We start from the raw sequence: 55,251 nt of genomic DNA, 5'->3' as shown, positions 1-55,251 counted from the left end.
CAAGAAACTGATGGTTGACTGAAAGTTGCGGCGGTGAACCCGCATGTGCGGCAGATACTTGTCAGTGATGAACTGTGAAAGCGTCGGCACTTCACGGACAGTTTTCTTGTCATAGTAAGGGTCTTCCCCCAGGACAACTTTTGCACGCAGCTTTTCTGCGGCCTGCCGAGCCTTGTCGAACGTGATGGACTTCGCATCGCCGATCTTGTGCTGGCGCTGTTTGCCGTGCGGGTCGCGATACCGCAGACTGTAGGTTTTACCGCCGGTCGCACGAACTTCCAGGATGAAGCCCGTGATGACGTTGTCGTAGTAGTCGGTCTTGCTACGCCCTTCCGAGCACACGACATCCCGCACGAACTGAGCATCGAGGTTCACATTTGGCATAGTGCGTCTCCTTGGAAGGTTAAGAAAGTTGACGAGAACTGCACACAACAATGCGCGCAGGATGGTTGGTATGGGTTCAGAAGCAGGTTCCTTTCCGGGGTAGATAAAAAGGCCACGCACCCGAGATGGAGCTGGGTGGTTGGAACGATGGTGGTGTGCAGGGGGAAAACCGATCCCTGTGAGATGCCCGAGCCGATGCAGAAGATGGAAAGGGCCGCGCCACCGGTCTTTCCGGCGTAGCGAGGAGCACGTGCGAGGTAAGCGCGGCTTGGCGGCCCAACCTCGAATGGCGCAGGCGGGGGCGTACGGAGGGCACGTACGGATGAAGGGAAGCTGGTCGCGGGTTGGGTTGCGACGGAACTTCTCGTGTTAGAGGAGCGCCCCGACGGCGGGTCCACTTTTCCCACTTCTCGCGCTTTTTCCGTGGAAGCGGCCATCTTAAAAGTCCGCATCGCGCTGATCGGACGCCAGCCCACCGTTCATGGATGCATCAACATCTCTCAATTCATCCTCTCGCTCCAAGTTCACATCGAACTCCGCGAGCGGTTGTGGCTTGAACCGCAGCCCTCGGTAGATCTTATGACCATCAAGGACCGCCGCTCTGATGCTAAGTTTCAAGCTGTGCGTCAGCATGTCCTTGACTCGAGCATTCGCGTACTCGATGCGGCCGTTTTCCTTGCACCAAGCACGATAATTTTCGTAGAAAGACGTCTGACGGACGAGCAGCTTGTCTCCTCCGAGTTCACAGTTTTCCTGGATGAACTCCTGCAAAGAGTTGGCAGATACGCGCCATTCGTGCATCAAGCGGTCATGCACCTTCGACTCCGAGAATTTCCCTTGGCTCAGTAGCCGCTCAGCGCCCTTCAGCGCTTTGTACGCAATGCCTGAGATCTCCGCGTTAGCGATGCGCAAAGCCAGAGAGGGGTCCAGTGGCTGGCCGCTCTTCAACCGGCTGTTTGGGAACTCCATAAGCTTCCAGCGCGCATAGAAAGCCTCAGAGTGCTCATTGACCTTGATCGCGTGGTTGGTCATGAACAAATGCATGGCCCGATTGCGAAAGGAAAAAGGCGGCTGCGTCGGCAGACGACCGGTCAACAGGTCTCCACCCAGCACTGACTTGAACTCAGCTGACGGAATGGCGGCGTTCTCCGGCAGTTCACCCACTACGTTCAGGCGCATGTCTGCTAGGCTGGCGATGAAGTACCGGTTGCCCCCTCCCCAGTCGAGGGGTGAGATGGCGGAGGTGAGATCGGGATGCACCAAGCGACCGAGGATCTCCTGCATCGCCCCCTTTCCCGCCCGGCCATAGCGATCCATCCAGACAAAGGCCTTCTGGAAACGATGGCCGATGCCGAGCATTGAAGCCCCGGCAAACTCGTCCAAGAGGCTGATTTGTTCCTGCTCCTCGCCTTCGTTGGTCGAATAGAACGTTTCTGCCCGAAACGCGTCGTAGAGGGGGGTGGGCACATCTTCGGGCTCGAAGGGCAACGACCGCTGTTGCCGGTGTTTCAGCCCCAGCACCTCCTGGCAGATTTTTCTGTCACGTACGCTGTGGAAGCTACGCAAACACGCAACGCCCTCCGGGGCGTCTTCAAAGAATGAAGACTGATCCCGCAGCGTCAGTACGACCTTCGCGATACTGTGGTAATCCTCTTCACGGAAGCAATTCACCTTGCCGTCGTGCACTCTTGCGATCTTCGCCTTCAGCTCGTTGAAGGGCAGTTCTACCCACAGCTGGGTCGAAGCTTGCGGCAGGTACAAGACTCCATTGACCGTGACGGGCGCATACCCGTCAACAGACAACTTATCCCATATGTCCTTGGCGTAGCCGAAGTGGGTGGGGGCGACCTCCTTGAGGCTCGTTCCAAGTCGACCAATTGCCTGGTCCAGCTTGACTATCGAGATGTCCTTGTTCGCGCGTTTAAGTTGCGCTCGAACACGCATCCACTCCGGATAGTTCCGATCGCGCAGTCCCAGTAACGCATGAAGAGCCACCTCCTCAAAGGGGGCCCCGCAATCGGCCTCGGACTTTTTCAGGAGATCTTCGACAATCTGCTGGCTGGTCAGCGACGAGTCTGCGCCCTCCTGTTCGCCGTCGAGGCCATCGCCGTCAGACATAAGTTCAACGTCGAACTCCTCGTCATTTGTTGCGCTGTTCGACTCCATCGACTCAGCACCCTCTTGGCCCAGGTTGTTTGTGACAAGCTCATCCGCAAGCAAGTCGATATCTTTTGTGTTGGGATTTCCCATGTTTTCTCCTAATTTGTGACACGCCAAAGTGGCAAGAGACCAAGAGCGAGAAAACAGTCAGGAGCGCGCCACGGCAGCGCACGAAGGCATGCTTCGAGCATTGGCGGCATGAGGAGAATTTCTTCCACCCACGGTAAGACGCCCACACAATAAACATGTGCGGTAAGACAGCTTTCACAGACTCTTGGTCTGTAAACAACAACCATCCGAAGCGAACTTCAAATGGCCCCTCAAGCAGGCTTGAGAGCTTGTCTTAGCAACCCGTAATTGCTACGGATCGCGCTTCCCATCAGGGTTTGTAGGGTGCATGGTCTGTTCAACCACGGCCCAGAGATTTCGATACAGAACGTACCTAACTTTTGCCGTTACCCCCATACAGTGGGTCTTTCGCAATCGCTTCAAGGAGTTTATCGCAAATTGCAACTAACAACAATGGTTCGAAAAAAATAAGAGACGATCACCCCGGAGCAGCACCATGCGGCACCACCCCGGGGCGTCCTTGTGTCCTACTCCGTTGACCGCCCACAACAAAGCCCGCCTTGCTTTAGGCATTCGTCTTGGTCGGGTGTGTTCAGGAGAGGTGTTCCGGCAGGCCAGCACGCGAGGGCCGGGGCCGGGAGGCGGGTAAGAGCTGCCCAGGTTGGCCGCAGACGGGCCTGCAAGCCTCGGAGTGGTGGGGTAGCTATCAGTCCCAGGCCGGGCCGCCCAGGCGCTCCGCCTCCCACCCCAGCAGACCTGCGGCATGGCTGGTGATGGTCAAGGGCAAGAGTTCGACGGGAAGGTCCTTGTCCAGCAGAGCAGTAGCTGCGGTCAGGATGCAGTCTTGGAAGATCATGGGTTATTTCTTTCGGTAGGTGTCGAGGTAGTACACAAGCCCCGCAGCGATCAGAACGATCACGAGGAAGTGCAGCGGAAAGGCATAGACCAGCAGGCCCAGCCCCACCAGGCACAGCCAGCGGGCGCCGGAGGCCATGAGGTGAAGCACGAGGACGGTGGTCAGGGAAGCAGCGAGCAGAGCGGCCATGAAGACTCCTAAAGCAAGGCAGAGGTAATAGGTCCAGGCGAAGGTATCGCCGGTCGGTGGACTTACCGCTTGCAATGAAGGGTCTACGGGTGGCAGCTGGTGTCGCTTAGGAAGCCGCAGGTGCCCCCGTCTTCTTGCTACGCGCCTTTTCATCCTTCACAGGACGAGGCGTCTCTACGGGCGCTCGGAGCGTGGTCCTCCAGTCGTTGCCTTCCACGAACTGATAGGCATGTCGCTTGTCTTGCACCGCCTGCACGATGCCCAGGTGCTTGAGCACAGCCATCACAAACCCTGCCGTGTTCACCGAGGTGCCCGCGAACAGAGTGGCCAGGGCCGATGCCGCCAACGTGGGCGCTTTGGTCAGCAAAGGTTCTACCACGTCGAGGGCCACCCATGAAGGGTTGTGATGCCCTTTGCCGGTGTTGTGCGTGACGCGCAGGTGCAAGGCGCTCGCTGTGTCCATTCCCAACTCGTAGGTCAGCGTGGATCGTTCAGACAAAGAGGGGCACTGGTCCGTGCGAAGCGTCGTGATCGCTTCTTGATTGGTATCTGTCATTGGTGGTCCTTTTCAATGGGTGGATCGAGGAACATTCCTCATTACAGATACGCGGTTTTTCTCAGTTTTGAATGGGCAAAAAAATGCCACCCGAAGGTGGCGTTGGCTGGTTGCGACAGGCAGTGCGATGCTAGGCATGAGCATCATTGCGGGTGCTCTTTCTCGACGTAGCGATCGCACAGGAGGGTGAGTTCGTTCGAGTCGCCTCTGGGCATGAACACCACAACTCCAAACCCGTCATCACTGAGGATGAAGGTCAGGATGTACCAGTGCTCGGTCCATTCGACAACATCCCACGAGGGGGTGAAATCCAAGCTCTCCCAGTGCAAGCCATTCCAGCGGTTGTGCAAGATGGCGAACCCGAGCTGCTCTTCTATCGCTTTCGGGGTGTCTTGAGCTTCCGTCACCACAACATGCAGCAATGAGGCCCAGTCTTCGCACTCGCTTCGAATTTCCTCACCAAGTCTGCCAAGCACCAAGGTGTCGAGCCCGAGACTGCTTTTCGTAGACGCCAGACGTACCAGGCTTTCATGATCGCGGTAGGTTTGCATAGGCAATTCATCCTTATAAAAATAGAGACAAAGAAAAAGCGCCCGAGGATTTCTCCAGGGGCGCCCAGTGGGTGCTTTGGTCATGTGAGCTTGAACTATCGGAACTTTCTAGTGATCTCCTTGCTTTAGCGGCACCCGGATTTCAGGGCGCGCCGGGGCGGTGGTGTGTTCAGTGGACCTCAGGCTTATCAGCGAGATTTCTGATCGCGTTGGCATGGTCATTGATGGTCATCCCAAGGTAACCCAACGCAAACACCGACCAGAAGATCGCCATGAGAGGGTCCTTGGCTAGGCCGATGAGTGCCAAGAGTCCCATGGCGCAGAAAATCGCCACTTGCTTCTTGGTAGTGCGCTCGACTGCATCCTTGAACAGCTGAATGCCCTCTTCCATGTCCACCGACTTCTGGGCGGGCGTTTGCAGCTTCATCAGGTCTGGGGTTGCAGGCATTGCTTCTGCCGCTGCTTGGGCCGCTTGACGTGCTGCCTCGATTTCAGCCTGACGCTGTTGCTGGGTGGCGATGCGCAGGCGCTCCTCCTCCATGGCGAGTTCTTTGCGGCGGGCGGCGAGGCGTTCGTTGAGGTCCATCGGTCGCCCCTCCTTATTCATCGCTGGCAAGGTTGCTGACCAAAGCGTCCAGCGCTACCCCGCCCAGGACCGCACCTGCAGCGCCCGCAACGGCTTTGCGCCCTACCCGCTTGGCCTGGGCTTCTGCGGCTATGACGTCATCGATGCAGCGGGCGGCGCGGGCGGCTCTCTCTGATTCCGGCACGCGGCGCTCGAAAGTGACCATGAGGGTTTCTCGGTCAGTCACCAGCAAGTGACGCTGCATGACCTTGCTCATGAACACCATGCGCCAGCCTTCGGATGCCATGGCGTTGATGTAGGCCTCCAGTACGCCGGTTTCGATACGGCCTTCGCCGAGCAGAAACGAGCTGATGGCACCGTCGGCTACGTCGATGACCTTGTATTCGTATTCCATAAGTTCTCCTCCTTGGTTGATGTTGATGGGTTGGGGTGGGATGGGTTACAGGGTTTGCGTTACTTGCTCCAGCGGGCGCGCTCGAAGACGCTGGGCAGCGAGATGCTTCCCTTGTCTTTGTCGTAAACGCACAGGTGGCTGGTGTACTTGGTCGACTCCTCGCTTTCTTTCTCGGACAACTCCACGACGATGCGACCGTCCTTGGTCCAGTGGTCGATGGGTTTGACGACGTAGGTGCTGTACTTGGCGCGCTCTTGTTTGTGGAAGCTGGCGCATTCGGATTTGATGCGGGCTAGTTCTTCGCGGCTGGGGCCGGAGCAACCGGATAACAGGGTCAATGAGGCCAAGACGAGAACGGGAAAAGCAGATTGCATGGGTCGCATAGGTGGACTAAGGCTCCTTGGTTGAGGGTTGGGGTGAACAGCTAAAGACTTCTTTCAAAGGGCACATCGCCGCTGAGCGTGGCAACCCACAGGGTTTTGTAACGAATTTCGTGACGACGAATTATCACCACGTCACGAGACTCGTGACATGCCATCCGAGCCATTGGATTCCCCGAACGTTGTGGGCCGCCGCATGCGCTCACGACGCGAGGAGCTGGGGTGGTCTCAGGAAAAGGTGGGGGTGCTGATAGGCATTGACGAGTCGTCAAGCCGTGCTCGGATCAGCAGATATGAACTGGGGACGCATGAGCCTCCAGTGAAGACGGCGCGACAAATAGCAGACGCGCTGGGTGTTCCGCTCGCTTATCTCTACTGCGAAGAGGACGAGGTGGCGCAACTACTTTTCGTGTTGTGGACCCTCACGCCTTCTCTTCGCCACCGTAGCGTTTCCTTATGGCTTAACCAACTGGCGTGAATGCAAGGCCGCCATCTACTTTGATGTGTGTTTGGGCGAGCAGTAAAGCATCTCAGACCGCAATCAACCGACTACTGGCAGTCGAGCAAGTGCGACTTCGTTAACCTTCAGAAGCCACAGAAACTGTTACGGACAAAGTTGCCGTGCGATCGCATGTAACTCCGAGAGATAGTAGCTAAGCCGCGTTTGATGCTGACCGGGTGGAGTGCTGTCCAAAAATGAGCCAACACTATTTACCTGATTTGCGCCACGCCGAAATCCTTGGGTCAAATTAGCATTTATCAAGGCAGCCTGCATTGCCTTTTGTGAAGCGCCAGACCGATGCGCGAGATAATTGCGAGTAGCCTTGGTCGCATCAAGCAGAGCTCCATGAGGCGCACTTAAGTTGTCAAAGTAGTTTCTGAATGGCGCATCTAGCCATAGATTGGCCTTTGCCTTTAATTCGCCAGTTGTGGTGAAAGATACATTCCAATCCCTCGGATCAAGAATCTGACGAATCTTATCGAGCGTGAGATGCGAGGTAATGTCAACCGTTGCGAACTGCGCTGCACGCTTCGCAATGTCATCAGTCGCTTCAATCTTCATCTTACCAACTATGTGGTTTACGAATGGGCCATTCCTTTTATTAATGTAGGCGACGAACAAGTCGCTTATAAACCCTTCCAAAAGAATCGAAGCGGCCAAATAGCTGTACTCAACAACATGTAATCTACTCTTAGCAGCCACTCCTTTACTAGTCACATCAATTAAAGCATCTTTAATATCAACAAGACCTGCAAGAAAATCATTCCTAATATTTTCAGGATTAGCCGTACGCATTTATAATCCTCAAACACAGCCGAATACATAACAGCGCGAACATACGATCAAAACGCCCACCTCAAACATAAATACTCAAAATCATCCCCTTAACCCGATCTCCAACTTCATCATCAAATATGCAGAGCCCGTTTGCGCCAACCTCCAAAAACCCAGCAACATCCATAAAAGGCCGATCCACTCTGATTTTATCAATTCTACCTTCTGATCCCGGGAATTTATGCAAATAGTCAGCGAAAGCATCCTTAACAGAAGATATTTCAACCTTCATCGCAGATGAGTCCGATATAGGAATTTTCGATGCCTTGAGTTTGACTATTTTTGCTCGCGGCGACTCATGCTTAATCCGGAAATAAAAATCAAGCACCGACCATTCAACCTCATATACTGTGATATGCCCTAGAGCAGCAGCAAGTGCGCCAATCATCGATCGAACTGTTCGCGGAGGATTTTCAATTTCCAAAAGATATGATCCAGGAGAACTCAACCGACGATGAATTTCGAAACGTGTCATGGCATATCGCACTGTCTGAATCTCATTCACCTCTCCAAATGGATCAGCAACCCGTTCGATTTCAATAGTTTTCTCTATAAATCGATAATTTAATGCCTTTGTAGATCGAGACAGAGGTTCAAAACCTCGCCCAATCTCCAAATCAAATTTAGCCAACGACAGTGCAGCATTTATCTGACTCAACGAAGAGTCAACATCCAAAAATAGCCATTTAGATTTCGCCATGCTGAGGCCTATTGACTTCATGGAGCGACTTACGTGCAGCCAATTCGATCATGGCTCCATATTTTTGCTCCTCCTCTCGAGTGAAGGCAGAGCGAGATTTAGAAAACTCTCCGATAGTCAGACACTTATAAAAACCCCGAGATAAATACACAAAATCTTGACACTCTTCAGGCGATGCAAATTGTGCCTCAAACTCATATATATCGGAATCGACATTTTTTCCTTTGGCCGTCCAAATTATCCTCGATACATAAAATCCGCGCTTTTCGAGCAACGCTAGCTCTTGTGACTCCAGCACCCCCTGACCTTTGAGAGACGCTTTATCAATTCTGATCTCCGAATTGCCCGACTCAAGCTCTCGTTCATCATTACTCTCTGGAGGCTTGGTCACATAGACATCCGATACATCTTTGAGCGGCATGTCAGGCAAATTATTGATCAAATGAGTGAAAAAAGATGTTTTCTTTTTGGCATCCAGCCCCGGAGACAATTGAATCTCGTCGAATTCAAATTTCTCCACACCCTTATCCCTTACTGACTTCGCTATTGCATCAACCCATTCGCGAGCCTCATCACTATACGGCGAGTCAATAACTATACCGCCGTCTTCAGAGCGAAAAGAAATCATAGCAACTCGATTCGTCACTTGGCGAAATTCACTTTTATTGAATTGAACCTTTGTATAACGAACCTCGACATCCAGACGACTACCCTGACCTCGAAAAACCTTCACCAGTGCACCAGCACTTTCAAGATCACTCTTTAACTCGAAAATCCCAGACTCGAATTCTTTTAGAGAGGCATTAGTAGCCACACGGATTGTCGAAGTTTTCTCCCGACTCAATCCACTCCCAAAAAGTCTTGCCAACGCCTGATAATCATGATAATCATGAAACAATCGAGCAAAATGCCTGGCCAAGGCCTTTCGACTCGTGTCCGGCGAAACCAAAATACCACGAGTCAAAAAAAGCTGCCTCAGCTCAGAATTAGTAACATTCTTTTGATTTAGCGCATCAAAAAGAGATTTGTCACTCGCGCTATAAATTGTACCAATCCTCATTACCTATCCCAGCCTATTTCAGTTCGAGAAAAAGAGTAACGGGTCAGTGAAACTATTTCAAATTCTATTTGGCCAAACCGTTCACGCCTGTAGCGATCCAACCCCCAGTCACGACAATAGAGATCGATGCCTCGAGAGAAATTACTTCGAGCATCTGATGCGGGTGACTTGTGAACAAGTCTCACCCTCAAACTATGAGTGCCATCGACTATCTGAAATCCAGACAAAATATCAAAAAAATATGCAAACTCTTCAGCGCTCCCGCCGCTGCGATTGTAGTAAATTACATACCCTTCCCCAAACCTTTCCTCCAATTTACCGGTGCTTTCATTATATTTTTTCACCGTATCATGCCTAATAATAAGATATGGACCAGACAGCATTTCTATTGTCGCAGCACGACTAAACCGCTCACCGCTGGTCTTGTGAAGCTTCATGTCAGGATAGAAAAACTCATACTGCTTCTCTGGAAAAGTCCCTGCGGCGTGCAAACTGTTCGCATCTGCGATCACTGAGGTCAAATAGCTTATTAGCGATGGTTCAGCCACATGAAGGCACTGTCCATCTTGAATCGGCAATGTATCCAATCGGACGGCTTTAGGCTCACCTTTACCTCGCCCTTTTACGGGCGCATACAATACGTCATAAAAATTCTTATCATAATCAGCATCGTGATTATAAACAAACAGTAAGCCTCTTACTTCGTAAGAATGCTCCTCCAAAACATATCGAGACTGCCATTCTTCTGAAACGTGTGCACAATCAATTGTCTGCGCCAAAGATTTCAGAGCAGAAACGATATTTGACGAATCAATACTCCCAGCAGCATAGCTTTTCAGATCCGTATTTAAATATATATTCTTGTTTAAATATGAATCGTGATACGTGAATACCACATCAACCGGATGATTATGATTAGAATTTTTTTTGGGAGCGTGAACTGGTTTGATGCAATCAAAATTTTGATCACGAACCGGAATTCTCTTCCATTTAAACCAATCAAATAAGTCATCTGAGACCCGCTCTGCCATCTTCGCAATGGCACTTCTTTCCCCACCAGCCATGTATGGTCCCTTGTTAGTTAGCCTGAAACACAAAGCACTCTAGTCTCTGGACTCTGCCCAACATTTCCATGAAACGCAACAAGATGTTGCCCAAGAAGCTACGTAGTCACCTCGTTGCAGGGTCAGCCCACCGATCTAGCGGAGCGTTAAAGGCGCGGTTCAAAAGCAAAAGCCCCTGGCTCAATAGAACCAAGGGCTTTTAAAGCTATCGTTGTAGAGCGGGTCAGAGCCGCGCTAGAACCTCAATGCGTGAAGCATGAGCCCCGCCGATTGACCGGGGAATAAGCCATCTCAGTGGAACTGCTCTTCCTCGGTCGAACCCGTCAGGGCCTTCACACTGGACGAACCGCCCTGGATCACCGTGGTCACGTCATCGAAGTAACCTGCGCCCACTTCCTGCTGGTGCGACACGAAGGTGTAGCCCTTGTCGCGTGCAGCAAACTCAGGCTCTTGCACCATGTTCACGTAGTGCTTCATGCCTTCGCCGTTGGCGTATGCATGGGCGAACTGGAAGGTGTTGAACCAGTTGATGTGGATGCCGGCCAGCGTGATGAACTGGTACTTGTAGCCCAGGGCCGACAGGTCTTCCTGGAAGGACGCGATCTGGCTGTCGTTGAGGTTCTTCTTCCAGTTGAACGATGGCGAGCAGTTGTACGACAGCAGCTTGCCGGGGCAGGCGGCGTGCACGGCCTGGGCGAATTCGCGGGCAAAGCCGATGTCCGGCACGCCGGTTTCGCACCACACCAGGTCGGCGTAGGGGGCGTAGGCCACGCCGCGGCTGATGGCTTGCTCCAGGCCGTTCTTCACGCGGTAGAAGCCTTCTTGGGTGCGCTCGCCGGTCAGGAAGGGCTTGTCGTTGGCGTCGTGGTCGGACGTGATCAGGTTGGCGGCTTCTGCATCGGTGCGGGCCAGCACGATGGTGGACACGCCCATCACGTCAGCGGCAAAGCGGGCGGAGATCAGCTTTTCGCAGGCTTCCTGCGTGGGCACCAGCACCTTGCCGCCCATGTGGCCGCACTTCTTGACAGCGGCGAGCTGGTCTTCGAAGTGAACGCCTGCAGCGCCCGACTGGATCATGTTCTTCATGAGTTCGAAGGCGTTCAGCACGCCGCCGAAGCCGGCTTCCGCGTCGGCCACGATGGGCAGGAAGTAGTCGATGAATTCCTTGTCGCCGGGGTTGATGCCGCGGCCCCACTGGATTTCGTCAGCGCGCTTGAAGGTGTTGTTGATGCGGCGGACCATGGTCGGCACCGAGTCGTAGGCGTACAGCGACTGGTCGGGGTACATAGTCTCGGACGTGTTGCCGTCGGCGGCCACTTGCCAGCCCGACAGGTACACGGCTTCGAGGCCTGCCTTGGCTTGCTGCATGGCCTGGCCGGCGGAGATGGCGCCGAACGCGTTCACGTAGCCCTTCTTGGCGCCGCCGTTGATCTTGTCCCACAGCTTTTCAGCGCCGCGCTTGGCCAGCGTGTGCTCGATGGGCAGCGAGCCGCGCAGGCGCACCACGTCGGCGGCGGAGTAGCCGCGCTTGACGCCCTTCCAGCGGGGATTCTGGGCCCAGTCTTTTTCCAGGGCGGCAATTTGCTGTTCGCGGCTCAGTTGTTCGTTGAGGGATTGGGGCATGGGATCACTCCAGGAGGTTGGTTGAAAACGCCGGGCTGCTGGTGCCGCCCTTGGAGACAACTTTAAGTCTTCTATAAGACTTGAGCAAGCTCTTATGTCTTATACAAGAGATAAATTTTTTCCTTGCAAAACAACAGCTTAAACACGCAATTTCTCAATACAGAAATTGATTTCTCATATCGAGAAAAATTGCGGCAATGCAACATCTATCGCATTTTGCCATGTGGAATCAAAATTCCGTATCGCAAAATTGCATGACCCGGATCGACTGATCGTAGGGATGCCGTGTGTCTGCCGTCGCATCACCCTGCGCTGAACCCCTGCCGTGCCCTGTGCACTCCCAGGCGGTCACAAGAACTTCACCCAATCCCCTTGCGGGATGCGCGCGGCCGACAGCACGTAGCGGGGGTTGATCTCGTACACCAGGCAGGGCAGCGGCTGGCCGTTGACTTCGACCTCGATCTCGCGCTTGATGTACTCGTCGGTGGGGTTCTCGCCCAGCGACTCGATCTCGTCCAGCACGTCTTCCAGCGCGGGTTCGATGGCGTAGACCTCACCGTACACCCATTCCGCCCCGCCGAGCGTGACACCCGGATACGCGCCCAGGTGGTACAGAACGCCGGCGATGCGTCCGCGCCCCACGAACAGGGGCGGCGGCTCCAGGCGGGTGATGTCGTTGCTGCAACCCTGGCGCAGGGTGCCGTATACAAAAACCCAGCGGGACGGCGGCAGGGGGCTGGTTTCGTCGGGCATGATGCGCACTCTTTTTTTGTTGAACAGCCCGCAGTTTAGTGACCACTCCCAGCCGCCCCTTTGCCTACCTGTGCCTGGCCCTGAGCATGGCGCTGGTGGGCAGCTATGTGGCGCTGTCCAAACCGCTGGCCGCGGTGCTGCCGGTGTTTCTGCTGGCCTGGATGCGGTTCGGCATCGGCGGCGTTGCCATGGTGCACTGGCTGCGCAAGCCGGCCAACGAGCCTCCGCTCACCCCGCAAACCAAGCGCCTGTTGTTCCTGGAATCGTTTCTGGGCAACTTCATGTTCACCATCTGCATGCTGTACGGGGTGACCCTGACCGATGCGATCTCTGCCGGCGTGACGCTGGCGGCCATTCCGGCCGCGGTGGCCGTGATGGGCTGGGCCTTCCTGAAAGAGCGCGTGGCGCCGCGCACCTGGGCGGCGGTGGTGTGTGCGGTGTTCGGTATTGCGCTGTTCGCGCTATCAAAACCAGAGCTGGCAGCGCACGCTGGGCAAGCGGTAGACGGCAATAACAGCCACAACCTGGTGTGGCTGGGCCAGTTGCTGCTGGTGGGCGCGGTACTGTGCGAGGCCGCATACACCGTCATCGGCAAGAAGCTCACGGGCAGCCTGGGGCCCAAGCGCATCACCTCGCTCATCAACCTGTGGGGCTTTGTGCTGACCACACCGGCAGGCCTGTACGTGGCGCTGGGCTTTGACTTCGGGGCCGTCGGCTGGGGCACCTGGGCGCTGCTGGTGTTCTATGCGCTGGCCGCGTGCATGTGGACGGTGTGGCTGTGGATGACCGGTCTCAAGGCCGTGCCCGCCGCACAAGGCGGGGTGTTTTCGGTGCTGCTGCCGGTCAGCGCCGCCCTGGTGGGCGTGCTGGCGCTGGGCGAATCGCTCACAGGCCTGCAACTGGTGGCGTTTGTGATTGCGCTCGCCAGCGTGCTGCTGGCCACCCTGCCCTCGCGGGCGGCCTTGCGGCTGGGCCGCCGCGGCTGACGCGGCCAGGAGGTCGGCGGGTCGGTCGGCCAGCCGGTAAGGGGGTCAGGCGTGCAGGGCCGTGGCGCTGACGACGATGCCGTCGGCGTCGGCATACAGCCAGTCGCCCGGGCGCACCCACACGCCCTGCACCTGCACCGGCACGTCACGCTGGCCTTCCCCGCGCCGCTCGGTGGGCAGCGGGATGAGCACCAGCGCGCGGATGCCCACGGCCGCTGCGTTCAGCTCGGCGACATCGCGCACGCAGCCGTCCACCACCAGCCCGGCCCAGCCGTTGCGCGCCGCAGCCGCCGCCAGGTTGCCGCCCACCAGCGCGCGGCGCAGCGAGCCGCCGCCGTCGACCACCAGCACCCGCCCTTCGCCCGGCGATTCGACAGCGGCCTTGACCTGGGTGTTGTCCTCGTGGCATTTGACGGTGCTCACCGGCCCGCTGAAATGCGCCACGCCGCCGAAGGCCTGGAACGCAGGCGGGAGCACCCGAAAGGCGCCGCTGGTGTCGGCTTTGTGGACGTCGCAGAAATCGCAGGTGCTGAAGGCGGCGGCAGAAGCTGTCGTCATGGGCAGAGACCTTTCATGTCGTTGAAGGGGTTGAGACGGGGTTGGGCGCTGGCTGGAAGCCTGCCGCCGGCAGCGCGGCGGCCTGGCCTGCGCACGGATGGCCATTGTTGCGCAGCCAACGCTGGGCGGGGCTCGCGGGTGGCCAAAGAATGCGCTTCCAAGCGCACCCGACGCCACCCGAAATGTCAGCCGCGGGCCGCCCAAAATGCGCGCTGCACACCCTGCAGGACCAGGAAAGGCGGGCCAAAGCACCGACTTTCCAGCCGCCAGAGGGCACCACAGCTACAAATCGAGGCAAAAAAAGCGGTTTCTCCCTTGGAAACGCGTTTTTTTCCCAGTAGCATCGGCCTGCCAGTGGGACAGCCTTGCTTTCGCTGGTGAAGATTGACGTCCAACTAGGAAAACCCAACATGGCAACTGCAAAAAAAGCTCCGGCAAAAACAGCCCCTGCGGCCAAGAAGGCTCCCGCCACCAAGACCGCCGCCCCCGCCAAGAAGCGCACGCCCAACGCAGCCTTCATGAAGGCCCTCACGCCCAGCCCCGCGCTGGCTGCCGTGGTCGGCTCGGCACCGCTGCCACGCACGGAGATCATCAGCAAGCTGTGGGTCTACATCAAGGCCAACAACCTGCAGGACGCCACCAACAAGCGCAACATCAACGCCGACGCCAAGCTCAAGGAGCTGTTCGGCAAGCCCCAGGTGTCGATGTTCGAACTGGCTGGCCTGATCGGCAAGCACGTCAAGTAAGAAGCGCTCCGCGCCCTGAGAAAAAGCCGGCCCTGCCGGCTTTTTTTCGTTGGGACCCCGCCAAAGTGTGGCGTGCAGACGTCAATGCAAATGAGAATGACCCTCATTCGATGTAACATAAAGATGCACGACGAAGCATGACTTTGTGAAGTTTTTCTCACAAGCGTCATTGCATCCGACTCGTTTGCGGCGCACATCGGGCGCCGACCGCACATCCCCCATCGACGGAGTCCATCTTGGCTAAATCACGCGCTCAGCGCCGCAGCACCGCGCTGCGTCAAACCGCATCCCCTGTTTCCACCCCCGCCGGCGCATCTTCCGATTTGGCGCTGCTGCCCCTGGGCGCCCTGATGCTGGCCGCCTCCATGGGCGCCATGGCCCAGTCCGGCACACCGGAAGCCACGATGTCCACCGTGACGGTGCAGGAAGCGGCCGAAGTGCAAGGCAAGGACACCCTGCTGCTCAAGAAGACCACCGTCGGCAAGGGCAACCAGGACATCAAGGACATCCCCCAGTCCGTGACGGTGTTCACCGAAAAGCTGATGAACGACCGCAACCAGGACGACTTCCGCGAGGTGCTGCGCACCACGGCGGGCGTGACCTTCCAGTCGGGCGAAACGGGCGAAGAAGACGTGCGCATGCGCGGCTTCTCGCTGGGCCTGGCCGGTGACATCTATGTGGACGGCATGAAGGACGCTCCGCTGATCGAGCGCGACACGTTCAACAACGACCGCATCGAAGTGCTCAAGGGCTCGGCCTCCATGCTGTTCGGCAAGGGCTCGACCGGCGGCATCGTCAACCAGGTCAACAAGTACCCGCTGCTGATCGACCAGCACGAAGCCAGCTACACCTTCGGCACCGGCCAGTTCCACCGCGCCACGGGCGACTTCAACTGGAAGACCGGCGAGAACGCGGCCTTCCGCCTGAACGCCATGGTGCAGGAGTACGACAACTACGGCGCCAAGCAGGACAAGCGCGGCATTGCGCCCACCTTCGCCTGGGGCATCGGCACGCGCGACGAGTTCTCGATCGGGCTGTACTACCTCGAATCCAAGGGCCGCCCGCTCTACAACCACCCCTGGCGCGTGGTCGACGGCAAGATCAACACGCCGCTCGAAGCCCGCAACTACTACGGCCTGGCCAGCGACCACAACAACACCTCGTCGCAGTACGTCACGCTGGGCCACATCCACCGTTTCGACGACAACGGCGAGCTGACCACCCGCCTGCGCTACGGCCAGTACGAGCGCGACCTGCTGGCCAGCACCATCGGCTTTCAGAACGGCAACATCACGCTGGGCCAGATCAACGGCAACACCGTGCTGACCCGTGGCTCCAAGGGCCGCCTGGGCGAGAGCGATGTCCTGCAGGTGCAAAGCGACTACAACAACACCTTCAACTGGGGCGGCCGCAAGCACACGGTGCTGGCCGGCGTCGACTACTACGACGACGATGCCAAGCGCAACCAGAACTACGCCAACACCACGCCGCGCCCCAACACCACCGTGGGCTCGCCCAATGACGGCGCCTGGGTGGCCGACGGCCGCGCACCGGTGCAGTGGAACACCTTCACCTCGCGCAACCTGGGCCTGTACTTCCAGGACACCGTCGCGATCAACGACACCCTGAAGCTGGTGGGCGGCCTGCGCTACGACAACTTCAAGGCTTCGTACAAGAACGCCACCGGCGCGCTGAGCAACTCCCGCTCCGACAGCCTGGTCAGCCCCCGCGTGGGCCTGCTGTTCCAGCCCACCGAGCTGACCTCGTACTACGTGTCGTACGGCACTTCGTACAACACCTCGGGCGACACCTACCAGTTCGGCAACCCCGGCACGACCACGGCGCGCACGGCCAACACCGACCCCGAAAAGAGCCGCAACTTCGAGATCGGCAGCAAGTTCGAGCTGTTCGAGCGCCGTGCCCTGCTGGGTGTGGCCGCCTTCTACAGCCAGAAGTACAACGAGCGCAACACCGACCCCGACACCGCAGCCCAGCAAGAGCTGCTGTCCGGCAAGCGCCACGCCACCGGCATGGAATTCAACCTGGCCGGCCGCCTGACGCCCCAGTGGGAACTGTTCGCCAACCACACCTGGATCCCCTCGGCCAAGATCGACCACAGCAATGTGGTGGTGCCCGCCAACGGCGGTGGCGCCCAGGCGCAGGGCGACCGCCCCGGCCTCACGCCCAAGCACAGCGGCAGCGTATGGACGACCTACGCCGTCACCTCCAAGATCCGCGTGGGCGCGGGCGTGACCTACCGCGGCAAGCAAAACCCCGAAGGCTCGCGTGCCGTGTACGCCAGCGGCTTCGCGGTGATGGACGCCATGGTCGAGTACGCGTTCGACGACAAGACGACGCTCAAGCTCAACGTCAACAACCTGTTCGACCGCACCTATGCGGACGGCCTGTACCGCGGCTTCTACACGCCGGGCACGGCACGTTCCGTGCAGGTGTCGCTGAAGACGCGCTTCTGACCTTCGATGTGCTGATGCATCGACATGTCGACGTTGATGCGTTGATGCGTTGATGCGTTGATGCGTTGATGCGTTGATGCGTTGATGCGTTGATGTTCTGACGAAACGACTCCGCCCCTTCATTGGGGCGGAGTCACAATCGGACCCCATGTTCCTGCACATCAAAGACGTACTGACGGCCGACGAGGTGGCCCTGTTCCGGCAAACGCTCTGGGCGGCCGACACCCCCTGGGTGGACGGCGCCCGCAGCGCAGGCAGCCAGGCCGTGCACCAGAAGAACAACCAGCAGCTCGCCCAGGGCAGCGAGCTGTCGGCCCAACTGCAGGGCATCGTCAAGGCCGCGCTGGCCCGCAACGCGCTCTTTTTTTCGGCCGCCCTGCCCCGGCGCATCTACAACCCGCTGTTCAACCGCTACGGCGACGGCGCCAACTTCTATGGTCGCCATGTGGACAGCGCCGTCATGCACTCCAAGGCAGACAACGCCTGGGTGCGCAGCGACCTGTCGTGCACGCTGTTCCTCACGCCGCCGGACGAATACGACGGCGGCGAACTGGTCGCCACCGAAGCCTGGGGCGACAAGCGCATCAAGCTGCCGGCCGGCGACATGATCCTGTACCCCAGCAGCACCGTGCACCAGGTGTCGCCGGTCACCCGCGGCCACCGCATCAGCAGCTTTTTCTGGGTCGAGAGCATGGTGCGCGGGCTGGAGCAGCGCCAGCTCTTGTTCGACATGGACATGGCCCTGCTGCGCCTGCGCCAGAGCGTGGGCGAGACCGACCCGTCGGTCATCGCCCTGTCGGGCACGTACCACAACCTGCTGCGCATGTGGGCCGACGTGTGACAGGCGCCTGGCAGACCCGCTACAGCCGCAGGCCTGGCCCCAGGTCTTGCCCCACATCCAGCGCCCGGCGGCCATGCCAACCAATTTGCTCATTTATTGATAGCGCCTCGCGCTTGCTGAATGCGCGGCAGGTGCTTTTTTCATTGCCATGACCCACGTCCCAGCACGCCAACAGCTCCCTCCCGGCCTCGCCAGCCTGGCCGACCATGAGCAGCAGGCCCGGCAACACCTGGACGACAACGCCTGGGCCTACTTCAGCGGCGGCGCGGCCGACGAGATCAGCCTGCGCAGCAACCGCAGCGCGTGGGACGCCCTGCCCCTGTGGCCCCGCGTGCTGCGGCCGCTGGCTGGCGGGCACACCCGCGTTGAGCTGCTGGGCAGCACGCTGGCGCACCCCATCCTGCTGGCACCCGTGGCCTTTCAGCGCCTGGCCCATGCCGACGGCGAAGTGGCGATGGCCTATGCGGCCGCGGCACTGGGCGCCGGCGTGGTGCTGAGCACCCAGGCGAGCATGCCGCTGGAGGCCATCGCCCAGGCGGTGCTGCCCGACCCCGGCCGCGGCCCGCTGTGGTTTCAGCTGTACCTGCAGCCGGACCGCGGCTTCACACGCGCCCTGGTCCAGCGCGCCGAGGCCGCGGGGTACGAAGCCCTGGTGCTCACGGTGGACGCGCCCACGAGCGGCGCCCGCGACCGGGAGCGCCGGGCGGGCTTTCGCCTGCCGCCGGGCATCGCGCCCGTCAACCTGGCGGGCATGCAGGCGCCGCCCGCCCCCGCCCTCGGCGCCGACCAGAGCGCGCTGTTCGACGGACTGCTGCACCACGCCCCCACGTGGGACGACGTGGCGTGGCTGCAGTCCATCACCCGCCTGCCCGTGCTGCTCAAAGGCGTGCTGCACCCGTCCGATGCGCGCCAGGCCGTGGCGGCCGGCGTTGCGGGCGTCATCGTGTCCAACCACGGCGGCCGCACACTGGACACCGCCCCGGCCACGGCCACCGCCCTGCCGCGCGTGGTGCAGGCCGTGGGCGGCGCCGTGCCGGTGCTGGTCGATGGCGGCATCCGGCGCGGCACCGACGTGCTCAAGGCGATGGCGCTGGGGGCGTCCGCGGTGCTGGTGGGGCGCCCGGCCGTCTGGGGGCTGGCCAACGCAGGGGCCACCGGCGTCGCCCACGTGCTGCGGCTGCTGCGCGACGAGCTGGAGATCGCCATGGCCCTGACCGGTTGCGCCACGCTGGCGGACGCCACGCCGGCCTTGCTGACGGCAGACAGCCCCGATTGACGCGCCTTTGCGCCGGTTTCTCCCTCTTGGCAGAAATGGTTTATTGCAAATGCGATAGATTCTTATTTATAATAGCGACACCTTCAACAGCCAGCCACACTGCCTGCCGCCATGATCGTCTGTGTTTGCCGCCGGATATCGGACCGTGAGATCGCCCGCCACGCACGTGCCGGAATGAGCTTTGACGAGATCCAGTTCGAGCTGGGCGTCGCCACCCAATGCGGATGCTGCGAAAGCTGCGCCCGCGATGTGGTCGCGCAGTGCAGTGCGTCGAACCCGGTGGCCGCACTGCACAACGATGCAGCGCCGCAAACGATCCAGCTTGCCAGCTCCATTTTGGAAAGCAAGTCATGGAACTCCTCTCAACGCTCGCTGGCAGTCTGATCCTCGTCGCAGGCTCGGCCTGGTGGATCTTTCGCAAATAACAAAGGTCTTTTAGAGCTCTAGCGCTTGGTACACAAGCGCTAGCAGCTATCATTTTTATGTCTCACCCTGATCGTTTCGCTCCTCCCGGGGGTGTCAGCCGCAACACCGTGATCGTGGGCTCCGTCATTGCACTGCACGTTGCGGGCATCTGGGCCCTGCAATCGGGTCTGCTGCGCCGCGCGGCCGAAGTCATCGTGCCGGCAGAGCTGCTGAGCGAATTCATCGCGCCGCCGGCTCCCCCGAAGGTCACCCCGCCGCCGCCGGCCCCGCCGCCACCGCCGCGCCCCGCCCCCAAGGTGGCACCGCGCCCGGCGCCCATGCCCGTGGCCATCCCGGACCCCACGCCGGCGCCCAACGCGCCTGTCGGCATCACCACGCCCCAGCCGCCCGCCCCGCCCATCGAAGCCCCGGTAGCCCCCCCGGCGCCGCCCGCCCCGCCAGCGCCGCCGGCCCCGCCCAAGATCGAGCTGCCGTCGAGCGACGCGGCCTACCTGAACAACCCCAAGCCCAGCTACCCCGCCATCAGCAAGCGCATGGGCGAGCAGGGCAAGGTCGTGCTGCGCGTGCTGATCGGCACCGACGGCACGCCGCAGCAGGTGGAAATCAACAAGTCCAGCGGTTTCGACCGGCTGGACAAGCAGGCCCAGGAGGCCGTCATGCGCTGGCGCTTCGTGCCCGGCAAACGCGACGGCGTGCCCACGACCATGTGGAACCTGGTCCCTGTCAACTTCGTGCTCGAATAATCAGTCAATCGGTCAATCAACGCTTTAGATCAGCTTCAGGGAGTTTTTCATGGAATCGCAATTCGGCATCGCCAACGTATGGATCCAGGGTGACTTCGTCACCCGCGCGGTCGCCATCATCCTGCTGGCCATGTCGCTGGCCTCGTGGATCGTCATCTTCATCAAGGCCCTGGACATCATCAAGTTCAAGAAGCACACCCGCGCTGCGCAGGACTTCTGGCACAGCGAGGACTTCGCCGCAGGCCTGACCAAGCTGGGCAGCGACAACACCAACCCCTTCCGCCACCTGGCCCTGGAAGGCCGCGAAGCCACCGCCCACCACCGCAACACCAAGGCCCACCTGCACGACAGCCTGGACGTGAGCGACTGGGTCACGCGCTGCCTGCGCAACTGCATCGACGAGTTCACCGCACGCCTGCAGTCGGGCCTGGCCATCCTGGCCTCGGTCGGCTCCACCGCCCCGTTCATCGGCCTGTTCGGCACCGTCTGGGGCATCTACCACGCGCTGGTGGCCATCGGCACGTCGGGCCAGTCCACGATCGACAAGGTGGCCGGCCCCATCGGCGAAGCACTGATCATGACGGCCCTGGGCCTGGCCGTGGCCATCCCTGCCGTGCTGGGCTACAACGCCCTGGTGCGCGGCAACAAGTCCATCCTGGGCGGCCTCAACAGCTTTGCCCACGACCTGCACGCCTACTTCGTGACCGGTGCCCGCGTGAACGCCGGCGGCGAACAGGCCAAGGTCCTGCCCCTCAAGAAAGGCGCGTAAGCCATGGCCTTCGGAACCCAAGACGATGCCGATGACGTGATGAACGAAATCAACATGACGCCCCTGGTGGACGTCATGCTGGTGCTGCTCATCATCTTCATCATCACCGTGCCGGTGATGAAGCACTCGGTCAACGTGGACCTGCCCCGCGCCACCAACCAGCCCGAGGACGTCAAGCCCGAAACCGTGCGCCTGTCGGTGTCGGCTGACGGCAAGTACTTCTGGAACGAAACGCAGGTCACGGAAGAAGAACTCTTCCCCCGCCTGCAGGCCGAGGCCGCCAAGCAGCCCCAGCCCGACCTGCACATCCGCGGCGACAAGGAAGTGCGCTACGAACGCGTGGCCCAGGCCATGGCGGCGGCACAGCGGGCGGGCGTGCGCAAGATCGGGTTCGTGACGGACCCGGCGCCTTGATGCGGGGCTGCGAGTCAGCCCTTAGACCTGCCCCTGCCACCCGGCCCGCCCGCTGCACGCTTTGCCTGCAGAGGGTGCGCCGGGTTTGTTTTTGGGTTTTCGCTTTTGCTTTTGGCTTTCTTCGATGGGGGCTCATCCGCTACAGGCTTCAATCAAGCATCCATCGCTCAGCCACCCAGAAAAAATCAAACAGGCGAACATATTCAGCATCGCCTTGGCGGAGCTTTCCGGGATTCCGTCGTCTCTTTGGCTGGATTCGGCTATTGATACGATAACGGCCCCCGGCAAGAAGCAGGCATAGCGAATGGAGGTCGATAAAAATGGTGACCCAGGATTTACCGTCTTCGTGGGCAATCACTTCCGGCCATCTGATTGCAAGCAAGAACTACCTTCCGTCTCCACTCCCCAGCGGAGCAGTGGAAATTCTTCGTCAGATGGATGAGTTCCTAAGTCACAACGAACTCGGCTTGGCTCTTCATGAAGCAGAGTCCCTTGGCGAACTCTGTCATTCGCCTCCGGTTTTTTGGACGGAACTGCGGCTAGCGGCGGAAAACATGGGGTTGAGCCAGGAATCGTCGCGGTTTGCTGCTCGCCTGTAGTCAGGCCTACACCACCCAGCCAGGGAACATGCGCTCCGGGCCCGGAACGACCCCTCGAAGTCCGCTATCGCTCGCAGTTACGGCTGCTCCTCAAACGACGCCGTGCCCTCCGGCAACCCCACCCAGCCATGTCGCCTACATGTCCAGATCTGCCGCTGCGGCGAGCCGAGCTCGTGCCGTTGTTCGATCGTGCCGATCCGCAGTGAATAAGTGGCGGGATCGCTCACAGCGCAGGCATAGAGCGAGCTGCCGCACACCTCGCAGAACGCCAGAGCGCGCTGGTTGCCGCTGGCGGCAGTCTTGATGTAGGTGCGGGGCGCGCCCCGGGTCAGCCGAAAGCTGGACGCAGGAGCCGCGATGTTGGCCCGGAAGGCAGAGCCTGAGTGGCCCTGGCAATCATCGCAGTGGCAGACCGTGATGGTGCCCGGCTGCACCTCGGCCTCGTAGGCGATCGCACCGCAGTAGCACGCACCGTCAATCTTCATCATGTTCGGAATCCTTGATCTGAATGACCGCTGTGGTCAGATTCTGCCCGGCAAGCAAAAGAACAAAAAGAAACACTCCAGTCGCTTGACTTGTAATTGCGAATCGTTATCATTAGCAAAACGCAATCAAACGCACCAGGAAAAACCCATGCAAGCCACTTTGACCGCCGCTTCGATCCTGCGCCCCGCTTCTGCCAGCAAGGGGGTCTCGCACGCCGACGGGCAAGCAAGCCAACGCACCGAACTGACCGCAGCTGCGGTCGACAGCAGCTCCCTGCTGCAGGGCCAGAAGGCCGTGGCCATCAGCCACAATGGGTCGGTGTACCGACTGCAGGCCACCAAGCTCGGCAAGCTGATCCTCACCAAATAAGGCGGCAGTTTCAGCCATCACCAACACTCGCCGCAGCCCGCGCCTGACCGGTCTTTGCACCCATAGCGCCGCCAGCGGCACCCAGTTTCATCGTGGGGCGACTCCCGGGCTTTCAACAAGCTCGCAAGGGTCGTTTTTGCCAGCCAACGGGTTCACCCCCGCGTAGCCAGGCTTTTTTTGTACCCCAGGGTTCTTCGCTCACAACAAAAAACCGGCTTTGAGCCGGTTTTTTTGTGGGCGACGACAGCGTCACCCGGTGCATTTCAATAGATTTCGCCCTCAAGCGCTTGATAGGCAAGCGCGAGAAGCTATCTATTTGATAGCAATCTCAAAGACCCAGTGCAGCGATGCCGGCACGCGCGACCTGCGCGTCCTCGGTGGACTTCACGCCGCTCACGCCCACCGCGCCCAGGCACTGGCCGTCCTTGAGGATAGGCACGCCACCTTCGAGCAGGCCGTCGATGCCAGGCGCGCTCAGGAACGCGGTGCGGCCGCCGTTGACGATGTCCTCATACACCTTGCTCTCGCGCCGGCCCAGGGCGGCCGTGCGGGCCTTGGAGGGGGCGATGTGCGAGGACACGGCGGCGGCGCCGTCCAGGCGCTGCAGCCACAGCAGGTGGCCGCCGTCGTCCACGATGGCGATGGTCACGGCCCAGTGGTTCTTCAGGGCTTCGGCTTCGGCAGCGGCGGCAATGGCCTTGACGTCGGCGAGTTCGAGTTCGTGCTTGGTCTTCATGGATGTGTCCGGGTGGAGGAAAAGAAAGAGTCGAAGAAAGGTCGCCCGGACGAACCGCAGGGGCCCGCCGGAGCAATGAACCATCAAGCATAGCGGCATCCCCAGGGCCGCTCACCCCTACGCAGGGTGAAAGTACCCTTACCAAAAGTAGGTAAGCGGGTGCGGTCATTGCAAGGCCAAAAACCGTCTCCACCTAGAATTTGCAATGTCTGCGCTGTGCAGGCCAACAAGGAGAGACACAAGATGAATGACCATGTCACCACCCTGGGCCACTCTGCGGGCTATGGCATCTCGCAGGAAGACCGCCACCGGGTTCTTCGCAATACCTACTGGCTGCTCGCGCTGAGCATGATCCCCACGGTGCTCGGCGCCTGGGTCGGCGTGGCCACCGGCATCACCCAGTCGCTGCGCGGTGGCGTGGGCCTGATCGTGTTCCTGGGCGGCGCGTTCGCCTTCATGTTCGCGATCGAAAAGACCAAGCGTTCTGCAGCGGGCGTGCCGGTCCTGCTGGCCTTCACGTTCTTCATGGGCCTGATGCTGTCGCGCCTGATCGGCATGGTGCTGGGCTTCAAGAACGGTACCGACCTCATCATGACGGCCTTTGCCGGCACCGCCGGCGTGTTCTTCGTGATGGCCAGCCTGGCCAGCGTGATCAAGCGCGACCTGTCGGGCATGGGCAAGTGGCTGTTCGTGGGCGCCATGGTGCTCATGGTGGGCGGCATCATCAACGTGTTCGTCGGCTCCAGCGTGGGCATGATGGCGATCTCGATGGCGGCCATCGGCATCTTCAGCGCCTACATGCTGTACGACATCAAGCAGATCCTGGACGGCGGCGAGACCAACTACATCAGCGCGACCCTGGCCCTGTACCTGGACGTTTTCAACGTGTTCCAGAGCCTGCTCGCCCTGCTGGGCATCATGGGTGGAGAGCGCGAGTAAGCGTCCCCTGAACGGCTGCGCGGCTTTCCCCATGGAGGGGCGCACCCGGTGGTCCGGCGAAGCCGGTTCCACGGGTGCACTGGCCTGCTACCGTGCCAGTGTCAACCGCCGCATCACAGCGTGCGCCACAAGGCTCCTTCGGGAGCCTTTTTCTTTTTGTTGAGCCCGCACCAAGGTCAAGCCTCAATAGCGGCGCAGTCCTGCCGATAATGCAAGTACATGTATCGCAACCTGCCCTCCACCCCGCTGCGCCTGCTGGCCGTGGCAGCCCTCGCGCTGCTGCTGGCCGGTTGCGACAAGATCCCTGGCCTGGGCCCTGATCCGCGCGTTGCGCAGCGCGATGCCGAGGCCAAGGCCATCGGCGGCGCCTGCCGCCATGCGCTGCGCGGCCTGGAGGATTGCTACACGCTCAACCCCAAGGCCGCCAAGGCATCCGTCTTTGCCGGCTGGAAGGACATGGACGCCTACATGCGCGAGAACAAGATCGAAGGCGCGCCGTCGGTGCTGGGCGAGGTGAAGAAGCCCGAGCGCAAGGGCAGTGCCGACATCGACACCGAGACCGAGACGCGCGACCCTGCCGCGAGCCGCAGCAGGAGTTGAGATCTGCGCTGACAGGGCGCCCTCCCCCGGGCGTGCACGCGCCTGACGTCCTGGCGACTGGCAGCGGGAAGGGCCAGGACAGCGCCTGGCTGCCCTCCTCCTGCCTCTGACATCCTTCAGGCGGTCACACCCGCTCGAACACCGCCATGCTCTCGACGTGCGCCGTGTGCGGGAACATGTTGACCATGCCCGCAGCCGTGCATTTGTAACCGGCCTTGTGCACCAGCAGGCCCGCATCCCGCGCCAGCGTGGCGGGGTTGCAGCTCACGTAGACGATGCGCTGGGGGGGTGTCCAGCTTTCGGCGCCCGCGGGCAGCGGGCCGGCATCCTCGGCACCGATGCGCGCCTGCTCGATGTCTGCCAGCGCCTTGGCCAGCGCGAATGCGCCCTCGCGCGGCGGGTCCACCAGCCACTTGTCGGCCGAGCCGTCGGCCACCAGCATCGCAGGCGTCATCTCGAACAGATTGCGTGCTACAAAATCAGTAGCTGCCAGCGCTTTGCTGCCGCGCGGCAGGGCCTGATTCAATGCATAGTTTTCGCGCGAACGGGCGACCAGCGCCTCGCTGCCCTCGATGCCCAGCACCTCACGCGCCTGCGTGGCCAGGGGCAGTGTGAAGTTGCCCAGGCCGCAGAACCAGTCGATGACGCGCTCGTGCGGCTGCACATCCAGCAGGCGCAGTGCCCGGCTGACCAGCACCCGGTTGATGTGCGGGTTGACCTGCGTGAAGTCGGTGGGCTTGAAGGGCATGGTGATGCCAAAGTCCGGCAGCGCGTACGACAGCTGTTCGCCGCCCTCGTCGAGCAGCTTCACCGTGTCCGGGCCCTTGGGCTGCAGCCACCATTGCACGCCGTGCTCGGCGGCAAAGGCACGCAGCCGCGCGATGTCGTCGGCGCTCAGCGGCTCCAGGTGCCGCAGCACCAGGGCGGTCACCGTGTCGCCACAGGCCAGCTCGATCTGCGGGCAGGTGTCGCGCGCGTCCATTCCGGCGATCAGCGCACGCAGCGGCATCAGCATCGCATCCACGTGCGGGGGCAGGATCCTGCAGGTCTGCATGTCCGCCACGTAGCGGCTCTTGCGCTCATGAAAGCCCACCAGCACCGTGCCCTTCTTGATCACATGGCGCACGGACAGGCGGGCGCGGTAGCGGTAGCCCCAGGCGGGCCCCTCGATCGGCCGCATGACGGTTTCGGCCTTGACCTTGCCCAGGTGCCAGAGGTTGTCTTCCAGCACGCGCTGCTTGACGGCCACCTGCGCGCCCACGTGCAGGTGCTGCATCTTGCAGCCGCCGCAGGCCCCGGCGTGCAGGCCGAAGTGCGGGCAGCCAGGGCGCACGCGCTGCGACGACTCGCGGTGGATCGCCGTCAGGCTGGCCTGCTCCCAGTTGTTCTTCTTGCGGTGGGTGTTGGCCGTGACCAGCTCGAATGGCAGGGCGCCGTCGATGAAGACGACCTTGCCATCGGGCTTGCGGGCCACGCCCTGGGCGTCCAGGTCCATGGACTGCACCTGCAGCCAGCCGTCGGGCAGGTCTGCGCCGTCTTGTGCGGCGGGTTCAAACGAGGGGGATAGTTCTTTCGGTTCGCTCATCCCCCGATTGTCTCAGGCCCGGGACTGCGCCTGTCCGAGCCGTGACAGGAATACCTCAGCTGCGGTCGGCGCGTGCAGCGCGCATGCCCGGCGCACCGCGCATGGAGGCGGAGGCGGAGGCGAGCGGCAGCTTGTTGATGGTGAGATCGCAGTTGTGATTGTCGGGCGTGAACACCAGCGTCGAGTTGGGCGCCACCACCGGCAAGGTCTCGTGGATCTGGCGGGACAAATCGATCGGTGGCTCCGGAGCGCGGTACACGATGTCCTTGTCGGGGCCGTACACCACGTAGCACGACGCCATGGCCGACTGGCTGAAGAATGCAGCCACCAGGGCTGCGGCAGCGTATGGAAGGACCTTCATGTTTCTTCTCCTGAGTCAGACGTATTTACCGGTCATTATGCTGGCTTTGCCCCGCCCAGCCAACGCCGCTGTCGCGTGAAAGCCGCTGCGGGCCAACGGCGCGGCTGTGGTGCCGCAGCGCTTCACGACAGATGGAGAGAGAGGTGGTTGGTGTGCTTGACCTCTTCCATCACGGCGTAGGTGCGCGTCTCGCGCACGCCGGGCAGCTGCCACAGTACGGCCCCGGCGAACACGCGGTACGCATTCATGTCGGCCGAACGGGTCTTGAGCAGGTAGTCGAAGCCACCCGCCACCATGTGGCACTCCATGATCTCGGGGTGCACCTGCACGGCGGCCTTGAACTGGTCGAACACGTTGGGCGTGGTGCGGTCGAGCAGCACCTCCACAAACACCAGCATGCCCGCGCCCAGCCGCAGCGGGTTGAGCCGCGCCTCGTAGCCCAGGATGAAGCCGTCCCGCGTGAGCCGCTGCACACGCGCCAGCACCGCGGTGGGCGATAGGGCTACAGCCTCCGCCAGCTTGAGGTTGGCAATGCGCCCGTCTTCCTGCAGGATCGACAAAATTCTGCGGTCGATACGGTCCAGATCGGTGTCGTTGGTCATTGGCACTAGTGATTCATTCGGTCAATAAACCAATTTTCGACCATTTATTCATCGCGACTCCAGAGATGATCCGTTTCAGTGGGTCTGACAGCCGTCGGGCCCGAACATTTCTCTTCGAGAACCCGCCATGACAACGACCGCCGCCGCCTTTGCAGACTTCGCCCCGCGCACCCCGCTGGCCAACCCGCTGCGCGCCGCCATCACCGCCGCCTGCCGCCGGCCCGAGCCCGAGGCCCTGGCACCGCTGCTGGCACAGGCCCGCGTGCCGCAGGACTTGGCCGCGGCGTCGCAGCAACTGGCGCTGCGCATTGCCAGCGCCCTGCGCCAGCGCAAGGCCGCCAGCGGCCGCGCGGGCATCGTGCAGGGGCTGCTGCAGGAGTTCTCGCTCTCGTCCCAGGAGGGCGTGGCCCTGATGTGCCTGGCCGAGGCGCTGCTGCGCATCCCGGATGCGGCCACGCGCGACGCGCTCATCCGCGACAAGATCAGCAATGGCCAGTGGGAGCCCCACCTGGGCAAGAGCCCCTCGCTCTTCGTCAACGCGGCCACCTGGGGCCTGCTCATCACCGGCAAACTGGTGGCCACGCACAGCGAAGGCAGCCTGGGCGCATCGCTGGGCCGGCTCATCGGCCGGGGCGGCGAGCCCCTGATCCGCAAGGGCGTGGACATGGCCATGCGCATGATGGGCGAGCAGTTCGTCACCGGCGAGACCATTGCCGAGGCCCTTTCCAACGCGCGCCGCATGGAGGCCGAAGGCTTTCGCTACTCCTACGACATGCTGGGCGAGGCGGCCCTGACCACGGCCGACGCCGAGCGCTACTACGCCTCGTACGAGCAGGCCATCCACGCCATCGGCAAGGCATCGGCCGGGCGCGGCATTTATGAAGGCCCGGGCATCTCGATCAAGCTGTCGGCCCTGCACCCGCGCTACAGCCGCGCGCAGTTCGCCCGCGTGATGGACGAGCTCTACCCCCTGGTGCTGCGACTGACCGAGTTGGCCAAGAGCTACGACATCGGCATCAACATCGACGCCGAAGAGGCCGACCGCCTGGAAATCTCGCTCGATCTGCTGGAGCGCCTGTGCCATGAGCCCAGCCTGGCAGGCTGGAACGGCATCGGCTTCGTGATCCAGGCCTACCAAAAGCGCTGCCCGTATGTGATCGATTTCGTGATCGACCTGGCGCGCCGCGCACGCCGCCGCCTCATGGTGCGCCTGGTCAAGGGCGCCTACTGGGACAGCGAGATCAAGCGCGCCCAGATCGACGGCCTGGCCGACTACCCGGTCTACACCCGCAAGGTGCACACCGATGTCTCCTACGTGGCCTGCGCGCGCAAGCTGCTGGCCGCACCCGAGGCCGTGTACCCGCAGTTCGCCACGCACAACGCCGAGACCCTGGCCACCATCTACCACCTGGCGGGCAGCAACTACTACGCGGGGCAGTATGAGTTTCAGTGCCTGCACGGCATGGGCGAGCCGCTGTACGAGCAGGTGGTGGGCGCCGTCAGTGCGGGCAAGCTCGGCCGAGAAACAGGAAAGGCCGGCCTGGGCCGGCCGTGCCGCATCTACGCCCCGGTGGGCACGCACGAGACGCTGCTGGCCTACCTGGTGCGCCGCCTGCTGGAGAACGGTGCCAACACCTCCTTCGTGAACCGCATTGCCGACGAGACCATCGCCCTGGCCGATCTGGTGCGCAGCCCCGTGCAGGTGGTGGACGAAGCGGCCGCCCGCGAAGGCACGGCCGGCCTGCCCCACCCGCGCATTCCGCTGCCAGCGGCGCTCTACGGCAGCGGCCGCACCAACTCGCAAGGGCTCGACATCGCCAGCGATGCCACACTGGCGCAACTCGCCGCCACGCTGCAGTCCAGCGCCCTGCACGGCTGGACTGCCGGCCCGCTGCTGGCCACCGATGTGCCCGCCGGCCCGGCCACGCCCGTGCGCAACCCCGCCGACCTGCGCGACGTGGTCGGCCATGTGCAGGAGGCCACGGCCGACAACGTGGACCAGGCGCTGAAGAACGCACAGCAAGCCGCACCGGCCTGGGCCGCCACCGGCCCTGCCGAACGCGCCGCCGCCCTGCAGCGCACCGCCGGCCTGCTCGAAGAGCGCCTGCAGCCGCTGATGGGCCTGCTGATGCGCGAGGCCGGCAAAAGCGCCAGCAACGCCATCGCCGAGGTGCGCGAGGCGGTGGACTTCTTGCGCTACTACGCGGCGCAGGTGGAGAGCACCTTCGACAACGCCACGCACATCCCGCTGGGCCCCGTGGCCTGCATCAGCCCCTGGAACTTTCCGCTGGCCATCTTCATGGGCCAGGTGGCCGCAGCGCTGGCCGCGGGCAACCCCGTGCTGGCCAAACCCGCCGAGCAGACGCCACTCGTCGCCGCCGAGGCCGTGCGCCTGCTGTGGCAGGCGGGGGTGCCGCGCGGTGCGGTGCAACTGTTGCCCGGCCAGGGCGAGACCGTGGGTGCACGCCTGATCGGCGACTCCCGCGTCATGGGCGTCATGTTCACCGGCTCCACCGAGGTCGCGCGCATCCTGCAGCGCACCATCGCCGGCCGCTTGGATGCCGCCGGCCGCCCCATCCCGCTGATCGCCGAAACGGGCGGGCAAAACGCGATGATCGTGGACTCGTCCGCCCTGGTGGAGCAGGTGGTCACCGACGCGGTCTCGTCAGCCTTCGACAGCGCGGGCCAGCGCTGCTCCGCACTGCGCGTGCTGTGCGTGCAAGACGACGCCGCCGACCGCGTGGTCGAGATGCTGCAGGGCGCCATGGGCGAGCTGCGCATGGGCAACCCCGCAGCGCTGGCGGTGGACGTGGGCCCGGTGATCGACGCCGAGGCCCAGGCGGGTATCACCCAACACATCGACGCCTTCAAGAGCCGTGGCCAGCGCGTGTTCCAGCACTGCCGCAGCGATGCAGCCGAGGCCGCACAGGGCACCTTCGTGCCGCCCACGCTCATCGAACTGAACAGCATCGGCGAGCTGCAGCGCGAGGTCTTCGGCCCCGTGCTGCACCTGGTGCGCTATGCACGCAAGGACCTGGACCAGCTGCTCGAGCAGATCAACGCCACCGGCTACGGCCTGACCCAGGGCGTGCACACCCGCATCGACGAGACCATCGCCCGCGTGGTGGACCGCGCGCACGCCGGCAATGTGTACGTCAACCGCAACATGGTGGGCGCGGTGGTGGGCGTGCAGCCCTTTGGCGGCGAAGGCCTGTCGGGCACAGGCCCCAAGGCTGGCGGCCCGCTGTACCTGCTGCGGCTGCTGGCCCAGCGCCCGGCCGCCGCACTGGCGCACACATTCGCCGCCGCGGACCGCATCGCCGCGCCAGACATGGCCGCGCGCGAAACACTGCTGAGCCCCCTGCACGCCCTGGAGCGCTGGGCGCAGGCGGCGGGGCACGCCCCCCTGGCCGCCACCTGCCGCCGCTTTGCCGCCGAGACCCAAACCGGCACCGCGCGCACCCTGCCCGGGCCCACGGGCGAGCGCAACGTCTACAGCCTGCTGCCGCGTGCCACCGTGCTGTGCATCGCTGCCGCGCAGGAAGACCTGTGGACCCAACTGGCCGCCGTGCTGGCCAGTGGCGGCAAGGCCGTGTGGAGCGACGCCCACACCGCCCTGCGCACCACCCTGCCCGCCGAATTGCAGGCGCGCATCGCGATCGCGTCCAACGCATTGGCCGACGGCACCACCGACCTGGCTGCCGTGCTGCACCATGGCACGCCCGAGGCTTTGCGCAGCGTGTGTGAACAGCTTGCCCGCCGCCCCGGCCCCATCGTCGCCGTCACGGGCATGCCCCCGGGCAGTACCGAGGTGCCGCTGGAGCGCCTGGTGATCGAGCGTGCGCTGAGTGTGAACACGGCGGCGGCGGGCGGCAACGCGAGCCTGATGACGATCGGATAAAGCGCGCTGATGCTCGTGCGGACGTCGGGAGGGGTGCACCCAGCCCCCGCCCTGGCATGCATCGCGCGCCAGCACCTCATGCCGCCGGCCACGGGCGCTCAGTCCATACCGGTCTTGCCGGGCGCCCAGTACGCCTTGGCCACGATGCACGATGCCGGCACGCCGCGCCCCTTGAGTGCCTGGCGTGCCTGCTGGATCGACTGCGCGCGCCCCGTGAGCACGAACAGCGTGCCATCCCCGCTGCCCTGCGACCACAGTCCGCTGGCGGCTTGTTTCCGGCCAGCCTCGTCGCGGCGCTCCATCAGCAGGGCGGCGTTAATGCCCAGGGCCTGCAACGCCAAGGTGGCTTCGGCACACCCTCTGCACCGCAGCCACCCGTGCACTGCGCAGCAGCAGCCTGTCGAACGCACGTTCCAGCAGGCCCGGCACCCGGTCTTCAGTAAAGCGCATGCCGCACCTCGTGGTCGTAGTGCGCGTTGATCTGCCCCACCTGCTCGTCGCCGATCGGTGCGGTGGCACCCCCCAGCCGCGTCAGCTCTGCCAGCATCTGCCCCACCGTGGGCAGCGCAGTGCGGTCCACCTGCGACGCCGGGGCCCACAGCCTGGCGCGGTTCACCGCCTTGCCGCAGTGCATGAGCACTTCGGTGATGGCCACCACCGTCGCGGCCTTGGGTGTGCGCCCCTGTTCTGCCAACTCGGCCAGCAGCTCCGGCGCGGTGGACACCCTGCCGTGGCCGTTGATGCGCAGGAACACCTCCAGCCCCGGAAAGATGAAGAGCATGCCCACGCGGTCGTCGCGCTCCAGGTTGCGCAACGATTCGATGCGGTTGTTGCCCGGCCAGTCGGCAAAGGCCACCGTATGCGCATCCAGCACGTGCACGAAGCCCGGCGGGCCGCCGCGCGCAGAGGCATCGAGCCCCTCGCCGCTGCCCGTGGCCAGGCAGAAAAACGTCGCGGCCTTCAGGTAGCTTTCATGAAAACCGATGAGGCGGTCGAGCACTGCCTTCTGGATCATCTCGGACGGCGGCGAGTACAGCGCGTCGAGGTCGGGAGCATCAGGCCTGCCCGGCCCGGCCGCAGGGGGCGCCACCAGGGCCCGCAAGTGCGGGTCCCGGACCTCCAGCACCTCGAACAGCCCCAGCGCGCGCAGTGCAGGCGCCAACGCCTGGATATCGCCCGCTGCGGCAGCGCGCGCCGCGGCGGATGCAGTGGGGTCCCGCAACACCCGCGCATTGGCGAGGAAGGACCCCACCGAGCCCTTGCGGACGGTGATACCGCCCACCTCCACTTCGTTGACATGGTCCGGAAGAACATCCTGTGCGCGCATGGCCTGACTCCTGTTGATGCGATGCAAACAAGAATAAGATGCATTCACATGGCAGATGTACACTGAAATCGCCAACTGATTGCTTTCATCCGCCATTTCGATACGCCTCCATCCCGCATGCCTGACCTGAACGGTTCGAACGATTTGAAGCTCGCCCTCGCCACCATCGATGCGCCGCAGGGCCCCATGGTCATCGCCCTCGCCGGCACGCAGGATGGCGAGCGCATGACCGAGCCGCACCAGCACGCGCGCGGGCAGCTCTTCGGGTCGCTGCGCGGGCTGATTTCCGTCAAGGTGGAGGACGCGGTGTGGGTCGTACCCGCCATCCATGCCGTGTGGCTGCCGCCGCACCACCTGCATGCGGCGCAGTCGCACGGCCCCTTCCACGGCTGGAGCGTGTATGTCGAGCCGGCCGCCTGCAAGGGGCTGCCCGCCAAGCCGTGCACGCTGCGCACCTCGGGCCTGCTGCGCGAAGCGGTGCTGCGCGCAGCCGAATGGCCTCAGGGCCCGCTGGATGCAGGCCAGTTGCGTGTGGCCGGGGTGATCCTGGACGAGATCCGCACGCTGCCGGTCGAGCCCCTGGGCCTGCCCTTGCCCCGGGACGCGCGCCTGCAGCGCATTGCCCGCGCGCTCATCGCCGACCCGGCAGATGGGCGGGACCTTCCAGCGTGGGCCCGGTGGGCGGCCCTCAGCGCGCGCACGCTGAGCCGGCGCTTCGTCGAGGAAACGGGTTTCAACTTCTCGGCATGGCGCCAACGCGCACGGCTCATGCGCTCGCTGGAGATGCTGGCCGCCAATGTGCCGGTCAACAGCATCGCGCTGGATCTGGGCTATGCCACGGCCAGCGCTTTCATCACCGTGTTCAAGCGCAACTTCGGGGAGACGCCCGCCGCCTACCGGCAGCGGCTGTGAAGGTGGTTCAACAGGTGGGCTCGATGCACGTTCGGGCCAGTGACGGGGCGCGGGCGTGTCGGCCCGAGGGCATTGCGTGCCCCCTGCCACACCAGCAATCACCAGTCGAAAGCCTGCTGGCGTGAGACCAGGGGCACAGCCGCTTCGCATCGCAGCCCGTCATGTCGCCGGGCGTGCCTCGCAGGTCCACCCCCAAACACACCAAATTCACACATGTGATTGTTCGTCATGGCATTGCCGTTCTACTTGCCGGCCGGCCAGTTAATTGGCATCATGACTGCCAGAGGTTTCGGTGCCCTTCACAGCCTGGGGACACTGCGCCCTTCAAGAACGATCACAGGAGACATTCATGCCATCAACTTCCGCAGCACCCGCCCAGCATTCCACCAACAGCACCGCACCCCAGCAGGTCGACGTGATCATCGTCGGCGGCGGGTTCGGGGGCATGTACGCCGTCCACAAGTTCAACCAGCTCGGGCTCTCGCTCCAGGCCTTCGAGGCCGGGGGCGACGTGGGCGGTGTCTGGTACTGGAACCGCTACCCGGGCGCGCGCGTCGACCTGCCCAGCATCGACTACAGCTACTCCTTCTCGCCCGAGATCGAGCAGGAGTGGACCTGGTCCGAGCAGTACGCGGCCCAGCCAGAGCTGCTGCGCTACATCGACTTCGTGGCCACGCGGCTCGACCTGCGCCGCCACTACCAGTTCAACACCCGCATCAATCAGGCGGTATGGGATGAATCGCGCCAGGTATGGACGGTGACGACCGAGAGCGGCGCCACCTGGGAAGCTCCCTACTGCATCATGGCGACGGGGCCGCTGTCGGTTCCCAAGAAGCCGGAGATCGACGGGCTGGAGCGTTTCAAGGGCCGGCTGCTGCATGCCGCCCGCTGGCCGCACGAACCCGTCGACTTCACGGGCAAGCGTGTGGGCGTGATCGGCACGGGCTCGACGGGCATCCAGATCGTGCAGGAAGTGGGCCGCCAGGCGGGCGAGCTCTTCGTATTCCAGCGCACGCCCAGCTTCACCATGCCCATGCGCAACGTACCGATCGAACCCGAGTACATGGCAGAGGTCAAGCGCCACTATGCGGGTATCCGCGAGGTGGCCCGCAACAGCGTGATCGGCGGCGCGCGCCCCTTGTCCACGCGGGCATTCTTCACCGTCACCCCGGCCCAGCGCCAGGCCCTGCTGGAAGACTCCTGGAAACAGGGCGGCCTGGCCATGCTGGGCACGTTCGGCGACCTGATGATCAACGAGGAGGCCAACGAGCACGTGGCCAACTTCGTGCGCGGCAAGATCGCCGAAGTCGTGACCGACCCGGTCACGGCAGAAAAGCTCAAGCCCCAGGGTTACCCGATCTTTGCGCGCCGCCCCTGCCTGGACACCGGCTACTACGAGACCTACAACCTGCCGAACGTCCACCTGATGGACTGCATCACGGACCCCATTCTCGAAGCCACCGAGAAGGGCATCCGCACCGCGGCAGGAGAAACGGAGCTCGACATCCTGATCCTGGCCACCGGCTACGACGGCCTGACCGGCGCATTGCTGGCCTTTGACGTGGTGGGGCGCGGCGGCCGCACGGTGCAGGAGAAATGGCAGAACGGCCCCCGCTCGCATCTGGGCATCATGCTCGAAGGCTTTCCCAACCTGTTCATGACCACCGGCCCCAACGGCCCCGCAGCACTTGCCAACATCATCCGCATGAGCGAGAACGATGTGGACTGGATCGCCGACGCCATCCTTTACCTGCGCAAGAACGGCATGGGCAGCATCGAGCCCACCCGCAAGACCGAAGACAACTGGATGGAGCTGGTGTACACGCTGGCACGGCATTCGCTGATCAACAAGGCCAAGACCTGGTGGGTCGGCGCCAACGTGGAGGGCAAGCCCCAGGGCCTGACCCAGTTCATCGGCGGCTTCAAGATGTACCGCGAGCACTGCGCGGCCGCCGCGGCCAACGGCTACGCCGGCCACCACATCGAGCCTGCGCACAAGCAGGCCCAGGCCATCGCTGCCTGACGGGCGAAACGGAGAGTGCGGCCGGCGGCGCCAACCGCCTGCCGCCTCCTGCATGCAGTTCAGCCAGGGGCCTTGCCGCAAGGTGACATGGAGGCCACGGCACGGCGCAAGGCCGTTGCGTAGGCCTTCTGATGGGCACGCATGCGCTCCAGGCTGCCGCCGAGCCCCAGCACCACGGGCTGCCCATTGATGGCCACCGGCAGCAGGGCGCACATCGTCGCGCCGTCGGCAAACGGCATGCCCTCCACGTAGATCTGCGATTGCCCCTTGATCGACAGGATGTGCGCGACCATGGCGTCCACATCCACGCGCTCTGCGGGTTTGTTGATCGCGATGTTCGCGCGGCGCACCAGGCGCTCTATTTGCTCGGCCGTGTGCGTGGACAACAGCAACCAGCCCAGGGACGATCTGACCGCCGGTCGCATGGTCCCTTCTTCGGTATGGAAGCGCATCGCATGCACCGACTGGATGATGCGCACATGCTGCAGGTAGACATCGTTGAGCAGGCCCAGCGAGACGGTCTCTCCGGTGGCGTTGTGCACATCGCGCATGGCTTCGAGCAGTTGGCCGTTGCCACCCATCAGCACAGGCTCGATCCAGTCGCCCAGCGCCACCACGCGCAGCGTCGGGAAGTACAAGCGGTGAACGCGGTCGTAGTTCAGGTAGCCCTCCGTCGTCAGGCTCTTGAGCAGCGCCGTCGTGCTGGACTGGGGATAGCCAAGCGCCTCGACGATGGCCTTGAGCGACCGCGGCGCGCGTTCGCTGCGGAAGTACTCCAGCAGCGCCAGCGCGCGCGCAGCGGATTTGACGGTCGCTGGCGCGAGGGCCATGGCCAGGTCAGGGGAGTTCAGGGCTTCAAGGACGCCAGCAGCGCATAGACCGGATCGCTGCCGTACAGGGAGCCCAGCGGCTGGCGCACCGCGCCGAAATGCTCTGCCTCGGTGACACCCGGGGCCCCCAGATCACGCAGCCAGTCGTACACCACGGTGCGCGCGGCAATGCGCCATTCGCTGCCCCGCTTTTCGAAGCGGTCCACGTAGCGGCCGGCCAGGAACACCTCGCGGGCGACACCTTGCGGGTCGCGGTCGCGCTGCAGCGCCAGGAAATAGGTTTCCACACCCGCCTGCGTACCGGCCAGCGTGATCGACATGTTGGAGATGTTGTGGATCGACCGCTCGCTGTCCGCCGCAAGCTTCTTCAACGCCCAATCGATGAACCCGGTGGCGCTGCCCTGGTAGGGGCCGTGGCAGTCCGTGGCGTCGGGCCAGTAGGCACCGCGCAAGGCGGCCTCGTCCTGGCGGTCAATGCCCCGGCAGTAGCGGTTCATGCATTCACGGATCGCTTCGCGGTCCATCAGTTCAGCCACCTGGCGGCTCAGTTCCTGGTCTTGCATAGGGTATCTCCTTAGTTTTTTGCACTATACCTTTTTACTAACCGGCCGGTAGAATTATTTGAACAACGGAGACACATATGCAAGCTCGTTTGAAGGGCAAGGTTGCCCTGGTCACAGGTGGTGCACAAGGCATCGGACGCGCCATCTGCGAAAGGTTCGCCGCCGAAGGCGCCACCATCGGTGTGCTGGACATCAAGGGCGAAAACGCCGAACAGGCGGCCCGGTCGCTGCGCGACCAAGGCGCACAGGCCGTGGCCTACGCCGGCGACGTCGCGCAGCGCGCAACGTTCGAAAACGCGGTGCAAGACCTGGAGCGGCAATTCGGCCGCTTCGACATCCTAGTGAACAACGCCATCTGGGTGCGCTACGGCCCCATCGATGCCATCACCCCGGAGACCCTGGCACGCATGACCGGCACCGGCTTTCATTCGGTCGTCTGGGGCACCCAGGTGGGCGCCGCAGCCATGGCGCGCTCGGGCGGCGGCTCCATCGTCAACATCGCTTCGGCGGCCGGCTTCCTGGGCATTCCGTCCGGCATGGTCTATTGCGGGGTCAAGGCCGGCGTGCTGGGGCTCACGCGCTCTGCGGCGGTGGACCTGGGGCCCCACGGCATCCGCGTCAACGCCATCTGCCCCGGCTCGGTGGTCACCGAGGGCGTGCGCATCAATGTGAACCCGGACATGGAAGCCAAGCGCATCGCCCGCACGCCCCTGGGCCGGCTGGGCCAGGTCGGCGACATCGCCGCCGCCGCCAGCTTCCTGGCCAGCGACGACAGCAGCTTCGTGACCGGTGAATCGCTGCTGGTCGACGGCGGCGTGACCCACGCACTCCTGTGAGGCACAGTCCATGCGCAACGACCCGATCCCCCACGCCATGCATCCCCTGCACCCCCTCTTCTTCCCCAGCTCCGTCGCCTTGATCGGCGCATCGTCCGACCCCGAACGCATTGGAGGCCGGCCGCTGCGTTTTTTGCTGGAGGCGGGCTTCCAGGGCCGGATCCATCCCGTCAACCGCAGCGGCGCTGCTGAAATCCAGGGCCTGCCCGCCTATGCCAGCCTGCTCGACGTACCCGGCCCGGTGGACCACGCCATCATCGCCGTCCCCGTGCCGGGCGTGGAAGCGGCACTCAAAGAATGCGCTGCCAAAGGCGTGAAGGCGGTCCAGGTCTTCACCGCCGGCTTTGCAGAGGTGGACGCTGCAGGCGCAGAGCTGCAGGCGCGCCTGGTGGCCATCTGCCGCGAGGCGGGCATGCGCATGGTGGGGCCCAATGCCCTGGGCCTGCTCAATCCATCCCAGAACTTCTACGCCACGTTCTCCACCGCGCTCAACGGCCTGCGGCCCAGGCACGGTGTGATCGGCCTGGCGACGCAAAGCGGCGCCTTCGGATCGGCCACCTATGGCATGGCAACGCTGCGCGGCATCGGGCTGTCCCGCGTGATCGCCACAGGCAATGAAGCCGACGTGGATGTCGCCGAATGCATCGACTACTTGGCGCAAGACCCCGACACCCGCGTGATCTGCGCGGCCCTCGAAGCCTGCAAGGATGGCACCCGCCTGCGGGCGGCACTGCGCAAGGCCGCAGCTGCAGGCAAGCCGGTCGTGATCATGAAGATCGGCAGCACCGACGTGGGTGCGGCGGCGGCTGCCACCCACACCGGATCGCTGGCGGGCAACGACGCGGTCTACGACGCGGTGTTTGCCGAATGCGGCGCGCACCGCGCCCAGTCCGTGGAAGAAATGCTGGACCTCGCGCACCTGTGCGCGGTGATCGGCACCCTGCCCGCCAACGAGGACATCGGCATCATGACCGGCTCGGGCGGCATCGGCATCCTGATGGCGGACAACGCGACCGAACTGGGCATGGGCCTTCCACCGCTCACCGACGATGCCGCCAGCAGCCTGCGTGACCTGCTCCCCTACGCCGTGCCCGCCAACCCGTTTGACACCACGGCCCAGGTCACGGCCGTGCCCGACGGCATCGCACGCACCATAGAGACCATGCTGCGCCCCGGCGCGCCCTACGGCAGCCTGTTTGCCTACCTCGCGCACGTGGGCCTGTCGCCCCAGCGCTTTCAGGCCACCGAAGACCGCCTGATCGCCATCCACCGCGCCCACCCCGAGCAGGCGCTGGTGGTGGTGATGCTGTCGGAAGAGAACGTGACCCGCCGCCTGGAAGCCGCGGGCGTGGCAGTGTTTGCCGACCCCACGCGTGCGGTGCGGGCCGTGGCCGGCGCCGCGCGCATGGCCCGGCTGCGCCGCGGCATGCGCGCCGCAGACACGCCGGCGATGCCCGCCGCCCACCAGCTGCCCGCCGCCGCCACAGAGACGCAGGCCAAGGCCCTGCTCGGCGCTGCAGGCATTCCCGTGCTGCCGGAGACCACCTGCACCAGCGCTGGCGATGCGGTGGCGGCAGCCGACGCGATGGGCTACCCCGTGGTGGCCAAGATCGTTTCGGCCGACATCCCGCACAAGACCGAAATCGGCGGCGTGATGGTGGGCCTGCAGAATGCCGATGAGGTAGCCGCCGCGTACGGCACCTTGCAAAGCCGCGCTGCCGAGCGCGCCCCCCAGGCGCGCATCGACGGCGTGCTGATCGCGCCCATGGTGCGCGGCGGCGTGGAGACCATCATCGGAATCCACATGGACCCGGTGTTCGGCCCGATGGTGATGTTCGGGCTGGGTGGTACGGCGGTGGAGCTTTACAAGGACGTGGCGTTCGCCTCTGCGCCCCTCACCCCTGACCAGGGCCTGGCCCTGGTGGATTCCGTGCGCGCATCGGCCCTGCTCAAGGGCTGGCGCGGTGGCCCGGCCTACGACCTGCAGGCCCTGGCGCAGGCCTTGAGCAAGCTGTCGGAGTTCGCGGTGCAGCACGCCGACCAGCTCGCCGGCATCGACATCAACCCCTTCGTCGTGCAGACCCAGGGCGGCGTCTGCCTCGATGCGCTGATCTCCACGCGCTGAACGTGAAAGGAATCCCCACCATGCAATTCCAGCACCTGCAACTGCAGATCGAGGACGCCATCGCCGTCGTCACGCTGAACCGTCCACCGGTCAACGCCCAGAATGCCGAGTTGCGGGCCGAGATCATCGAGTGCTTCGACACGCTGAGCGACATGGCCGAGGTGGCGTGCATCGTGATCACGGGTGCAGGCAAGGCGTTCTCCGCCGGCGCCGACATCCGCGAGCGCCCCCACCTCGCCGGCACACCTGGCGCCTATGGCCGCCACAACCGCCTCACGCGGGAATGCCACTACGCCATGGTCGAATGCGCCAAGCCCATCATCGCCGCCATCAACGGCCCCGCCCTGGGCGCGGGGTTCGGCCTGGTGATGGGGGCCGACATCTGGGTCGCCTCGGAAGACGCCTACGTGTCCATGCCCGAGATCAACGTCGGACTGGCCGGTGGCGTGACCTTTTTGCAGCGGTACTTCAGCCAGTCGCGCGCGCGCCGCATGTTCTACACCGGCATGCAGGTCTCTGCGCAGGAGCTGTACCGGCTGGGCCTGGTCGAGGCCTGCCTGCCTGCCGCCGAACTCATGCCCTATGCCATGGGCATCGCCCGCGAGATCGCCGCCAAAAGCCCTGTCGCCCTGCGCCTGGCCAAGGAGGCCGCACGCATGACCCTGGCCATGCCGGCGCGCGAGGCATACCGCTACGAACAAGGCAACACCGTGGCGCTGTCCAAGACCGAGGACGCCCGCGAAGCCCAGATGGCCTTCCTGGAAAAGCGCCAGCCGGTCTACCAAGGCCGCTGACCCACCTCAACGCTCAGGCCCATGATGCAAGCCAAACCTGCCGCCACCGCGCAAGCCCCCGATCCGCTGGACTCGCGCGAGAACCAGCTGCTGGCCATCGCGCGGCGCCTGTTCGCGCAGCACGGCTACGACCGTACCTCGTTGCGCGACATCGCGGAGGCAGCCAGCATCACCAAGGCGGCGCTGTACTACTACTTTCCGAACAAGGATGCGCTGTACGAGCGCATCGTGCTGGAGTCGATCCAGCTGCTGCACGACCAGGTCGCGGCCGCCGTGGCCCAGGCCAAGGGGCCTACGGCGCGCGTGCGGGCCTTCATGGAAGCCTCGGCCCATGTGCAGGACCATGGGCGCGACCGGTGGATCGCGGGCTCCAACGCCTTCTGGCAGGCCGCCACCGGCGGTCAACGCATGGTGGCGCTCAAGCTGCGCGACTCCTACGAAGGCCTGCTGCGCCAATGCATCGCCGAAGGCATCGCCGCGGGCGAGATGCGCGCGGTCGATCCCGCCATGGCCGGCCGCTTCCTGCTGTCCGCGCTCAACCAGATGCCACGGTGGCACCGGCCCGACGGCAAGCTCAGCGCGGTCGAGGTCATGCAGCAGTTCGTGGACATGCTTTTGCACGGGCTGGTCATCGACAAGGGTGCCGCTTCGGCATAACCCACGGCGCGCAGAACCTCACCCCCTTTTTTAACCCATCGATTTACCTGCCGACTGGTAACCCATTTCAGCATTCCACCATTCCATGACATCCAACACCTCCCATCCTCCCTTCACCCCCGCTGACGGACAGCTGTCTGGCCGCCTCGCAGGCCGGCGCGTGCTAGTGACGGGAGCGGCGTCCGGCATCGGGCGGGCGATCGCTGAACTGTTCCTGCGCGCTGGGGCGCAGGTGGCGGCGCTCGACCTGCAGCGCCCCGCCGACTTGCCCGGAGAGGCCTCGCGCTGGCTGGCCTGTGAGGCCGACATCACAGATCCGCAGGCCGTGGAGCGCGCGGTTCAGCAAGCCGCCGACAAGTTCGGCGGCCTCGACGGCCTGGTCAACGCAGCCGGCATCGCCAACACCGACTGGGCCGATGCCGTCTCGCTGCAGGACTGGAAGCGGGTGATCGACGTCAACCTCACCGGCACCTTCAACGTCTGCCGGGCCGCACTGCCCGCGCTGCGTGCGGCCGGCGCCGCCACCATCGTGAATCTTTCCTCCGGGCAGGGGCTGCAACCGTTCAAGCAGCGCAGCGCCTATGCCGCATCGAAAGCCGGGGTGATCGCGTTTTCCAAAAGCATCGCGATGGAATGGGCCCCGCTGGTGCGCGTGAACACCATCTGCCCAGGCGCCGTCGACACCCCCATGGTGCGCGGCGGCTACAGCGCCGATGAACTGCGCGCCCAGGTGGGGCCGCGCTATGCACTGGAGCGCATCGGCGAGCCGCAGGAAATCGCCATGGCGGCGCTCTACCTGAGCAGCGCCGAATCCTCGTTCGTGACCGGCATCGTGCTCGCCGTCGACGGTGGCCGCAGCTACCACTGATGGCCCCAGTCCTCACTACCACCGCGCCTCAAGGAGAAAGCCCATGCAAGGCCTGATGCAACAACACCAACTGCTGCTGTCCGGGGTGCTCGACCACGCAGCCGCGTTCCACGGCGATCGCGAGATCGTCTCGCACCTCGTGGACGGCAGCACCCACCGCAGCAACTGGCGCGAAGTGCAGCAACGCGCAAAGCGCCTGGCCAACGCGCTCACCGCCCTGGGCGTGGCAGCAGGCGACCGCGTGGCCACCCTGGCATGGAACACCCACCGCCATGTGGAGCTGTACTTCGGCGTCTCGGGCATGCAGGCCATCCTGCACACGGTCAACCCCCGCCTGTTCCCGGAGCAGATCGCCTACATCCTGAACCACGCCGAGGACGGCTACGTGTTCTTCGACACCAGCTTCGCGCAGCTGCTGGCAGACCTGGCGCCGCAACTGCTGCACGCCAAGGGTTTCATCGCGATGTGCCGGCGCGACCAGATGCCCGCGGTCAACCTGCCGAACCTGATGTGCTACGAGGACCTGGTCGAGGCCGCATCGCCCGACTACTCGTGGCCGCGCTTCGATGAGAACACCGCCTCTTCGCTGTGCTACACCTCGGGCACCACCGGCAACCCCAAGGGCGTGCTGTACAGCCACCGCTCCACGGTGCTGCACTCCTTCACCGCCTGCACCACCGACGGCCTGGGCCTGTCGGCCCGCGACAGTGTGCTGCTGGTCGTGCCGTTGTTCCACGTCAATGCCTGGGGCATCCCCTACGCCGGCGCCATGTGCGGCGCCAAGCTGGTGCTGCCCGGCCCCCACCTCGCGGGCGAGAACATCTACCGCCTGCTGCGCGAAGAGCGCTGCAACTTCTCGCTCGGCGTGCCCACGGTGTGGCTGGGCCTGTTCGACTACATCGAGCGCCACCGCGACGCGCTGAACCTGTCCGACGTCCACCTGCAGCGCGTGGTGGTCGGCGGCTCGGCCTGCCCGCGCGCGATGATCGAGAAGTTCGAGCGGCTGCTGGGTGCCTTCGTGATCCACGCCTGGGGCATGTCCGAGACCAGCCCCCTGGCCAGCATCGGCACGCTGCTCGACAAGCACCGCGCAATAGACCTGGAGCAGCGCTTCGACCTGCAGGCCAAGCAGGGCCGGGCCATCTACGGCGTCGACCTGGAAATCTTCGGCGAAGACGGCCAGCCCCTGCCGCACGACGGCAAGGCCTTCGGCGACCTCAAGGCCCGGGGTCCGTGGGTGGCCAGCGGCTACTACCGCGCGGAAGGCGGCAGCGTGCTGGACGCCGACGGCTGGTTCGCCACGGGCGACGTGGCCACGCTGGATGCCGATGGCTTCGTGCAGATCACGGACCGCTCCAAGGACGTGATCAAGTCCGGCGGCGAATGGATTTCGTCCATCGATCTGGAGAACGCTGCCATGGGCCACCCGGCCGTGCAGGAAGCCGCCGTCATCGGCGTGGCGCACTCGCGCTGGCAGGAGCGGCCGCTGCTGCTGATCGTCCCCAAGGCCGGGCAGACCAGTACGCGCGAAGACATCCTGGCCTTCATGGACGGCAAGGTCGCCAAGTGGTGGATGCCCGATGACGTGGTCTTCGTGGACACGCTGCCGCACACCGCCACCGGCAAGCTGCAAAAACTCAAGCTGCGCGAACAGTTCCGCGCCCACACCCTTCCCACCGACAAGGCCTGAGCACACAAGGCCAGCCCCGGAACGACTTTGGACCCCATGACCACTTTCGACGAAACACAGAGCATGCTGCGCGACAGCGTGCAAGACTTCCTTAAGCGCAAGCCCGCGCCTGCGCGGGTGCGCCGCCTGCGCGAGCAATCCGTCCCCTTCGACCGCGCCGTCTGGCAGGACATGGCCGAGGCAGGTTGGCTCGGCGTGCTCGTGCCAGAGGCGCTGGGCGGCCACGGCCTGGGCCCGGCCGAAGCCATGGTCATCGCGGCGGAGCTGGGCCATGGCCTGGTGCCGGAGCCCTTCGTGGCCAGCGGATTGCTCGTGGTGCAGGCACTCGTTCCACTGGCACCGGACTGCGCGCGCGCCCGGCAGTTGCTGGAGCATGTGTGCGCCGGCAGAACGCTCTGTGCGCTGGCCTGGCAGGAGGCCGCCGGAGCCCCCGACCTGGGCGCGACCCAGCTGCTGGCGCAGCGCCAGGGCGACGGGTGGATGCTGCGGGGCGCGCAAAAGTGCTTCGTTCCCCTGGCCGGTGCAGCCGATGGCTTTCTGGTCTACGCCCTGCATGAGGGCGCGCCAGCGCTGTTCTGGATCGCGTCGGGCACCAAGGGGCTTTCCGTGCTCAATACCCGGACCGTGGACGGGACCGATTTCGGCGCGCTGGACTTCGCAGACGCAACCCTGCCTGCGGACGCCTTGGTTGCGGCGGGCGACGGCGTGCGCAGCGCGGTGGCTCAGGCGATTGAACTGGCGCGCCTGGCATCGGCGTTCGAACTGGTGGGCGTGGCCGAGCGCGCGCTCAAGGACACCGTCGCCTACACCTCCCAGCGGATCCAGTTCGGCAAACCCATCGCCTCCTTCCAGGCCCTGCAGCACCGCATGGTCGACATGTGGATCCAATGCCAGCTGGCGCGCGCGTCGGCCGAGAACGCCCTGCTCGACTGGGACCGGGCCACCGATCCCGCGCTGCGTACGCAGTCCCTGCGCGCCGCGCGAGCCCGTGCCGGCAGCGCGGCCCTGCTGGTGGGCAAGGCGGCCATCCACCTGCACGGGGGCATGGGCATCGCCGACGAAACCGACATCGGCCTGTGCCTCAAGCGCGCACTCACGCTCTCGGCCTGGCTGGGCAATCCGCTGTGGCAGCGGGGCCAGTTCCTGGATGCGCTGCAAACGACAGGCCGCACGCGCGCGGCCACGGGCAACGGGGGCACGGCAACGGTGGACGCCGCGGACGTGGACGATCTGCCCGACGACCAATTCCGCCACGTGCTGGCCGACTGGATCGCCGCCAACTACCCGCCCGAGAAGCGCTTCATGAAAAAGCGCGCCTACTACGCAGACATTGCCGACTGGTACCAGGCGCTGTCCAAAAAAGGATGGCTTGCGCCTTCCTGGCCCCGTTCGCACGGTGGCATGGGCCTGTCGCCCACCAAGCAGGTGATCTATGCCGAAGAGATGGCACGCCACGGCTGCGCGCGCATTCCCGACCACGGCCTGGCCATCGGCAAGCTGCTGCTGATGCACGGCACGCCGGAGCAGATCAGCCACCACCTGCCCCGCGTGCTCAGCGGCGAAACCATGTGGTGCCAGGGCTACTCCGAGCCCAACGCCGGATCGGACCTGGCCAACCTGCGCACGCGCGCCGACCGCGATGGCGATGACCTCGTCGTCAACGGCCAGAAGATCTGGACCACGCTGGGCCCCGGCGCAGACTGGATGTTCGCCCTGGTGCGCACCAGCAGCTCCGAAAGCGCCAAGCAACGCGGCATCACGTTCTTGCTGATCGACCTCAAGACACCGGGCGTGAAGGTGCGCCCCATCGTCAACCTCAAGGGCGAGGGCGAATTCAGCGAGGTGTTCTTCGACAACGTGCGCGTGCCGGTGGCCAACGTGGTCGGCCGCATCGATGACGGCTGGAACGTCGCCAACTCGTTCCTGCGCGAAGAGCGCATCTTCTTCGGCACGCCGCGCCAGTGCGAGGGGGCCCTGGCCCAGCTCGACCGCCTGGCCGAAGCCACCCATGCGCTGGAGCAGGCCGACTTCCGCGACCGCTATGCCCAGCTGGTGCTCGACGTGCGCGACCTGAAATCCGCGTTCGAGCTCTTCATGGGCCGCCTGCGCGGCGGCGAAGAGCTGGGCCCGGACGTGTCCTACCTCAAGGTCTGGGGCACCGAGACCTACCAGCGCATCGCCGACGAGCTGGTGCAGCTGGCCGGGGACCAGGGCGCACAGATGGACGACGTGGTGATCGACGGCATCGCCACGGACGTGATGGGCCAGTACCTCGACTCGCGCATGCCCGCGATCTTCGGCGGCTCCAACGAAATACAGCGAAACATCCTCGCCAAGCAGATCCTGGCCCTGCCTTCCGGCAACCCCAGGGCCTGACGGACCCGCATCGAGCCCGTTCCGCCCCCCTTTCCCAACACCAACGACACCGGAGACAACCATGACCAGCAAGGCGACCTTCACCACCGGCCTGCGGGCCGGCTTCACAGCCACCGCACTGTTCCTGGGCGCAGCCGCGGCCCAGGCCCAGATTTCGGACGACGTGGTGCGCATCGGCATCATGAACGACATGAGCGGCCCGTACTCCGGCAACGGCGGCCCGGGATCGGTGCTGGCCGCACGCATGGCCATCGAGGACTTCGGGGGCAAGGTCAACGGCAAGGCCATCGAGCTGGTGACCGTGGACGACCAGAACAAGCCCGACGTGGGACTGAACGCGGCGCGCAAGTGGCTGGACACCGAGAAAGTCGACACCATCGTGGGAGGCTCGGCCACGTCCATCGCCTTCGGCGTGCAGACGCTGATGAAGGAAAAGCAAAAGCCCTACCTGCTGGCAGGCACGATCTCGTCGGATTTCACGGGCAAGTCCTGCTCTCCGATGAGCGTGCAGTTCCTCAACGACAGCTACGCGCTGCCCAAGGCGGGCGTGCAGCTCCTGGTCAACAAGGGCATCAAGGACTTCTACTTCATCACCGTCGACTATGCGTTCGGAGCGGCCCTGCAAGCCGAAGCCACGCGCTTCATCCAGGCGGCTGGCGGCCGGGTGGTCGGGTCGGTCAAGCACCCGCTGGGCGCCACCGACTACTCGTCGTACCTGCTGCAGGCGCAGTCGAGCGGCGCCAAGGCCATCGTGATCCTGAACGCAGGCCTCGACCTGTCCAACTCCCTCAAGCAGGCCGCCGAGTTCCGCATCACGCGCGGTGGTCAGGCCCTGAGCGTCTTCGGTATGACCATCAACAGCGTGACCGCCATGGGCCTGGACGTGGCCCAGGGCCTGAACATCACCGTGCCCTTCTACTGGGACCAGAGCGACGCGACCCGCGCCTGGAGCAAGCGCTTCATGGAGCGCAGCAGCGGCGGCGCAGTGCCCACCTACATCCAGGCCAGCGTCTACAGCGCCGTTCAGCACTACCTGAAGGCCGTGAAGGACGCAGCCACCGACGACGGCCCCAAGGTGGTCGCCCAAATGAAAGCCACCCGCGTCAATGACTTCATGACGCAGAACGCCCCCATCCGCGAGGACGGCCAGGTCATGCGCGCCGTCTACCCCGTGGAGGTCAAGACACCCGCAGAGTCCAAGGGCAAATACGACTTCTACAAGGTGGGTGCCGCCATCCCTGCGGAGCAGATCTTCAGGCCGCTGAGCGAAGGCGGCTGCGACTTCGTGAAGAAGTGAATCACCCCATAACAATGAAACCGGAGACAGACATGAACCAACAAGCCACCCGCCAACCTCCCAAGGCCGCAGCGGCCGTCGCCGCGGCGCTCCTGCTCGCCACAGGTGCGGCCCATGCCCAGATATCGGACGACGTGGTCCGCATCGGAGTGATGAACGACGTGAGCGGGCCCTACTCTGGCGCGGGGGGCTCAGGGTCGGTGCTGGCAGCGCGCATGGCCATCGAGGACTTCGGGGGCAAGGTCAACGGCAAGGCCATCGAGCTGGTGTCGACGGACGACCAGAACAAGCCCGACGTGGGCCTGGCCGCCGCACGCAAGTGGATCGATTCCGACAAGGTGGACACCATCGTGGGCGGCTCGGCATCGTCGATCGCCCTGGGCGTGCAGACCTTCATGAAGGAAAAGCAGAAGCCCTATCTGATCTCCGGATCGATCTCCTCCGACTTCACGGGCAAGTTCTGCTCGCCCATGAGCATCCAGTTCCTCAACGACAGCTACGCCATGCCCAAGGCGGGCGTGCAGCTGCTGATCAACAAGGGCATCAAGGACTTCTTCTTCATCACCGTGGACTACGCCTTCGGCGCCGCGATGCAGGCGGAGGCCACGCGCTTCGTGCAGGCGACCGGCGGCCGGGTGGTCGGGTCGGTCAAGCACCCGCTGGGCGCCACCGACTATTCGTCCTATCTGCTGCAGGCCCAATCGAGCGGCGCCAAGGCCATCGTGATCCTGAACGCAGGCCTCGACCTGTCCAACTCGCTCAAGCAGGCAGCCGAATTCCGCATCACGCGTGGCGGCCAGGCCCTGAGCGTCTTCGGCATGACCATCAACAGCGTGACAGCCATGGGCCTGGACGTGGCCCAGGGCCTGAACATCACCGTCCCCTTCTACTGGGACCAGAACGATGCCACGCGCGCCTGGAGCAAGCGCTTCATGGAACGCAGCAACGGCGGTGTTCCACCCACGTTCACCAACGCCGGCGTGTACAGCGCAGTGACGCACTACCTGCGGGCGGTGAAGGACAGCGGCACCGACGCAGGCCCGGCCGTGATCGCCAAGATGAAGGCCACGCGCGTCAACGACTTCATGACGCTCAATGCGCCCATCCGTGAAGACGGCCAGGTCATGCGCGCGGTCTACCCCATCGAGGTCAAGGCGCCTGCCGAGTCCAAGTACAAGTACGACTTCTACAAGGTCGGTGCCCCCATTGCGGCCGAGCAGATCTTCCGCCCACTGGCGGAAGGCGGCTGCGACTTCGTGGCGAAGAAGTGATTGCCACGGGCACCTGCGATGGCACAACTCTTCACCCCCTACACACTGCGCGGCATGCGCGCGCGCAACCGCGTGGTCATTCCCCCGATGCAGCAGTCCACCGGTGTGGACGGCATGGCCACGGACTGGCACCTGGCCCACCTCGCACGGTTCGCCATGGGCGGCGCGGGCATCGTCTTCGTCGAATCCACGGCCGTGGAGGCACGCGGGCGCAACACCCACGGCGATATCGGCCTGTGGAATGATGACCAGATCGCGCCATTGGCGCGCATCGCCGATGCACTGCGGCGCGATGGCGCTGTGCCGGCGATCCAGCTCGGGCACACCGGCCGCAAGGCAGGCATGCAGAAATGGTGGCACGGCCACGGGCCACTGACCGAAGCGGATGCTGCGCGTGGCGAGGCCCCGTGGCAGGCGGTGGGCCCCAGTGCATTGCCCGTCGGTCCCGGCTGGCCCACACCGGACGAGCCGGACACCGGGCAGGTCGAGGCACTGGTGCGCGCCTGGGGCGATGCGGCGCGCCGCGCGCGCGAAGCGGGCTTCGAGGCCCTGGAAGTCCACGGCGCCCACGGCTACCTGATCCACCAATTCCTGTCTCCCATCGCCAACCAGCGCACCGACCGCTTCGGGCTGCACCGCATGCGCTTTGCCCTCGATGTGGCCGAAGCCGTCCGGCGCGAGTGGCCCGACGACAAGCCCCTGTTCTGGCGGGTATCGCTGGCCGACGTGGCGGATGGCGGGCTGGAGTTCGAGGAGATGGTCGATTTGCTGCGCAGCCTGAAGGACCGCGGCGTGGACGTGGTCGACTGCTCCTCCGGCGGCGGCATCTCGAGCTACCCCACGCAGGGCAAGTCCGTCTCCAACAGCCTGACGTTCCGGGCCGAACTGGCCGGGCGCCTGCGGGAGGCCACGGGCCTGCAGGTCATGGGCGTCGGCCTGGTCATCGACCCGCAGACGGCGGAAGGCTATCTCCAGGCCCGGGAGGCCGACCTGATCGCCGTAGGGCGCGAGGCCCTCTACAACCCCAACTGGCCTGTGCATGCCGAGGTTGCGCTGGGAGCCAATCAGGACTACGCCACCTGGCCGCAGCAATACCGCATGTACCTGGTTCGCCGCGCAGCGGCCGCCGATGCACTGCGCAACACCGACATGACAAGGAGCACCGCATGACCCTGGCATCCCCCCGCGTCGAAATCCTCGGCGCACACCGCGACCGGCTGGGTGAGTGCCCGCTGTGGGACACGCGCGAACAAGCCCTGTACTGGATCGACTCCAAGGCCCGCAAAGTCCACCGGCTGCGCGATGGCAGCCATATGGAGTGGGCCACGCCCAGCGACGTGGGCTCCATCGCGCTCACCCGGCGCGGCCGGCTCGTGCTGTCGGTCGAAGACGGCTTCCACCTGCTCTTCCCCGTGACGGGAACCACGCGCCGGTTGGCCGAAGTGGTGCACAGCGGCCCGTCGATGCGCATGAACGATGGCCGCACCGACCGCCAGGGACGGTTCGTCGCCGGCTCCATGGTCATGGGCCGCCACGACAAGGACGGCGCCTATTACCGGCTGGAGCGCGATGGCAGCGCCACCCGGCTCTTCGGTGGCATCGCGCTTGCCAACGCCACCTGCTTCAGCCCTGATGGGCGCACCCTGTATCACGCCGACAGCTTCAGCGACGAAGTCAGCGCGGTGGACTACGACCCGGCGACCGGCGCCGTGGGCGTGCCGCGCACGCTGTTCAACACCAGGGTGCACGGCTCGGCCCCCGACGGCACCACGGTGGATGCCGAGGGCAATCTCTGGGTCGCGCTGGTGCAGGCCGGCAAGGTCGGCTGCTTCACCCCCGAGGGGCAGTTGCTGCGGCTGGTGGACGTCCCGACGCCCTACCCCACCTGCCCCTGCTTCGGCGGGCCCGATCTGGACGTGCTCTACGTCACCAGCATCAGCAACAGCGGCAATCTCATGAAGAGCGACCACCCGGATGCAGGGGCGGTCTTCGCCATCCACGGCCTGGGGGTTCGGGGTTTGCCCGAAGTGCTGTTTGACGACGAGGCCCTGGCGTGAACCCATCCAACCAGCCACACCATGCGGGCGAGGACGTGATCCTGCGCACCGAGGGACTGAGCAAGCAGTTCATGGGCTTTCACGCCGTGCGCAACGTGTCGCTGGCCATCCGGCGCCACAGCGTGCATGCGCTCATCGGCCCCAATGGTGCCGGCAAGACCACCTGCTTCAATCTTCTGACCACTTCCATTCCTGCGAGCGCGGGCCGGATCCACTACAACGGCCGCGACATCACGCGCAGTGACCCGGCCAGCGTGGCCGCCAGCGGCATGGTGCGCTCGTTCCAGATCTCGGCGGTGTTTGGCGCCATGAGCGTGCTGGACAACGTGCGCGTGGCGCTGCAGCGCCGCTCTGGCGGCACCTTCGCCTTCTGGCGCAGCGACAAGGCGCTGGACCGGCACACACCCCGGGCGCGGGAACTCCTGGCCTCGGTGAACCTGGAGCGCTACGAGCGCGAGATGGCCGCCGACCTGTCCTACGGCCGCAAACGGGCGCTGGAGCTGGCGACCACGCTGGCGCTCGAGCCTGAAATGATCCTGCTCGACGAGCCGATGGCCGGCCTGGGCCACGAGGACATCGGCCCGGTCACGCGGCTCATTGCCGAGGTGGCCCGGCAGCGCACCGTGCTCATGGTCGAGCACAACATGAAGGTCGTGGCTGAACTGTGCGACCGCATCACGGTCCTGCAGGCCGGCGAGGTGCTGGCCGAAGGCAGCTACGAAGAGGTGTCCACCGACCCGCGCGTGCGGGAAGCCTATGTGGGAGGGGGAGCCCATGCCTGAGAATCCAAACCCGCCGTGCCTGGACGTCCGCGGCCTCACCGGCCACTACGGCGAGACCCAGGCCCTGCACGGCATCGACTTCGTGGTACAGCCAGGGGAAGTGGTCTGCCTGCTGGGTCGCAATGGCGCGGGCAAGACCACCACGCTGCGCGCCATCGTGGGGCTGCTGACCAGGCGACAGGGGCACATCGCCGTCAACGGCCGGTCCACGCAGGGCATGGTGCCCGAAGACATCGCGCACCTCGGGGTCGCCTACTGCCCCGAGGAAAGGGGCATCTTCGCCAGCCTGGACGTGGAGGAAAACCTGCTGCTGCCTCCGGTGCTGATGCCTGGCGGCATGTCGGTGGAAGAGATCTACACGCTGTTCCCCAACCTCAAGCTGCGCCGCCGCAGTCCGGGCACGCGCCTGTCGGGTGGCGAGCAGCAGATGCTGGCGATCGGTCGCATCCTGCGCACCGGCGCCAAGCTGCTGCTGCTCGACGAATGCACCGAAGGCCTGGCGCCCGTGATCATCGACAAGATCGGCGAGGCCATTGCGACGCTGCGGCAGCGCGGCTTCACCATCTTGATGGTGGAACAGAACTTCCGCTTCGCATCGGGCGTGGGCGACCGGTTCTACGTGATTGAGGAAGGCCGCGTGGTCGAACACTTCGACCGCCAGGCCATCGTGGAAGACCGCCCGCGCATCGAAGCGCTGCTGGGCGTCTGAACCCTTTCCCACCGCACACAAGAACAACACTCAGGAGACATCAACGATGCCCGACTCCCTGTTCGGATACCCCCTGGCCGCCATCTCGGGGCAACTGCTGGTCGGCATGATCAACGGCTCGCTCTATGCGCTGATGAGCCTGGGCCTGGCGATCATCTTCGGCCTGCTGCGCGTGGTGAACTTCGCCCATGGCGCGCAGTACATGCTGGGCGCCTTCGTGGCCTGGGGGCTGCTGGAGTACCTGGGCCTGAACTACTGGTGGGCCCTGGTGCTGGCACCGCTGATCGTGGGTGCCACGGGCATTGCGCTCGAGCGCTTTTTGCTGCGCAAGCTCTACCACCTCGACCACGTCTACGCACTGCTGCTGACCTTCGGCTTCGCGCTGATCCTGGAGGGCAGCTTCCGCTACAAGTTCGGCGCCACGGGCCAGCCTTATCCCAACCCGATCGCGGGCGGGCTGGACACCAGCATGGCGTTCTTCCCCTGGTACCGGCTCTGGGTGATCGCGGCCTCGCTGACCATGTGCATCGTGACCTGGTTCGTGATCGAGCGCACCAAGCTCGGGTCCTACCTGCGCGCAGCCACGGAGAACCCGAACCTGGTGCGCACCTTTGGCATCCGCGTTCCCCGCATGCTGATGCTGACCTATGGCCTGGGTGTGGCCCTCGCCGGGTTCAGCGGCGTGATGGCCGCCCCGATCTACCAGGTCAACCCGCTCATGGGCTCGCAACTGATCATCGTGGTGTTCGCGGTGGTGGTGATCGGCGGCATGGGATCCATCGTGGGCGCCATCGTCGCAGGCTTCGCGCTCGGCGTGATCGAGGGCATCACCAAGGTGGTCTACCCGGACGGCGCCGGCATGGTGGTGTTCGTGATCATGCTGATCACGCTCGCCATGCGCCCCAACGGCCTTTTCGGCAGTACCAAGTGACAACCAGGATGACAGCGATGAACGACTCCTCCTCTTCCTCCCGCATGGTGCGCTACCAGCGCCCGCTACTGATCGCCGGCGCCGTGGTGCTGCTGGCCGCTCCGTTCGTGGCCTATCCGATCTTCCTGATGAAGTTGCTGTGCTTCGCCCTGCTGGCGGCTTCGCTCAACCTGCTGGTGGGCTATGTGGGCCTGCTGTCCTTCGGGCATGCCATGTTCTTCGGCTCGGCCGCCTATGGCACCGCGCACGCGGTCAAGGTGTGGGGGTTCGACCCCGCGCTGGGCGTGGCGTTCGGCGTCGTCGTGGCGGCCGCCATCGGCGCCATCACCGGCCTGCTCGCTATCCGGCGTGCGGGCATCGCGTTCTCGATGATCACCCTGGCCAGCGCACAGCTGGTCTACTTCATCGCCCTGCGCTCTCCGTTCACCGGTGGGGAAGACGGCATCCAGAGCGTGCCCCGGGGCCATCTGTTCGGTGTCATCGACCTGGCCAACAACACAACCCTGTACTACGTGGTGATGCTGGCCGTGGTGGCGGCCTTCTGGCTGATCTGGCGCATCGTGTACTCGCCTTTCGGCCAGGTGCTGACCGCCATCCGGGACAACGAGCCACGGGCCATTTCACTGGGCTACCGCGTGAACCGCTACAAGCTGCTGGCCTTCACGCTGTCTGCAGCGTTGGCGGGGCTGGCAGGCGGCATGAAAAGCATCGTCTTCCAGATCGCCACCCTCAACGACGTGAGCTGGGTCACTTCGGGCGAGGCGCTGCTGATGGGCATCGTGGGCGGCCTGCAGACGCTGCTGGGCCCGGTGGCAGGTGCCATCGTGGTGGTCACCATGGCCAACTCGCTCTCGTCCATCGCGGAGGCGGTGCTGATCGTGCAGGGCGCCGTCTTTGTCCTGGTGGTGATGCTGTTCCGCCGGGGCATCGTCGGCGAGATCAATGCCTACCTGGCCCGCCGCCGCCCTGGCAACGCAACCCACTGACACAGGACAAGACATGGACAACGATTCGACAACCGCTCGCCTGCTCGAAGGGCGCCTTGCGCTGGTCACCGGAGCGGCGGCGGGCATCGGCCGCGCCATCGCCCTGCACTATGCCCGGGCCGGCGCCCGCGTGGTGCTGGTGGAT

58 protein-coding genes (2 of these 58 cut by a window edge) are annotated in these 55,251 nt (G+C 64.0%); 32 read left to right on the top strand and 26 right to left on the bottom strand.

Features of this window, described 5'->3' with window-relative positions:
* From ACIGHN_RS11965 to ACIGHN_RS11925, 9 genes are all read right to left on the bottom strand, one after another.
* Positions 1–384 carry the 5' portion of a tyrosine-type recombinase/integrase gene (locus tag ACIGHN_RS11965; protein WP_396504532.1) on the bottom strand. It extends 804 nt beyond the left edge of the window, so 384 of the gene's 1,188 nt are visible here — the first part of the coding sequence; the start codon lies at positions 382–384; its stop codon lies beyond the left edge, outside the window.
* A 438-nt stretch (positions 385–822) separates the two neighbouring features.
* Complete coding sequence (locus ACIGHN_RS11960; protein ID WP_396504531.1) at positions 823–2,634, bottom strand: DUF5906 domain-containing protein; 1,812 nt, start codon at positions 2,632–2,634, stop codon at positions 823–825.
* Positions 2,635–3,319: 685 nt separating this feature from the next.
* Complete coding sequence (locus ACIGHN_RS11955) at positions 3,320–3,469, bottom strand: hypothetical protein (protein WP_396504530.1); 150 nt, start codon at positions 3,467–3,469, stop codon at positions 3,320–3,322.
* Positions 3,470–3,472: 3 nt separating this feature from the next.
* Entirely contained in the window at positions 3,473–3,658 is a 186-nt protein-coding gene (locus tag ACIGHN_RS11950; protein ID WP_396504529.1) for a hypothetical protein, read from the bottom strand.
* A gap of 106 nt (positions 3,659–3,764) precedes the next feature.
* Positions 3,765–4,214 carry a hypothetical protein gene (locus tag ACIGHN_RS11945; protein ID WP_396504528.1) on the bottom strand — a complete coding sequence of 150 codons (450 nt, stop codon included), beginning with the start codon at positions 4,212–4,214 and terminating at the stop codon, positions 3,765–3,767.
* Between the two features lie 143 nt (positions 4,215–4,357).
* Positions 4,358–4,765, bottom strand: a complete 408-nt coding sequence (locus tag ACIGHN_RS11940; RefSeq protein ID WP_396504527.1) for a hypothetical protein — start codon at positions 4,763–4,765, stop codon at positions 4,358–4,360.
* A 169-nt stretch (positions 4,766–4,934) separates the two neighbouring features.
* Complete coding sequence (locus tag ACIGHN_RS11935) at positions 4,935–5,351, bottom strand: hypothetical protein (RefSeq protein WP_396504526.1); 417 nt, start codon at positions 5,349–5,351, stop codon at positions 4,935–4,937.
* 13 nt (positions 5,352–5,364) lie between these two features.
* Positions 5,365–5,745 (bottom strand): DUF4177 domain-containing protein, encoded by a 381-nt coding sequence (locus tag ACIGHN_RS11930; RefSeq protein WP_396504525.1) that lies wholly within the window; start codon positions 5,743–5,745, stop codon positions 5,365–5,367.
* Positions 5,746–5,804: 59 nt separating this feature from the next.
* Positions 5,805–6,083: a hypothetical protein gene (locus ACIGHN_RS11925; RefSeq protein WP_396504524.1), complete on the bottom strand. Its 279-nt coding sequence runs from the start codon at positions 6,081–6,083 to the stop codon at positions 5,805–5,807.
* A gap of 193 nt (positions 6,084–6,276) precedes the next feature.
* On the opposite strand from ACIGHN_RS11925, the gene ACIGHN_RS11920 reads away from it, so the two are divergent.
* Positions 6,277–6,603, top strand: a complete 327-nt coding sequence (locus ACIGHN_RS11920) for a helix-turn-helix domain-containing protein (protein ID WP_396504523.1) — start codon at positions 6,277–6,279, stop codon at positions 6,601–6,603.
* Positions 6,604–6,729: 126 nt separating this feature from the next.
* Here the strand turns inward: ACIGHN_RS11920 and ACIGHN_RS11915 are convergent, their stop codons facing one another.
* From ACIGHN_RS11915 to ACIGHN_RS11890, 6 genes are all read right to left on the bottom strand, one after another.
* On the bottom strand, positions 6,730–7,422 hold the full coding sequence (locus ACIGHN_RS11915) for a hypothetical protein (protein WP_396504522.1): 693 nt from the start codon (positions 7,420–7,422) through the stop codon (positions 6,730–6,732).
* 61 nt (positions 7,423–7,483) lie between these two features.
* Entirely contained in the window at positions 7,484–8,182 is a 699-nt protein-coding gene (locus tag ACIGHN_RS11910; protein WP_396504521.1) for a hypothetical protein, read from the bottom strand.
* Entirely contained in the window at positions 8,148–9,221 is a 1,074-nt protein-coding gene (locus ACIGHN_RS11905; protein WP_396504520.1) for a hypothetical protein, read from the bottom strand. The genes ACIGHN_RS11910 and ACIGHN_RS11905 overlap by 35 nt, the downstream gene beginning before the upstream one ends.
* Positions 9,221–10,285 carry a hypothetical protein gene (locus ACIGHN_RS11900; RefSeq protein ID WP_396504519.1) on the bottom strand — a complete coding sequence of 355 codons (1,065 nt, stop codon included), beginning with the start codon at positions 10,283–10,285 and terminating at the stop codon, positions 9,221–9,223. The genes ACIGHN_RS11905 and ACIGHN_RS11900 overlap by 1 nt, the downstream gene beginning before the upstream one ends.
* A gap of 291 nt (positions 10,286–10,576) precedes the next feature.
* The gene (gene aceA / locus ACIGHN_RS11895; RefSeq protein ID WP_056171944.1) at positions 10,577–11,908 is read right to left on the bottom strand and encodes an isocitrate lyase; all 1,332 of its coding nucleotides are present in this window, start codon (positions 11,906–11,908) and stop codon (positions 10,577–10,579) included.
* A gap of 348 nt (positions 11,909–12,256) precedes the next feature.
* Complete coding sequence (locus tag ACIGHN_RS11890; protein WP_396504518.1) at positions 12,257–12,661, bottom strand: gamma-glutamylcyclotransferase; 405 nt, start codon at positions 12,659–12,661, stop codon at positions 12,257–12,259.
* A 38-nt stretch (positions 12,662–12,699) separates the two neighbouring features.
* On the opposite strand from ACIGHN_RS11890, the gene ACIGHN_RS11885 reads away from it, so the two are divergent.
* On the top strand, positions 12,700–13,647 hold the full coding sequence (locus ACIGHN_RS11885) for a DMT family transporter (RefSeq protein WP_396504517.1): 948 nt from the start codon (positions 12,700–12,702) through the stop codon (positions 13,645–13,647).
* Positions 13,648–13,692: 45 nt separating this feature from the next.
* Here the strand turns inward: ACIGHN_RS11885 and rraA are convergent, their stop codons facing one another.
* Positions 13,693–14,205, bottom strand: coding sequence for a ribonuclease E activity regulator RraA (gene rraA, locus ACIGHN_RS11880; RefSeq protein WP_396504516.1), 513 nt, complete (start codon positions 14,203–14,205; stop codon positions 13,693–13,695).
* Between the two features lie 410 nt (positions 14,206–14,615).
* On the opposite strand from rraA, the gene ACIGHN_RS11875 reads away from it, so the two are divergent.
* From ACIGHN_RS11875 to ACIGHN_RS11840, 8 genes are all read left to right on the top strand, one after another.
* Positions 14,616–14,951 (top strand): SWIB/MDM2 domain-containing protein, encoded by a 336-nt coding sequence (locus ACIGHN_RS11875; protein WP_056171946.1) that lies wholly within the window; start codon positions 14,616–14,618, stop codon positions 14,949–14,951.
* Positions 14,952–15,187: 236 nt separating this feature from the next.
* Positions 15,188–17,425, top strand: a complete 2,238-nt coding sequence (locus ACIGHN_RS11870; protein WP_396504515.1) for a TonB-dependent receptor — start codon at positions 15,188–15,190, stop codon at positions 17,423–17,425.
* Between the two features lie 148 nt (positions 17,426–17,573).
* Positions 17,574–18,266, top strand: coding sequence for a Fe2+-dependent dioxygenase (locus tag ACIGHN_RS11865; RefSeq protein ID WP_056171948.1), 693 nt, complete (start codon positions 17,574–17,576; stop codon positions 18,264–18,266).
* A 148-nt stretch (positions 18,267–18,414) separates the two neighbouring features.
* Positions 18,415–19,542 carry an alpha-hydroxy acid oxidase gene (locus tag ACIGHN_RS11860; RefSeq protein WP_396504514.1) on the top strand — a complete coding sequence of 376 codons (1,128 nt, stop codon included), beginning with the start codon at positions 18,415–18,417 and terminating at the stop codon, positions 19,540–19,542.
* A 111-nt stretch (positions 19,543–19,653) separates the two neighbouring features.
* Positions 19,654–19,926, top strand: coding sequence for a bacterioferritin-associated ferredoxin (locus tag ACIGHN_RS11855; RefSeq protein ID WP_056171951.1), 273 nt, complete (start codon positions 19,654–19,656; stop codon positions 19,924–19,926).
* A gap of 98 nt (positions 19,927–20,024) precedes the next feature.
* Positions 20,025–20,711, top strand: coding sequence for an energy transducer TonB (locus ACIGHN_RS11850; protein ID WP_056171953.1), 687 nt, complete (start codon positions 20,025–20,027; stop codon positions 20,709–20,711).
* 49 nt (positions 20,712–20,760) lie between these two features.
* Positions 20,761–21,480 (top strand): MotA/TolQ/ExbB proton channel family protein, encoded by a 720-nt coding sequence (locus ACIGHN_RS11845; RefSeq protein WP_056171955.1) that lies wholly within the window; start codon positions 20,761–20,763, stop codon positions 21,478–21,480.
* A gap of 3 nt (positions 21,481–21,483) precedes the next feature.
* On the top strand, positions 21,484–21,894 hold the full coding sequence (locus ACIGHN_RS11840) for a biopolymer transporter ExbD (RefSeq protein WP_056171957.1): 411 nt from the start codon (positions 21,484–21,486) through the stop codon (positions 21,892–21,894).
* 148 nt (positions 21,895–22,042) lie between these two features.
* Here ACIGHN_RS11840 and ACIGHN_RS11835 read toward each other — a convergent pair whose 3' ends face one another.
* Positions 22,043–22,276: a hypothetical protein gene (locus ACIGHN_RS11835; RefSeq protein WP_396504513.1), complete on the bottom strand. Its 234-nt coding sequence runs from the start codon at positions 22,274–22,276 to the stop codon at positions 22,043–22,045.
* Positions 22,277–22,570: 294 nt separating this feature from the next.
* Complete coding sequence (locus ACIGHN_RS11830; RefSeq protein WP_396504512.1) at positions 22,571–22,981, bottom strand: GFA family protein; 411 nt, start codon at positions 22,979–22,981, stop codon at positions 22,571–22,573.
* Positions 22,982–23,126: 145 nt separating this feature from the next.
* Between ACIGHN_RS11830 and hemP the strand changes: the two genes are divergently transcribed.
* Positions 23,127–23,348, top strand: a complete 222-nt coding sequence (gene hemP, locus ACIGHN_RS11825) for a hemin uptake protein HemP (protein ID WP_056171959.1) — start codon at positions 23,127–23,129, stop codon at positions 23,346–23,348.
* A 328-nt stretch (positions 23,349–23,676) separates the two neighbouring features.
* Here the strand turns inward: hemP and ACIGHN_RS11820 are convergent, their stop codons facing one another.
* On the bottom strand, positions 23,677–24,084 hold the full coding sequence (locus tag ACIGHN_RS11820) for a heme-binding protein (RefSeq protein ID WP_056171961.1): 408 nt from the start codon (positions 24,082–24,084) through the stop codon (positions 23,677–23,679).
* A gap of 243 nt (positions 24,085–24,327) precedes the next feature.
* Here ACIGHN_RS11820 and ACIGHN_RS11815 point away from each other — a divergent pair, with 243 nt between their 5' ends.
* On the top strand, positions 24,328–25,023 hold the full coding sequence (locus ACIGHN_RS11815; RefSeq protein WP_056413876.1) for a Bax inhibitor-1/YccA family protein: 696 nt from the start codon (positions 24,328–24,330) through the stop codon (positions 25,021–25,023).
* Between the two features lie 219 nt (positions 25,024–25,242).
* Positions 25,243–25,623, top strand: a complete 381-nt coding sequence (locus tag ACIGHN_RS11810) for a hypothetical protein (protein WP_396504511.1) — start codon at positions 25,243–25,245, stop codon at positions 25,621–25,623.
* 124 nt (positions 25,624–25,747) lie between these two features.
* Here ACIGHN_RS11810 and rlmD read toward each other — a convergent pair whose 3' ends face one another.
* From rlmD to ACIGHN_RS11795, 3 genes are all read right to left on the bottom strand, one after another.
* Positions 25,748–27,208 carry a 23S rRNA (uracil(1939)-C(5))-methyltransferase RlmD gene (gene rlmD, locus ACIGHN_RS11805; protein WP_396504510.1) on the bottom strand — a complete coding sequence of 487 codons (1,461 nt, stop codon included), beginning with the start codon at positions 27,206–27,208 and terminating at the stop codon, positions 25,748–25,750.
* A 55-nt stretch (positions 27,209–27,263) separates the two neighbouring features.
* Complete coding sequence (locus ACIGHN_RS11800) at positions 27,264–27,569, bottom strand: hypothetical protein (protein WP_396504509.1); 306 nt, start codon at positions 27,567–27,569, stop codon at positions 27,264–27,266.
* 122 nt (positions 27,570–27,691) lie between these two features.
* Positions 27,692–28,171, bottom strand: a complete 480-nt coding sequence (locus ACIGHN_RS11795) for an Lrp/AsnC ligand binding domain-containing protein (RefSeq protein ID WP_396504508.1) — start codon at positions 28,169–28,171, stop codon at positions 27,692–27,694.
* Positions 28,172–28,298: 127 nt separating this feature from the next.
* Between ACIGHN_RS11795 and putA the strand changes: the two genes are divergently transcribed.
* Positions 28,299–32,072 (top strand): trifunctional transcriptional regulator/proline dehydrogenase/L-glutamate gamma-semialdehyde dehydrogenase, encoded by a 3,774-nt coding sequence (putA, locus tag ACIGHN_RS11790; RefSeq protein ID WP_396504507.1) that lies wholly within the window; start codon positions 28,299–28,301, stop codon positions 32,070–32,072.
* Positions 32,073–32,170: 98 nt separating this feature from the next.
* Here putA and ACIGHN_RS11785 read toward each other — a convergent pair whose 3' ends face one another.
* Together ACIGHN_RS11785 and ACIGHN_RS11780 are read right to left on the bottom strand one after the other, a co-directional pair.
* Entirely contained in the window at positions 32,171–32,413 is a 243-nt protein-coding gene (locus ACIGHN_RS11785) for a hypothetical protein (protein ID WP_396504506.1), read from the bottom strand.
* 95 nt (positions 32,414–32,508) lie between these two features.
* Entirely contained in the window at positions 32,509–33,174 is a 666-nt protein-coding gene (locus ACIGHN_RS11780; protein WP_056413878.1) for an MSMEG_1061 family FMN-dependent PPOX-type flavoprotein, read from the bottom strand.
* Between the two features lie 411 nt (positions 33,175–33,585).
* On the opposite strand from ACIGHN_RS11780, the gene ACIGHN_RS11775 reads away from it, so the two are divergent.
* A complete protein-coding gene (locus tag ACIGHN_RS11775) occupies positions 33,586–34,311 on the top strand; it encodes an AraC family transcriptional regulator (RefSeq protein ID WP_396504587.1) in 726 nt (241 codons plus the stop codon).
* Between the two features lie 349 nt (positions 34,312–34,660).
* On the top strand, positions 34,661–36,334 hold the full coding sequence (locus ACIGHN_RS11770; RefSeq protein ID WP_396504505.1) for a flavin-containing monooxygenase: 1,674 nt from the start codon (positions 34,661–34,663) through the stop codon (positions 36,332–36,334).
* Between the two features lie 59 nt (positions 36,335–36,393).
* Here the strand turns inward: ACIGHN_RS11770 and ACIGHN_RS11765 are convergent, their stop codons facing one another.
* The gene (locus ACIGHN_RS11765) at positions 36,394–37,164 is read right to left on the bottom strand and encodes an IclR family transcriptional regulator (protein WP_396504504.1); all 771 of its coding nucleotides are present in this window, start codon (positions 37,162–37,164) and stop codon (positions 36,394–36,396) included.
* Between the two features lie 17 nt (positions 37,165–37,181).
* Positions 37,182–37,727: a nuclear transport factor 2 family protein gene (locus ACIGHN_RS11760; RefSeq protein ID WP_396504503.1), complete on the bottom strand. Its 546-nt coding sequence runs from the start codon at positions 37,725–37,727 to the stop codon at positions 37,182–37,184.
* 77 nt (positions 37,728–37,804) lie between these two features.
* Here ACIGHN_RS11760 and ACIGHN_RS11755 point away from each other — a divergent pair, with 77 nt between their 5' ends.
* The 16 genes from ACIGHN_RS11755 to ACIGHN_RS11680 all read left to right on the top strand — a co-directional run.
* Entirely contained in the window at positions 37,805–38,563 is a 759-nt protein-coding gene (locus ACIGHN_RS11755; RefSeq protein ID WP_396504502.1) for an SDR family NAD(P)-dependent oxidoreductase, read from the top strand.
* A 37-nt stretch (positions 38,564–38,600) separates the two neighbouring features.
* Positions 38,601–40,688 carry an acetate--CoA ligase family protein gene (locus ACIGHN_RS11750; RefSeq protein WP_396504501.1) on the top strand — a complete coding sequence of 696 codons (2,088 nt, stop codon included), beginning with the start codon at positions 38,601–38,603 and terminating at the stop codon, positions 40,686–40,688.
* A 20-nt stretch (positions 40,689–40,708) separates the two neighbouring features.
* The gene (locus ACIGHN_RS11745; RefSeq protein WP_396504500.1) at positions 40,709–41,482 is read left to right on the top strand and encodes an enoyl-CoA hydratase/isomerase family protein; all 774 of its coding nucleotides are present in this window, start codon (positions 40,709–40,711) and stop codon (positions 41,480–41,482) included.
* Positions 41,483–41,506: 24 nt separating this feature from the next.
* On the top strand, positions 41,507–42,139 hold the full coding sequence (locus ACIGHN_RS11740; protein WP_396504499.1) for a TetR/AcrR family transcriptional regulator: 633 nt from the start codon (positions 41,507–41,509) through the stop codon (positions 42,137–42,139).
* Positions 42,140–42,224: 85 nt separating this feature from the next.
* Positions 42,225–43,007 carry an SDR family NAD(P)-dependent oxidoreductase gene (locus tag ACIGHN_RS11735; protein WP_056413783.1) on the top strand — a complete coding sequence of 261 codons (783 nt, stop codon included), beginning with the start codon at positions 42,225–42,227 and terminating at the stop codon, positions 43,005–43,007.
* 43 nt (positions 43,008–43,050) lie between these two features.
* Entirely contained in the window at positions 43,051–44,697 is a 1,647-nt protein-coding gene (locus ACIGHN_RS11730; RefSeq protein ID WP_056422580.1) for a 3-(methylthio)propionyl-CoA ligase, read from the top strand.
* Positions 44,698–44,733: 36 nt separating this feature from the next.
* Positions 44,734–47,073, top strand: a complete 2,340-nt coding sequence (locus ACIGHN_RS11725) for an acyl-CoA dehydrogenase (RefSeq protein ID WP_396504498.1) — start codon at positions 44,734–44,736, stop codon at positions 47,071–47,073.
* A gap of 61 nt (positions 47,074–47,134) precedes the next feature.
* Positions 47,135–48,370 carry an ABC transporter substrate-binding protein gene (locus ACIGHN_RS11720; RefSeq protein ID WP_396504497.1) on the top strand — a complete coding sequence of 412 codons (1,236 nt, stop codon included), beginning with the start codon at positions 47,135–47,137 and terminating at the stop codon, positions 48,368–48,370.
* Positions 48,371–48,402: 32 nt separating this feature from the next.
* Positions 48,403–49,641, top strand: coding sequence for an ABC transporter substrate-binding protein (locus tag ACIGHN_RS11715; protein ID WP_396504496.1), 1,239 nt, complete (start codon positions 48,403–48,405; stop codon positions 49,639–49,641).
* Positions 49,642–49,659: 18 nt separating this feature from the next.
* Positions 49,660–50,811 carry an NADH:flavin oxidoreductase/NADH oxidase gene (locus ACIGHN_RS11710; RefSeq protein WP_396504495.1) on the top strand — a complete coding sequence of 384 codons (1,152 nt, stop codon included), beginning with the start codon at positions 49,660–49,662 and terminating at the stop codon, positions 50,809–50,811.
* Positions 50,808–51,698, top strand: coding sequence for an SMP-30/gluconolactonase/LRE family protein (locus ACIGHN_RS11705; RefSeq protein ID WP_396504494.1), 891 nt, complete (start codon positions 50,808–50,810; stop codon positions 51,696–51,698). Before ACIGHN_RS11710 ends, ACIGHN_RS11705 begins: the two co-directional genes overlap by 4 nt.
* Before the next feature lie 71 nt (positions 51,699–51,769).
* On the top strand, positions 51,770–52,480 hold the full coding sequence (locus ACIGHN_RS11700) for an ABC transporter ATP-binding protein (RefSeq protein ID WP_396504586.1): 711 nt from the start codon (positions 51,770–51,772) through the stop codon (positions 52,478–52,480).
* Positions 52,473–53,189, top strand: coding sequence for an ABC transporter ATP-binding protein (locus ACIGHN_RS11695; protein ID WP_396504493.1), 717 nt, complete (start codon positions 52,473–52,475; stop codon positions 53,187–53,189). Before ACIGHN_RS11700 ends, ACIGHN_RS11695 begins: the two co-directional genes overlap by 8 nt.
* Before the next feature lie 46 nt (positions 53,190–53,235).
* Entirely contained in the window at positions 53,236–54,120 is an 885-nt protein-coding gene (locus ACIGHN_RS11690; protein ID WP_396504492.1) for a branched-chain amino acid ABC transporter permease, read from the top strand.
* 17 nt (positions 54,121–54,137) lie between these two features.
* Complete coding sequence (locus tag ACIGHN_RS11685; RefSeq protein WP_396504491.1) at positions 54,138–55,106, top strand: branched-chain amino acid ABC transporter permease; 969 nt, start codon at positions 54,138–54,140, stop codon at positions 55,104–55,106.
* A gap of 13 nt (positions 55,107–55,119) precedes the next feature.
* Positions 55,120–55,251 carry the 5' end (the start) of an SDR family NAD(P)-dependent oxidoreductase gene (locus ACIGHN_RS11680; protein WP_056413813.1) on the top strand. Its footprint extends 642 nt past the window's final position, so only the first 132 of its 774 coding nucleotides appear in the window; its start codon is at positions 55,120–55,122; its stop codon lies off the right edge, out of view.

The sequence above is a fragment of the Acidovorax sp. NPDC077693 genome (genome assembly GCF_044542805.1).
In the GTDB taxonomy this organism is placed as follows: domain Bacteria; phylum Pseudomonadota; class Gammaproteobacteria; order Burkholderiales; family Burkholderiaceae_C; genus Acidovorax.
The sequence above is the reverse complement of the archived record's forward strand: the minus strand, read 5'-3'. Positions and strand labels throughout refer to the sequence as shown.

What these genes read in the sequence shown, in the direction of transcription:
- ACIGHN_RS11960 (WP_396504531.1), bottom strand. Translation starts at nt 2,634, where the DNA reads ATGGGAAATCCCAACACAAAAGATATCGACTTGCTTGCGGATGAGCTT.
- ACIGHN_RS11955 (WP_396504530.1), bottom strand. Translation starts at nt 3,469, where the DNA reads ATGATCTTCCAAGACTGCATCCTGACCGCAGCTACTGCTCTGCTGGAC.
- ACIGHN_RS11950 (WP_396504529.1), bottom strand. Translation starts at nt 3,658, where the DNA reads ATGGCCGCTCTGCTCGCTGCTTCCCTGACCACCGTCCTCGTGCTTCAC.
- ACIGHN_RS11945 (WP_396504528.1), bottom strand. Translation starts at nt 4,214, where the DNA reads ATGACAGATACCAATCAAGAAGCGATCACGACGCTTCGCACGGACCAG.
- ACIGHN_RS11940 (WP_396504527.1), bottom strand. Translation starts at nt 4,765, where the DNA reads ATGCAAACCTACCGCGATCATGAAAGCCTGGTACGTCTGGCGTCTACG.
- ACIGHN_RS11935 (WP_396504526.1), bottom strand. Translation starts at nt 5,351, where the DNA reads ATGGACCTCAACGAACGCCTCGCCGCCCGCCGCAAAGAACTCGCCATG.
- ACIGHN_RS11930 (WP_396504525.1), bottom strand. Translation starts at nt 5,745, where the DNA reads ATGGAATACGAATACAAGGTCATCGACGTAGCCGACGGTGCCATCAGC.
- ACIGHN_RS11920 (WP_396504523.1), top strand. Translation starts at nt 6,277, where the DNA reads ATGCCATCCGAGCCATTGGATTCCCCGAACGTTGTGGGCCGCCGCATG.
- ACIGHN_RS11915 (WP_396504522.1), bottom strand. Translation starts at nt 7,422, where the DNA reads ATGCGTACGGCTAATCCTGAAAATATTAGGAATGATTTTCTTGCAGGT.
- ACIGHN_RS11910 (WP_396504521.1), bottom strand. Translation starts at nt 8,182, where the DNA reads ATGAAGTCAATAGGCCTCAGCATGGCGAAATCTAAATGGCTATTTTTG.
- ACIGHN_RS11905 (WP_396504520.1), bottom strand. Translation starts at nt 9,221, where the DNA reads ATGAGGATTGGTACAATTTATAGCGCGAGTGACAAATCTCTTTTTGAT.
- ACIGHN_RS11900 (WP_396504519.1), bottom strand. Translation starts at nt 10,285, where the DNA reads ATGGCTGGTGGGGAAAGAAGTGCCATTGCGAAGATGGCAGAGCGGGTC.
- aceA (WP_056171944.1), bottom strand. Translation starts at nt 11,908, where the DNA reads ATGCCCCAATCCCTCAACGAACAACTGAGCCGCGAACAGCAAATTGCC.
- ACIGHN_RS11890 (WP_396504518.1), bottom strand. Translation starts at nt 12,661, where the DNA reads ATGCCCGACGAAACCAGCCCCCTGCCGCCGTCCCGCTGGGTTTTTGTA.
- rraA (WP_396504516.1), bottom strand. Translation starts at nt 14,205, where the DNA reads ATGACGACAGCTTCTGCCGCCGCCTTCAGCACCTGCGATTTCTGCGAC.
- ACIGHN_RS11875 (WP_056171946.1), top strand. Translation starts at nt 14,616, where the DNA reads ATGGCAACTGCAAAAAAAGCTCCGGCAAAAACAGCCCCTGCGGCCAAG.
- ACIGHN_RS11865 (WP_056171948.1), top strand. Translation starts at nt 17,574, where the DNA reads ATGTTCCTGCACATCAAAGACGTACTGACGGCCGACGAGGTGGCCCTG.
- ACIGHN_RS11860 (WP_396504514.1), top strand. Translation starts at nt 18,415, where the DNA reads ATGACCCACGTCCCAGCACGCCAACAGCTCCCTCCCGGCCTCGCCAGC.
- ACIGHN_RS11855 (WP_056171951.1), top strand. Translation starts at nt 19,654, where the DNA reads ATGATCGTCTGTGTTTGCCGCCGGATATCGGACCGTGAGATCGCCCGC.
- ACIGHN_RS11850 (WP_056171953.1), top strand. Translation starts at nt 20,025, where the DNA reads ATGTCTCACCCTGATCGTTTCGCTCCTCCCGGGGGTGTCAGCCGCAAC.
- ACIGHN_RS11845 (WP_056171955.1), top strand. Translation starts at nt 20,761, where the DNA reads ATGGAATCGCAATTCGGCATCGCCAACGTATGGATCCAGGGTGACTTC.
- ACIGHN_RS11840 (WP_056171957.1), top strand. Translation starts at nt 21,484, where the DNA reads ATGGCCTTCGGAACCCAAGACGATGCCGATGACGTGATGAACGAAATC.
- ACIGHN_RS11830 (WP_396504512.1), bottom strand. Translation starts at nt 22,981, where the DNA reads ATGATGAAGATTGACGGTGCGTGCTACTGCGGTGCGATCGCCTACGAG.
- hemP (WP_056171959.1), top strand. Translation starts at nt 23,127, where the DNA reads ATGCAAGCCACTTTGACCGCCGCTTCGATCCTGCGCCCCGCTTCTGCC.
- ACIGHN_RS11820 (WP_056171961.1), bottom strand. Translation starts at nt 24,084, where the DNA reads ATGAAGACCAAGCACGAACTCGAACTCGCCGACGTCAAGGCCATTGCC.
- ACIGHN_RS11815 (WP_056413876.1), top strand. Translation starts at nt 24,328, where the DNA reads ATGAATGACCATGTCACCACCCTGGGCCACTCTGCGGGCTATGGCATC.
- ACIGHN_RS11810 (WP_396504511.1), top strand. Translation starts at nt 25,243, where the DNA reads ATGTATCGCAACCTGCCCTCCACCCCGCTGCGCCTGCTGGCCGTGGCA.
- rlmD (WP_396504510.1), bottom strand. Translation starts at nt 27,208, where the DNA reads ATGAGCGAACCGAAAGAACTATCCCCCTCGTTTGAACCCGCCGCACAA.
- ACIGHN_RS11800 (WP_396504509.1), bottom strand. Translation starts at nt 27,569, where the DNA reads ATGAAGGTCCTTCCATACGCTGCCGCAGCCCTGGTGGCTGCATTCTTC.
- ACIGHN_RS11795 (WP_396504508.1), bottom strand. Translation starts at nt 28,171, where the DNA reads ATGACCAACGACACCGATCTGGACCGTATCGACCGCAGAATTTTGTCG.
- putA (WP_396504507.1), top strand. Translation starts at nt 28,299, where the DNA reads ATGACAACGACCGCCGCCGCCTTTGCAGACTTCGCCCCGCGCACCCCG.
- ACIGHN_RS11775 (WP_396504587.1), top strand. Translation starts at nt 33,586, where the DNA reads ATGGTCATCGCCCTCGCCGGCACGCAGGATGGCGAGCGCATGACCGAG.
- ACIGHN_RS11770 (WP_396504505.1), top strand. Translation starts at nt 34,661, where the DNA reads ATGCCATCAACTTCCGCAGCACCCGCCCAGCATTCCACCAACAGCACC.
- ACIGHN_RS11765 (WP_396504504.1), bottom strand. Translation starts at nt 37,164, where the DNA reads ATGGCCCTCGCGCCAGCGACCGTCAAATCCGCTGCGCGCGCGCTGGCG.
- ACIGHN_RS11760 (WP_396504503.1), bottom strand. Translation starts at nt 37,727, where the DNA reads ATGCAAGACCAGGAACTGAGCCGCCAGGTGGCTGAACTGATGGACCGC.
- ACIGHN_RS11755 (WP_396504502.1), top strand. Translation starts at nt 37,805, where the DNA reads ATGCAAGCTCGTTTGAAGGGCAAGGTTGCCCTGGTCACAGGTGGTGCA.
- ACIGHN_RS11750 (WP_396504501.1), top strand. Translation starts at nt 38,601, where the DNA reads ATGCATCCCCTGCACCCCCTCTTCTTCCCCAGCTCCGTCGCCTTGATC.
- ACIGHN_RS11745 (WP_396504500.1), top strand. Translation starts at nt 40,709, where the DNA reads ATGCAATTCCAGCACCTGCAACTGCAGATCGAGGACGCCATCGCCGTC.
- ACIGHN_RS11740 (WP_396504499.1), top strand. Translation starts at nt 41,507, where the DNA reads ATGCAAGCCAAACCTGCCGCCACCGCGCAAGCCCCCGATCCGCTGGAC.
- ACIGHN_RS11735 (WP_056413783.1), top strand. Translation starts at nt 42,225, where the DNA reads ATGACATCCAACACCTCCCATCCTCCCTTCACCCCCGCTGACGGACAG.
- ACIGHN_RS11730 (WP_056422580.1), top strand. Translation starts at nt 43,051, where the DNA reads ATGCAAGGCCTGATGCAACAACACCAACTGCTGCTGTCCGGGGTGCTC.
- ACIGHN_RS11725 (WP_396504498.1), top strand. Translation starts at nt 44,734, where the DNA reads ATGACCACTTTCGACGAAACACAGAGCATGCTGCGCGACAGCGTGCAA.
- ACIGHN_RS11720 (WP_396504497.1), top strand. Translation starts at nt 47,135, where the DNA reads ATGACCAGCAAGGCGACCTTCACCACCGGCCTGCGGGCCGGCTTCACA.
- ACIGHN_RS11715 (WP_396504496.1), top strand. Translation starts at nt 48,403, where the DNA reads ATGAACCAACAAGCCACCCGCCAACCTCCCAAGGCCGCAGCGGCCGTC.
- ACIGHN_RS11710 (WP_396504495.1), top strand. Translation starts at nt 49,660, where the DNA reads ATGGCACAACTCTTCACCCCCTACACACTGCGCGGCATGCGCGCGCGC.
- ACIGHN_RS11705 (WP_396504494.1), top strand. Translation starts at nt 50,808, where the DNA reads ATGACCCTGGCATCCCCCCGCGTCGAAATCCTCGGCGCACACCGCGAC.
- ACIGHN_RS11700 (WP_396504586.1), top strand. Translation starts at nt 51,770, where the DNA reads ATGGGCTTTCACGCCGTGCGCAACGTGTCGCTGGCCATCCGGCGCCAC.
- ACIGHN_RS11695 (WP_396504493.1), top strand. Translation starts at nt 52,473, where the DNA reads ATGCCTGAGAATCCAAACCCGCCGTGCCTGGACGTCCGCGGCCTCACC.
- ACIGHN_RS11690 (WP_396504492.1), top strand. Translation starts at nt 53,236, where the DNA reads ATGCCCGACTCCCTGTTCGGATACCCCCTGGCCGCCATCTCGGGGCAA.
- ACIGHN_RS11685 (WP_396504491.1), top strand. Translation starts at nt 54,138, where the DNA reads ATGAACGACTCCTCCTCTTCCTCCCGCATGGTGCGCTACCAGCGCCCG.